Consider the following 56677-nt stretch of genomic DNA (forward strand, 5'->3'; position numbering starts at 1 on the left):
GCGCAGGAGTACCACCGCCTGCGCAAGGGGCAGACCCTCTTCACCTACCTGCACCTGGCCGCCGACAAGGCCGGCACCGACGCGCTGGTCGCCTCCGGCACCACCGCGATCGCGTACGAGACCGTGCAGCTGGCCAACGGCGCGCTGCCGCTGCTCGCCCCGATGTCCGAGGTCGCGGGCCGGCTCGCCCCGCAGGTCGGCTCCTACCACCTGATGCGCCCGGCCGGCGGCCGCGGCGTGCTGCCCGGTGGCGTGCCCGGCACCCACTCGGCCAAGGCCGTCGTCATCGGCGGTGGCGTCTCCGGCTGGCACGCGGCCACCATCGCGATCGGCATGGGCTACGAGGTGACCCTGCTGGACCGCGACATCAACAAGCTGCGCGAGGCCGACCGGATCTTCGGCACCAAGATCAAGGCCATCATGTCCAACAGCTTCGAGCTGGAGAAGGCCGTGATCGAGGCCGACCTGGTGATCGGCGCGGTGCTGATCCCGGGCGCCAAGGCCCCCAAGCTGGTCACCAACGAGCTGGTCTCCCGGATGAAGCCGGGCTCGGTGCTGGTCGACATCGCCATCGACCAGGGCGGCTGCTTCGAGGACTCGCACGCCACCACGCACGCCGAGCCGACCTTCGAGGTCCACAACTCGGTCTTCTACTGCGTGGCCAACATGCCGGGCGCCGTCCCCAACACCTCCACCTACGCGCTGACCAACGCGACGCTGCCGTACGTCGTCGAGCTGGCCAACCGCGGTTGGAAGGAGGCGCTGAAGCGCGACGCCGCGCTGGCCAAGGGCCTGAATGTGCACGAGGGTCAGATCACCTACGCGGCCGTCGCCGAGGCCTTCGGTCTGCCCTCCATCTCCCTGGAGAGCGTGCTCGCCTGACGATTCGCCAGGAGCGCGCGACAGGCGCGTCACCAGTGTCGATGGCCCCTGGCCGGCGGTAGCCGACCGGGGGCTTCGGCATGCCTCGATGCGCCGTCAACGCGCTGAGAGGCGGGTCACCCGCCCCTTGACAGAACCCGGTCGGGTAGCCGACACATCGGGCCCACTACCGTGGATTGTGTTGCTGCGAACGCCCGAAACGGCCTAGAGTCGCAAACCGTCGGCATGGTGTCAGGCTGACGAATCGACATAATGCCCTGGATGCCCAAGGAGGTAAGACGACTTGTGAATGAGTCGACATTTGCTCCCGGGGGTGGTCAGCCAGGACTGGCGGAGCGTGTCTCCGGACAGCCGACCGACGACACCGGGGCCGCACTTTCCACGGTCGGAGCCAGTGAGATCGGCACGGTCGCCGTACGCACCTTCGAGGCCCGGCAGGCCGCCGGCCAGGCGGCCACCCGGACCGCGATCTACGAGGCCGACCTGCCCGGGCAGGGCCTCGGCTACGCGGAGTTCGCCTACGGCTCCTACGACGACCCGGACGCCGAGTACGAGCCGGACCCGGAGTACGCCGCCACGCTGGCCCCCGACGCGGCCCGTCAGCGCCGCGAGCGGATCGGTCCCACCGGCCGCCCGCTGCCGTACTTCCCGATCCCCGCGCCGCTGGCCGAGCACGGCCCCGCGCAGATCATCGCGATGTGCAACCAGAAGGGCGGCGTCGGCAAGACCACCTCGACCATCAACCTGGGCGCCGCGCTGGCCGAGTACGGCCGCCGGGTGCTGCTGGTCGACTTCGACCCGCAGGGCGCGCTCTCGGTGGGTCTCGGGGTCAACCCGATGGAACTGGACGTCACCGTCTACAACCTGCTGATGGAGCGGGGGCTGACGGCGGACGACGTGCTGCTGAAGACCGCCATCCCCGGCATGGACCTGCTGCCCTCCAACATCGACCTGTCGGCCGCCGAGGTGCAGCTGGTCAGCGAGGTGGCCCGGGAGTCGGCGCTGGCCCGCGCGCTCAAGCCGCTGCTGCCGGACTACGACTACGTGATCATCGACTGCCAGCCCTCGCTCGGTCTGCTGACGGTCAACGCGCTCACCGCCGCGCACAGCGTCATCGTGCCGCTGGAGTGCGAGTTCTTCGCGCTGCGCGGGGTGGCGCTGCTCACCGAGACGATCGAGAAGGTCTGCGAGCGGCTCAACCCCGAGCTGCGCCTGGACGGCATCCTGGCCACCATGTACGACTCGCGCACCGTGCACAGCCGCGAGGTGCTGGCCCGGGTGGTCGAGGCCTTCGGTGACCACGTCTTCCACACCGTGATCGGACGCACCGTCAGGTTCCCCGAGACCACCGTGGCCGGCGAGCCGATCACCACGTACGCGACCAACTCGGTGGGCGCCGCCGCCTACCGCCAGCTCGCCAGGGAGGTGCTCGACCGGTGCCGCCCCGTCGAGTGAGCCTTCCGGGGGCCGACGAGCTGTTCCGCACCACCGGGGGGATGGCGCTGTCGCCCTCCCTGGCCAGCCGCTCCGCCGCCGAGCCGGCGGAGGGTGGCAGCGGTGCCCAGCAGCCTGACACGGCCTCGGCTGACGCTCCCTCGGGTGCTCCCGGCGAGGCCGGCCCGGCCGTCGCCCGGCCGCGGGTCGAGCGGGCCCCGCAGGGCACCGCGCCGACCGGTACCGGCACCGTCGCGCCGGCCCGCACCGCGCCGCCCGCCGCACCCGGCGCTCCGGCCCAGGGCGAGGAGCAGGGCGCGGACAGCGCCGCCCGGCGCCGTCCGCGCGGGCGTGCGCCCCGGCGGCCCAGCGGGCGCGAGCGGCACGACGAGAAGATCACCGTGTACGTCTCCGCCGAGGAGCTGATGGACCTGGAGCACGCGCGCCTGGTGCTGCGCGGCGAGCACGGCCTCGCGGTGGACCGCGGCCGGGTGGTGCGGGAGGCCATCGCGGTCGTCCTGGCCGACCTGGAGCAACGGGGTGAGGCCAGCATCCTGGTCCGGCGGTTGCGCGGCCGTTGAGCGCGGTCGGCGTGTGAAGATGGACCGTCATGGCCAGCACCTCCCCGGACCCCGTCGAAACCGTCGCGGAACCCGCCGCAGCACCGGTCGCGGCGCCCGCCGCTGACCTGGCGCGTGGCCCGTTCCAGGTGCGGCTGGCCAACTTCGAGGGCCCGTTCGACCTGCTGCTCGGACTGATCGCCAAGCACAAGCTGGACGTCACCGAGGTCGCCCTCGCGCAGGTCACCGACGAGTTCATGGCCCACCTGCGGGCCATGGGCCCCGACTGGGACCTGGACGCGACCACCGAGTTCCTGGTCGTCGCGGCCACCCTGCTCGACCTCAAGGCGGCCCGGCTGCTGCCCGCCGCCGAGGTCGAGGACGAGGAGGACCTGGCCCTGCTGGAGGCCCGCGACCTGCTCTTCGCCCGGCTGCTGCAGTACCGGGCCTACAAGCGGGTGGCGGCCGTGTTCGAGCAGCGCTGGGCCGATGAGCAGCGCCGCCGGCCGCGCACCGTCGGCCTGGAGCCGCAGCACGCCGAGCTGCTGCCCGAGGTGGTGATCCACGTCGGGCTGGAGCGCTTCGCGCAGCTGGCCGCGAAGGCGATGACGCCCAAGCCGAAGCCGGTCGTCTACGTGGACCACATCCACACCCCGCCGGTCAGCGTGCGCGAGCAGGCCGCGCTGGTGGCGGCCTACCTGACCGCGCACGGCCGGGCGCCGTTCGGTGACCTGGTCGCGGACGCCGGGGACACGCTGGTGGTGGTGGCGCGGTTCCTGGCGCTGCTGGAGCTGTACCGGGAGCGCGCGCTGGCCTTCGAGCAGCCCGAGCCGCTGGGGGAGCTGATGGTGTGTTGGGTGGCCGATCCGCAGCGGTCGGTGATCGAGGTGACCGACGAGTTCGACGGCGGGCCGGTGCCCGGGGCTGACGGGGGACCTGGTCGAGGAGAAGGAGTCGAGGATGAGCGGGACCGCTGAGGGGCCGGGGCCGCTGAGCTCCGGCGGTGCGCGGCCGGCCCGCCGCGCCCTGGGGGTGCCGGGCCAGGCCCGCGAGGACGAGTGGCTGGAGCCGGCCCATCCCTGGGAGGCCGACCCCGAGGAGGCGCAGGCCGGGCCCGCCACGGCCGTGCTGCCCCCGCAGGCCGTCCCGGCGGATCCGGCGGACCTGCCGGATCCGGCGACGGCTGAGGCCGCTCCCGAGGACGAGGGGCCGCCCGAGCTCCCCGGGATCGGGCTGCGGGCCGGCCTGGAGGCGGTGCTGATGGTGGCCGACGAGCCGCTGGCCGAGTCGCGCCTGGCGCAGGTGGTGGACCGGCCACGGCCCGAGGTGGCGGCGGCGCTGCGGGAGTTGGCGGCGGAGTACACCGCGCAGGAGCGCGGATTCGAGCTGCGGCTGGTGGCCGGCGGCTGGCGGTTCTACAGCGCGGCGGCCTGCGCCCCGGTGGTGGACCGGTACGTGCTGGACGGTCAGCAGGCCCGGCTCACCCAGGCCGCGCTGGAGACGCTCGCGGTGGTCGCCTACCGGCAGCCGGTGTCCCGATCACGGGTATCGGCGGTCCGTGGTGTGAACTGTGACGGCGTGATGCGTACCCTGGTACAGCGAGGGCTGGTGGAAGAGACCGGCTCCGAGCCCGAAACAGGTGCGATCCTGTATCGGACGACGAACTACTTCCTGGAACGGATGGGGCTGCGCGGCCTGGATGAGCTGCCGGAGCTCGCGCCTTTCCTGCCCGAGGTCGACGACGTGGAAGCGGAGTCCCTCGAAGGCACGGAGATCGCGAACGCGGTCGCCGCCGCGAGCGCACGGGAAGTGCAGTGAGGTCGGCCGGCACGACCCTCCCTCCTCGCCCGGCGCCGGGTAGGAGGGGCCCAGCCCGATGGAATCGACGTACGGACATTTGATGCGTAGCAGTAGCAGTGGTAACGGCAGGAACAGCAGCGGCGGCGGTGGCCGCGGCGGCTACAGCGGTGGCGGTAGCGGGCGGGGCGGCAGCAGCAGCGGCGGTGGCCGGGGGACCGGCGGCGGCAGCAGGAGCGGCGGCGGTGGCGGCGGCTACGGCGGCGGGAGCAGCCGGGGCGGCAGCAGCAGCAGCGGCGGGAGCAGCCGGGGTGGCAGCAGCGGTGGCGGCTACAGCGGTGGCGGCAGCGGCCGGGGTGGCAGCAGCGGTGGCGGCTACAGCGGTGGCGGCAGCGGCCGGGGTGGCAGCAGCGGTGGCGGCTACAGCGGCGGCGGGAGCGGCCGGGGTGGCAGCAGCGGTGGCGGCAGTGGCTGGAGCAGCGGCAGCGGCCGCAGCCGTGGCGACCGCGACGAGCGTCGTGAGCCCCGTCCCGAGGAGCGCCGCTACGACCGTCCCGAGTACGGCGGCGGCCCGAACGCCACCCCCGCCCGTGGCGGCTTCGCCGGCCGTCGCCCCGGTCCCGCGCCGCGCCCGCGCCGCGACGGCCAGGGTGCCCCGGGCGACCCGCGGCGTCAGCCGCAGCGTTCGCGTGAGCTGCAGGCCAAGATCGAGGACGCGGTGCTGCGCCGCCACGACGGCCCCGGCAGCGTGGTCGGCAACGAGGAGGGCGAGCGCCTGCAGAAGGTGCTGGCCCGGGCCGGCATGGGCAGCCGTCGGGCCTGCGAGGAGCTGATCGAGCAGGGCCGGGTCGAGGTCAACGGCATGCGGGTCACCGAGCAGGGCAAGCGGGTCGACCCCGAGAACGACGAGATCAAGGTGGACGGCCTGACCGTCGCCACCCAGTCGTACCTGTTCTTCGCGCTCAACAAGCCGGCCGGCGTCGTCTCCACCATGGAGGACCCGGACGGTCGTCAGTGCCTGGGCGACTACGTGACCAACCGGGAGACCCGGCTGTTCCACGTGGGCCGGCTGGACACCGAGACCGAGGGCATCATCCTGCTCACCAACCACGGCGAGCTGGCCCACCGGCTGACCCACCCGCGCTACGGCGTCACCAAGACCTACCTGGCCGCGATCCAGGGCCCGATCCCGCGTGACCTGGGCAAGCAGCTGGCCCAGGGCATCGAGCTGGAGGACGGCTTCGCCCGCGCCGACAGCTTCAAGGTGGTCTCCAACGTCGGCAAGAACTACCTGGTCGAGGTCACCCTGCACGAGGGCCGCAAGCACATCGTGCGCCGGATGCTCTCCGAGGCGGGTTTCCCGGTGGAGAAGCTGGTGCGCACCCACTTCGGCCCGATCGCGCTGGGCGACCAGAAGTCGGGCTGGCTGCGCCGGCTGACCAACCCCGAGGTGGGGCAGCTGATGCGCGAGGTCGGCCTGTAGCACGGGCTCCGATCCCGAGGCGGACCGAAAAAACGGCGGGGCCGCGCACCGAGCGGGTGCGCGGCCCCGCCGTTTCGGTCCGGCGCGGCTGCTTCGACGGGGTCGGCTTGTCAAGGGAGTCGTCCTTGGCACAAGATGGCCACGAGAAAATCACTCGCCATTTGGCGTGAAACCGCCACACGGGGGAGGCGCGTCATGTTTGACGCTTTCAGCGCACTCGGGCTGACCGACATCGACGGCCAGATCTACGTCGCGCTGGTGGCCGCCCCGCAGTCCACCGCCGCCGAACTGGCCGACCGCTGCGGTCTGAGCGTCCAGCTGAGCGGCAAGGCGCTCAGCAGGCTGGCCCAGCAGGGCATGGCCACCCGCGCCCCGGTCGACCGCGAGCGCTATCTCGCGGTGGCGCCGGATGTCGCGATCGGGACCCTGATCGGCCATCGCGAGGCCGAACTGCGCAGTGCGCGGGCCGAGATGCACCGGCTGATGGACACCTTCCGGGAGGCCTCCCGGTTCACCGACCCGGCCCGCTCGGTCGAGGTGCTGACCGGCAGCGAGGCGATCAACCAGCGGATCGAGCACCTGCAGGAGAGCAGCCTGCAGCAGGTCCGCACCTTCGACTGCCCGCCGTACGTGCGCGACCCGGCCGTCAACCTCACCCAGCAGCGCCGGCGGCTCAAGGAGGGCGTGCGCTTCCGGGGGATCTACGATCGGGAGGCGGTGGCCTGGCCGGGCCGGCTGGAGAACGAGATCCTGGTCGGTGTCGAGGACGGGGAGGAGGCCCGGGTGCGGACCACCCTCCCGATGAAGATGATCATGTCGGATGACCGGATGGCGATCATCCCGATCAGCGTCGGCGACAGCGTGCTGGACGCCGCCTACGTGATCCACCCGTCCGCCCTGCTGCAGGCGCTGGACGGGCTCTTCGAGGCCGAGTGGGACCGGGCGGTGCCGCTGCAGGCCGCGCTCGGCACCGAGCCCGGCTCGCGCGAGCCGGAGGCCGACCAGCGCAAGATGCTCGGGCTGCTCGCGGCCGGCCTGACCGACGAGTCGATCGCCCGCTCGCTGGGCTGGAGCGCCCGCACCACCCAGCGGCGCCTGCAGGCGCTGATGCGGGAGCTGGGCGCCAGCACCCGGTTCCAGGCCGGCATGGCGGCCCGCGAGCGGGGCTGGCTGTAGGACCGACGGGTCCGAGCGGGTCAGCTCCAGGGGATCATGCGCGCCCAGTGGCCGTCCGGGTCGCGCTCCAGCTTCTCCAGGCCCTTCACCGCAGCCCGGTTCAGCCGACCGTAGATGTGCGGGAAGAGCACCTCCGGCGCGACCCCGGGCGGACGCTCGCCGCTCGGCGCCTCCCAGCGGACCATCGGTTCGACCTCGTCCGGATCGATCAGCAGGGCCATCAGCGGATCCGGCGCCTGGGCGAAGAAGCGGTTGGCGATGGCCAGGGCGGTGGGCTCATCCGGGGAGCAGTGGATGAACCCGTCCGTCAGCAGCGAGGTGGCGCTGTACGGCCGACCGGGATCGCGGAGCCAGTCGTCCAGCGGAGCGAGGTGCAGGATCATAGCTCTGTTGTACCGGAACGCCCGGTCCTGGGGCGTGCAGGCCCAGGGTCGGATCAGGTCAGCCCGGCCACCTTGGCCGAAGCCGTCACCTCGTAGACCAGGGTGACGGTCCGTCGGCTGCTCGGCGGCAGCGACAGCTCCCAGCGCACCACGCCCTCGGCGTCCAGCTCGGTCGGCGGCGGGTCGCAGGCCTCCTTGCGCAGCCGGACCTCGACCGCCGAGACCTCGGAGACCGGGATCCGCTCGCGCAGGGTGAGCCTGCGCGAGCCCTGCTCGCCCGGGGCGGAGAGCCGCGAGACGTGCACCCGCACGGTGCGGGTCAGCACGGTGCGCTGGCCCAGGCCGGCCAGGCCGGAGCTGCCCTTGGACTCCTCGGACTCCCGGATCAGCCGGAGCTCGTCCGAGCCGGGGAAGGCCAGCCGGGCGGCGGCGCCGGCCGCGGTGAAGCGCAGCTCGCCGCGGCCGACGAAGCCGCTGTCGCGGACCAGCTCGACCGGGCCGGCCAGCAGCGGGTGGGCGGCCGGGTTGTGGAACGTCACCACCTCGCTGACCAGCGGTGACAGCTCGGGGGCCGCGACCAGCTCGGCGCCGGCCGGCACCGTGAAGCCGGTCAGCGGGATGCGGTGCGCCCGGCCGTCGCCCGGCAGGTCGGCCGGGTCGGGGGCGGTGAGCACCCGGACCTCGCCGCCGTCGTCCACGCCCGGCAGCTCGCCGGTGGTGTCGGCCGGTCCGCTGTCCGGGCCCAGGGTGCTGATCTCCTCCTCGCGCAGCTCCACCTCCACGGTGCGCCGCTCCGCGCCGCTCAGCTCACGCAGCGTCAGCCGGTCCTCGTGCAGCAGCGGGGGCTCGCCGGCCAGCGCCGAGCGGGCGGTCGACAGGGTCAGCCGCACCCCGGACCAGTCCTCGCCGGTGGCCTGCCAGACCATCGCGTCCGACTCCAGGCGCAGCTGCCCGTCGGCGAGCACCGCCCGGTAGGCGGGGCGCCAGAGCGCGCACGGCGTCAGGTGGCGGACCGTCAGGGTGGCGGGTCCGGCCTGCTCGGCCAGCACCGTCAGGTCGAGGTGGGCGGTGAGCCCGGGCGGCTCGGCCTCGGCGGCCCACAGCACCTGCAGCGCGGCGTGCTGCTGGTCGGTCAGCTCGGCCAGCTCCGCCCGCAGCGCCCGCAGCGCTTCGGCGTGGGTGTCCTGCTCGGCCGCCACCCGGTCCAGTTCGCGCGACCAGCGGACCGGCTCGGCCTCACCCAGCCCGGTGCCCTCGCCGATCTCGCGCAGCAGGTCGGTGGTCAGCTGGTCGAGCAGCGCCAGCCGGGTGGTCAGCCGCTGGACGCGCTGCTCGCCGGTGCGCAGCGCCGTCTCCAGCTCGTGCAGGCGGTGCCGCAGGGGCGAGTCGTCGGCGCCGGGCGGGCCGACCGGGCGCGGGGTCCAGGCGCGGGTGATCCGGGCGGCGAGCACCTCGGCGGTGCCCGAGGCGGCGGTCAGCCCGGTGCGCAGCGTGTGGGCGACGGCGAGCGGGCTGACCGGGCCCAGCCGCAGCCGCTGCGAGCCGGCCGCCAGGGTGAGGGTGGTGCCGCGCTCGACGTGGGCGCGGTCCTCCAGGCAGGTGACGGCGGTGACCGGCAGCGGGAGGACGGACAGGGGAGGGGTGGACGCCATGGTGCTCAGCTCCTTCGGTTGCCGCCGGTCAGGGCCTTGCCGGCCGGGACGCGGATCTCGTAGCCGCCGGTCAGGGCGGCCCGGCCGTTCGGGGGCAGCTCGACCCGCCAGAGCCGGGTGCCCTGGGGGTGGACCTGGTCCGGAGTGTCCGGCGCCGACCAGGCCGGGGTACCCGGGCGGTCCTCGATCCTGATGTCGCGATCGCCGGTCACCGGGATCCGCTCGCGGACCTCGACGGTGACCGGGTGCGCCAGCCGGTTGGCCAGCTCCAGGTGGATCCGCTCGGTCACCACCGTGGTGGAGCCGCGCAGCCCGGCCGTGGACTCCTGGGTCTCGGTGCGGCGGGTGACCCGCACGCTCTCCGCCACGCCCAGGCCGATCCGCCGGGTGGCGCCGGGGGCGAGCGTGGGCAGCGCGGTGGTGAGCAGGAACGCGTCGTCCACCGCAACCTCCAGCGGCCCGGCGAGCAGCGCCCGCTCGGAGCTGTTGCCGAGCAGCAGGGTCGCGTAGACGGACTGCTCGACGGCCGGCACGCAGACGTACTCCGGGCGCAGCGTGACCGGCAGCTCGCCGAGGCCGACGGTGTGCCAGGCGCCGTCGGAGGGCAGGTCGACCCGGGACGCGGCGTCGAAGCGCTGGTCGAAGGAGCCGGCCGACTGCCGGGGCGGCACGGCGTGCGGCAGCTGGGTCGCGCCGGGCGGGGCGACCGGTGGCACGGCCGGGGCGGGGGCGGCGGGGTGCAGCCGGCCGCGCCGGGCGGGCGGGTCGGTGGGGCCGGCCAGAGTCAGCCGCGCGTAGTCGAGCAGGTCGGCGCCGGGGTGTGGGGGCCGGGGCACGGGCGGCGGGGGCGGCGGGGGTGCCGGCTGGGCGGCGCCGTAGGACGGCGCGGGCGGGGGTCCGCCGGCGGGTGCGGGGCCTCGCGGCGGGCCGCTGGGGGAGGCTGCCGCGGCCCGCTTGTGCCGGGGGGCCATGGCGCGTGCCGGTACCGGTGCCGGTGTGGGGGCCGGGCCGGCCAGCGGGAAGTCGTCGTCGGAGCGGACGGAGCCGGCCACGGTGTAGGCCACCGCGGCGGGGGCGGCGGCCGGTCGCGGCGGCGGCCCGGCGCTGTCGTGGTCGGCGAACAGCTCGCCCAGCCCGCGCGGCGGCTCGCGCCAGCCGGAGGGCGCGGGCGCCGGCTGGCGGCGGCCGATCCGGATCGAGCGCAGCTCGGGCAGCTCGGCGGGGCGCTGCAGGTCGGCGGTGGAGAGGGTGAGCCGGACGTCGGTCCAGTCCTCGCCGGTGCGCTGGGCGACGGCCGCGCGCAGGGTCAGGGTGCCGCTGTCGGCGCCCTGGCGGTGGTTCAGCTGGTAGGCCGGCACCCAGCGGGCGGCGGCGGTCCGGTACTCCAGCTCGACGGTGACCGGTTCGGTGGGCGCCGGCCGGTCGGGGTCGTCCGGCGTCAGGGTGACCAGCGCCAGCAGGCGGGTCCCGATCGGCGTGCCGGGCTCGGCGGTGGAGGCGGCGGCCAGCCGGGCGGCGATCAGCTCACGCTCGCGGACCGCGTGCCGCAGCTGCTCGCCGACCTCCTCGGCCTGGGCGTGCAGGGCGCCGAGCCGCTCGTCCACGAAGCCGGCGAGGGTGAGCAGGGCGTCGGCGGGCACCCGCTGGTGCGGGTCGCCGGCCCGGCTCCTGGGCGGCAGCGGCCGCAGCTCGGCGGTCTGGGCGATCCTGGCCGCCAACTGCCGCTCCCGCAGCCGGAGCGCGGCCTCGGCCCGCTCGGCCCCGGCGAGCTCCTGGCGCAGTTCGGGCAGCCGCTCCGGCTCGGTCAGCCGGGCCTCGGTCGCCCGGCGGACCTCGGTGACCCGCCAGCCCGCCGGGCCGTCCGGCAGGGTGGCGCGCAGCGAGCCCGGCTCCACGGTGGGCGGCAGGCCGGTGAGCCGCAGCCGGATCGGACCCGGGCCCGCGGGGTCGGCCGCCGGCGTGCCGCGGGCCACCCGGCGGCAGACGGCGCCGACCGCGTGCACCGCCACGGAGTCCAGGGTGGTGGGCCAGGTTGTCGCGGGTGTTGACGTGTCGTCAGCCGCCTGATCCGTCATCGTGCTCCTCTTCGCGCGCCGCCTCGTCGCCCATCGGTGGCCCAGTCTGCCCGGCGCGGCTGACACTGTCGCGGGTTTTGTCCGGCCCGGCGGGGCGGCGGCCCGGTGGGTGCGGGAGGATGTGGGGGCACCCGAACCCCGGAACGCAGGAGAGCAGCAGCACCATGCGCAATGTCGCCGTCGTCGGCACCGGTCTGATCGGCACGTCCGCCGCGCTCGCGCTGACCGGGCGGGGGATAACGGTGTATCTCTCCGACGCCGACCCCGACGCCGCCCGCACCGCCGCCTCGCTCGGCGCCGGGACCACCGAGGAGCCGCCGGGGCCGGTGGACCTGGCGATCGTGGCCGTGCCGCCCGCGCTGGTCGGCAAGGTGCTGGCCGACTGCCAGCGGCGCGAGCTGGCCCGCTGCTACACCGACGTGGCCAGCGTGAAGGCCGGCCCGCGCGCCGAGATCGCCGCGCTGGGCTGCGACACCGTCCACTACATCGGCGGCCACCCGATGGCCGGCCGTGAGCAGTCCGGGCCGCTGGCCGCCCGCGCCGACCTGTTCGAGGGCCGGCCCTGGGTGCTCACGCCCACCCACGACACCGGGACCGAGACGCTCAACGCGGTGCTCGAGCTGGTCGCGCTCTGCGGCGCGATGCCGGTGGTGATGGACGCCGCCGCGCACGACCGCGCGGTCGCGCTCGTCTCGCACACCCCGCAGCTGCTCTCCTCGCTGGTCGCCGCCCGGCTGGAGCACGCCGACGACACCGCGGTGCGGCTGGCCGGGCAGGGCGTGCGCGACGTCACCCGGATCGCGGCCTCGGATCCCCGGATGTGGCTGGACATCCTCTCGGCCAACGCCGGGATGGTCGCCGACATCCTGGAGGAGCTCGCCACCGATCTGGGCACCACGGTCGCCGCGCTGCGCGCGCTGGAGACCGGCGACGAGGCCGGGCGGCGCGCGGGCACCGCCGACATCGAGGCCGTGATGCGCCGCGGCAACCACGGCCAGGCCCGGATCCCCGGCAAGCACGGTGCGCCGCCCACCCGCTACGAGACCGTGGTGGTGGCGATCGGCGACCAGCCGGGCGAGCTGGGCCGGCTGTTCCGCGAGGCGGCCAGGGCCGGGGTCAACATCGAGGACGTGGCGATCGACCACTCGGCCGGTCAGCGGGTCGGTCTGGTGCAGCTCCAGGTGGAGCCGGACGCGGCGCGGCGGCTGGAGAGCGCGCTGAGCGAGCGCGGCTGGGACGTCCGGGACTGACCGGACTCGGTGCGGCCGGGTTCCGTCCCCGTGCCCGTCCCCGGGCCTGGAGACGGGCACGGGGAGGGGACTGGGGACGGCCGGACCGGGCGGGAGTCGACCCGGTCGGGCCAGTGGCGGCGGTCGTCTAACCTTGAGGTATCTCCCCCGGGTGTACGAGTAGAGAGGTTCCCCTGTGGACACTGCCGACCGAGCGCACGCCCCGGTCGTCGTCGCCATCGACGGACCCTCCGGCTCCGGCAAGTCGACCGTCTCCCGCGCGGTGGCGGCCCGGCTGGGCCTCAGCTTCCTCGACACCGGCGCCATGTACCGGGCGATGACCTGGTGGATGCTGGCCAACGAGGTGGACGTGACGGACCAGGACGCGGTGGCCATCGCCTGCGCCAAGCCCGTGATCGTCTCCGGGACCGACGCCGACGGCCCGACCATCACGGTCGACGGCCAGGACGTCTCCGGCCCGATCCGCGGCCCCGAGGTGACCGCGCAGGTCAGCGCGGTGGCCGCGGTTCCGCAGGTGCGCGCCCGACTGGTGGAGCTGCAGCGCGGCTGCGCCGAGCTGGCCCCGCGCGGCATCGTCGCCGAGGGCCGGGACATGGGCACCGTGGTCTTCCCGGGGGCCACCGCCAAGATCTTCCTGACCGCCTCCGAGGCCGCCCGGGCCGAGCGGCGGGCCGCCGAGCTGCGCGCCAAGGGCGTGGACGAGGCGACCATCCTCGCGATGGCGGCCGACCTCGGCCGCCGCGACGCCGCCGACTCCTCGCGGGCCACCGCTCCGCTGGCCCAGGCCGAGGACGCGGTGCTGGTGGACACCAGTGACCTGACGCTCGAGCAGGTGATCGACACCATTGCCGAGTTGGTGGAGCAGCGGGCCGGACACCTGACGGCCGCCTGAGCACGGTCCGGGTCCGCCCGGACGCGAGCTCTCCAGATGTGATTTTTTCGCGCTGCCCGGACGTCCGCGTCCGGGCAGGTACGCACGGCGGCCCTGATCGGGGCGCCGGGAAATGGAACAGACGAAGATGAGCAACGAACATCTCGCGGGTCACGGCGAGCTGGACGACTCCGAGTACGCCGAGTTCATGGCGCTGGCCGAGGGCGAGGGCTTCGAGGACGGGGACTTCGACCTCGAGGCCGGCCAGCACGTCCCGCTGCCGGTGCTGGCCGTGGTCGGTCGGCCGAACGTCGGCAAGTCGACCCTGGTCAACCGGTTCATCGGCCGCCGCGAGGCGGTCGTCGAGGACAAGCCCGGCGTCACCCGCGACCGGGTGACCTACGAGGCGACCTGGAACGGGCGCCGGTTCAAGGTGGTCGACACCGGCGGCTGGGAGATCGACGTCCTGGGCATCGACGCCCTGGTCGCCGCGCAGGCCGAGCTGGGCATCGAGACCGCGGACGCGGTGCTCTTCGTGGTGGACGCCACGGTCGGTGCCACCGACACCGACGAGGCCCTGATCCGGCTGATCCGCCGGGCCGGCAAGCCGACCGTGCTCTGCGCCAACAAGGTCGACGGTCCCTCGACCGAGGCCGAGGCCGCCTACCTCTGGTCGCTCGGCCTGGGCGAGCCCTACCCCGTCTCCGCGCTGCACGGCCGCGGCTCCGGCGATCTGCTGGACGCCGTGATGGCCGCGCTGCCCGAGGCACCCCCGCAGACCTTCGGCACCGCGCTCGGCGGCCCGCGCCGGGTGGCGCTGATCGGCCGGCCCAACGTCGGCAAGTCCAGCCTGCTCAACCGGGTGGCCGGCGAGGAGCGGGTGGTGGTCAACGAGCAGGCCGGCACCACCCGTGACCCGGTCGACGAGATGATCGAACTGGGCGGCAAGACCTGGAAGTTCGTCGACACCGCCGGTATCCGCCGCCGGGTCCACCTGACCGCCGGCGCCGACTTCTACGCCTCGCTGCGCACCTCCGCCGCGCTGGAGAAGGCCGAGGTCGCGGTCGTCCTGGTCGACGCCAGCGAGACGCTGGCCGAGCAGGACACCCGGATCATCTCGATGGCCGTCGAGGCCGGTCGAGCGGTGGTCATCGCCTACAACAAGTGGGACCAGCTGGACGAGGAGCGCCGCTACTACCTGGAGCGCGAGATCGAGAAGGATCTCGTCCAGGTGCAGTGGGCGCCCCGGGTCAACGTCTCGGCGAAGACCGGCCGGCACATGGAGAAGCTGGTCCCGGCGATCGAGACCGCGCTGGCGGGCTGGGAGACTCGGATCTCGACCGCCCGGCTGAACGCCTTCCTCGGCGAGCTGGTGGCCGCCCACCCGCACCCGGTCCGGGGCGGCAAGCAGCCCCGAATCCTCTTCGGGACCCAGGCCGGCACCCGCCCGCCGCGTTTCGTGCTGTTCGCCTCCGGGTTCCTGGAGGCCGGCTACCGGCGGTTCGTCGAGCGCCGGCTGCGCGAGGAGTTCGGGTTCGTCGGGACGCCGATCTCGATCTCGGTGCGGGTGCGGGAGAAGCGCAAGCGCAAGTAGCGGGGACGGAGGGGATGGGTGGCGGTCGGCGCCTGTCCCCTCCCGTCGCGGTCTGTCACAGCAGAGCGGTCCGGTGGCTGGGAGCCACCGGACCGCTCTGCTGTTGTCGGCTGACGGTTGGCCGGGTGCCGATGGCCGGTCAGTACTGATGCCCGGTCAGCTGCGGCCCGGGGGCAGCGAGAGCAGGTTGCCCCGGTGCCGGCCCGGGGCGGCCGGGCCGGGCACGGCGGGGCTCGGCAGCACCGGGCCGGGCGCGGCCGGGACCAGGTAGCCGGCGGCCACCCAGCCCTGGCCACCCGTCGCCTGCTGCTGCGGCTGGGGATAAGGGGACGCCTGGTACTGGTGCTGCGCGAGGTGCTGCTGGTGGGGCAGGTGCTGCTGGGTGGGGTGCTGTTGCGTCGCGTGCTGCTGCGTCGCGTGCTGGGGCGCCTGCTGGGCGGGGACGAACTGCGGCGCCCCCGGCAGCTGGCCGGTGTAGCCGGCGAAGGGCTGCTGCTGCGCCGGCGCCCCGTACCCGTCGCGCCCGTTGCGGTAGTCGTCACCCCCGCCACCCCCGTACGGGCGGTCGCGGACGGCGAAGCCGGTGAACCGCATGTCCTCCTCGCCGGTGCGGTCGCCGGGCAGGGCGCGGAAGAGCCGGCGGTATTCGGAGTACAGCTCGTCGTAGATCGGCGTGGGGGTGGGGGCGACTGGATGACCTCCGTCGTACGACGGCCTCATTGCCGGGATCCCTCGGGTGGCAGTGGTCTGGCGGAAGGCTGAGGTCACGTCGTAGCTGTACACGTAGGGCCCAACGAGCCAGTTCCGCTGGGGATGCGGGTGGCGTCGGGCGGGGCGGGGCCGGACGTGGTGGCCGGGGGCGGGTCGGCGTGAGGTGGGGCGGGAGGCGGCGGGTGGGGCGCCCCCGCCGGGGCGCGCCGGGCGAGCCGGCCGGGTGCGCGCGCTCCCGGTCGGCTCGTGGTCTGCCGGGCCGGGCTCAGGTGCCGGCCAGCGGCAGGGCGGCGGCGACCAGCAGGCCCTGCGCGGCCGCCCGGTCGAGGGCGGCGCGCAGCAGGTCCTCGCGAGGCTGGCGGCCGATGCTGCCGGCCGGTGCGGCGTACATGATCACCTCGGACCGGCGGGCCGCCGCGAGCCGCCACGCGTCGGTGACGGCGAGCGGCGCGTGCGCCTGCCACCAGGCGCTGTTGCCGACCGGGGACGGCTGCAGGATCGAGTGCAGCCGGCCCATGGCCACCAGGACCGACCAGCCCGCCAGCCGGGCCGGTGGCTTGTCCATGTCGGTGATCGGGGTGAAGCCGTGCTCGCCGAGCAGCGGGAGGAACTCGTCCGTTCCGGTCAGCTGGCCCGGCCGGCCGACCGGTCCGGTCGGCTCGACCACGATGGCGGCGTGCCCGGTGTCCCCGCAGAGCACCAGGCCGCAGGTGACGCTGAGGACGGCCGGCTCGCCCGCGGCCGGCACCCGGGCGCCCGGGTCGACCGGGCGCGGGGCCACGGCGAGGGCCGGGGCGGGTGCGGGTGCGGTGGGCGCGGGTGCCGGGGGGTACGCGGGGGCGGCGGGCGCCGCCGGGGTGGGGGCGAGCGGGAGGCCGAGTGCGTCGAGCAGGTACTCGTCGGTCGGGTACGGGTCGGCCGGGTACGCGTCGGCCGGGTAAGCGCCGGCCTGGTATGCGCCGGTCGGGTACGGGTCGGCCGGGTACGCGGCTTGGCCCGGGAATCCGGCGTGGCCGGTGTCGGGCGGGCCGGCCTGGGTGGGGAGCCCGCTGCCCTGGGCCTGGCTGATGCTGCGGACCGCGTCCAGCAGCTGCTCCTCGGAGACCGGGACGACCTGGGAGGGGATGCATCGCGCGTGGGCGAAAGCCAGCACCGCGGTCTCCTCGCCGACGAAGAGCACCGTGCTGGTTCGTTCGTGCAGCGAGTCGCCCGGCGTTCGGCAGGAGGTGCAGTCATAGGTGTCAGGGGCGTGGGCCCCGCCCAGCAGACGGTCGGCCTCGTCGTCGCCGATCTCGGCGCGGACCTCGTCGCTGACCTCGAGCATGCGCGGCAACAGGACTCCTCAGGTGTCGTCGGCTGGACGCCGTTCTCCTTGGCCGGGCGACGTGGTGGCCCCGGCGCGGCGCGGGCGGGCCCGGCCGCCATTACCAACGGGCTGCTGTGGTCGGAGTCACGGGTTGGGGGTCGGAGTGTCGCTTTTTTCCATCGCGCCGATTACGAATGGTGTCTATGCGGTCACAATCTGTCGATGATGTGCGCAGGCTCACAGGCAGTGAAATGTGACCGGTGTCACGTGTACAGAAGGTTTGAGTCGCTCAAAACGTACCAAAGCGGACATTTGATCTTTCAAGCACTTGATCGTTACTGGGGGTAACAGCTGGCTGACCTGGGGGAATCCTGAGCGCCCCGGGAACTGGTTGATTCCGGACAGTCCCGACCCCTAGCTTCATCCCCGGTGCAACGAGCACCACCCGGGCTCACCCCCGACGCACCCCACCAGGTGCCCGTCGTCCGACAGCTCGAACAAGTCGGCGGCGCGAGGGAGTGGCCGGGGCGGCGCGGTACGTCGGACACGTACTCGGCCGCCCAAGGACGCGGCGCGCGAATTCGGCCCGATCGAGGGTCTGGTTCCGCATGCCCGCCCGGGGCAGTCGAGAGGGATTCCATGACTTTCCGTAACGAGAACGCCGCTGCCACCACCACCGCCACCAAGCGCAACCGCGTGCGGCTGGCTGTCGTCCTGGGCGGGGCGGTCGCCGTCCTCCCGGTGGCGGGCCTCGTCACGGCCACCACGGCCTCCGCCGCCTCCACCTCGACCTGGGACGCGGTCGCCCAGTGCGAGAGCACCGGTAACTGGAGCATCAACTCGGGCAACGGCTTCTACGGCGGCCTGCAGTTCACCTCCTCGACCTGGGCCGCGTTCGGCGGTACCCAGTACGCGCCGCAGGCCAACCTCGCCACCAAGGCGCAGCAGATCGCCGTCGCCGAGAAGGTGCTGGCCGCCCAGGGCCCCGGCGCCTGGCCGGTCTGCTCGGTCAAGGCCGGCCTGACCGCCGGTGGCGCCCCCGCCGTCGTCGACACCTCCGCCCCGGCCCCCGCCCCCGCTGTCCCGGCCCCGGCCCCGGCGCAGAAGCAGGCTCCGGTGCAGCAGCAGGCCCCGACCCAGGCCCCCGCCCCGAAGGCGCCGGCCCAGAAGCAGGCCCCGGTGCAGCAGCCGGCTCCGACCCAGCAGCCGAAGCCGGCCGCCAAGGGCTACAAGTCCGCGAACACCGGTGGCACCTACACCGTCAAGAGCGGCGACACGCTGAGCGACATCGCCGCCGCGCACGGCACCGACTGGCAGTCGCTGTACCAGAAGAACGCTCAGGTCATCGGCGCCGACGCCAACCTGATCATGCCTGGCCAGGTGCTCTCCTTCTGACGCATCGCCTGCTGATCGCCTGCTGATCGCCGGTTGATCTCCTGCCGACGTCACGCGCCTCGCGTGTGGTCCGCAGCGCTGGTGTGCCGTTGACCGCCGTCCCTGTTGGGGCGGCGGTCAACGGCGTTCCGCGTCGGGGGTGCGCTGGTTCGGCGGTGCCGGTGCTCTGATGGCGTAGCGGGGCTCGGGCCCGCTCGCGGGCGGGGGAGCGGCTCGTGGACAGTCGGAGGATGCGTGGAATCAAGCCTCGAATAGCCGGGCTGCTCTGCGGCGCCGTCCTCGTGCTGGCCGGCGGTCCGGCGCTCGCCCCAGGGTCCGACTCTGGTTCCGGGCCTGGCGTCGGCCCTGGTTCCGGGGGTGGCTCCGGGGGCGGGGTCGGCGCTGGGGTCGGCGCCGGGGGTGGGCAGGCCGGCGGGCTCGCCCCGGTCGCCGATGCGACCTGGGACCAGATCGCCGACTGCGAGAGCGACGGTGACTGGGCCGCCGACACCGGCAACGGCTACTACGGCGGGCTGCAGATCTGGCCGCCGACCTGGCGGGAGGCGGGTGGTCTGCGCTACGCGAGTCGGCCGGACCGGGCCGACCGGCGGCAGCAGATCACGGTGGCTCAGGAGATCCTGCGTCAGCAGGGCTGGCAGGCCTGGGCCGAGTGTGCGCGTGAGGTCGGTCTGCTGCCCTGAGGTCCGGCTTGGGTTGGTCGGGCGGGCCTGGGGGTGGGCATGGGCTGGTCGGGGCCTGGCCGGGGTTGGTCGGGCCGCCGTGTGCGAGTGGGAAGCTGGTGGGGTGGACTTGGGCACCGGTACGGACATCGTTGTGGTGGGCAGCGTCAACCTCGACCAGGTGATCGAGGTGGGCACCCTGCCCGTGCCGGGGGAAACCGTCCAGGGCGGTCCGATCATCCGACTCGGCGGTGGCAAGGGAGCCAACCAGGCCGTCGCGGCAGCCCGGCTGGGCCGGTCCGTCGCCTTCGTCGGAGCCGTCGGGACCGACGCCGACAGTGCCGAGCTGCGCCGCGAGCTGGCCGCCGAGGGCGTCGACGTCAGCCGGCTGGCCGCCGTGGACGGGCCGCCCGGTCACGCCGTCGTGCTGGTCGACCGGCAGGCGGAGAACTGCGTGGTGGTCTCACCCGGTGCCAACAGCGCACTCGACGCCGGGTCGGTGCGGGCCGCCGGGGCGCTGCTCGAGTCGGCCCCGGTGGTGCTCGCCCAACTGGAGATCCCGATGCCGCCCGTGCTGGCCGCCGCCCGGCTGGCGCGTGGCACGTTCGTCCTCAACCCGGCTCCGGTGCCCGCGGCGGGCCTGCCCACCGAGCTCTGGCCGCTGGTCGACGTGCTGGTGCCCAACCGGACCGAGCTGGCCCGGCTCTGCGGCGTCCCCGACAGCGCGGTGCGTGACGCCGCCGAGGTGGCGCGGCTGGCCGCCGGACTGCCCTGCCCGCGCGTGGTGGTCACGCTGGGTGCCGACGGCGCGCTGGTCCGCGAGAACGGGCGCTGCGAGCTGGTCGCCGCGCCGGCGGTGCGCGCCGTTGACACCACCGGAGCCGGCGACACCTTCTGCGGGGCGCTGGCGGTCGGCTTGGCGGAGGGCCTGGCCCTGGTCGAGGCGGCCCGGTTCGCCGTCCGGGCCGCCGCGCTGAGCGTCGAGCGGACCGGCGCCCGGACCGCGATGCCCACCCGGGCCCGGCTGGCGGGGGAGCGGTGAGTGGTGAGTGATACCAGCGGTGAGCTGTTCGGGCGGGCGCGGGCCGAGCTCGCACCCGGTGCCGTGCTGCTCCCCGACTGGCTGACCCCCGCTGAGCAACGCGAGCTGGTCGTTGCCTGCCGCGCGTGGGCCCGCCCGCCGGCCGGACTGCGTACGGTCCGGTTGCCCGGCGGCGCCGAGATGTCGGTCCGTCAGGTCTGCCTCGGCTGGCACTGGGGTGTGGTCGCCCACTGTCCGAACTGCGGCGCCGCGCGGAAGGCGGCCGAGGGCTGCGGGCAGCACTGGTTCCCGTACGCCTACACCCGTCGGGTGCACGACGGAGACGGCGCTCCGGTCAAACCGTTCCCGGCGCTGCTCGGCGCCCTCGCGCGGCGCGCCGTCGCGGCGGCGTACGGGGACGGGAACGGGGCGGCGTACGGGGACGGGGCGGGCAGGGCGCACGAGGCGGGCGGTGGGGGCGAGGAGGTGGCCGGGGCCGTCGGGTACGCACCGGATGTCGCGTTGATCAACCACTACCCGGTCGGCGCCCGGATGGGCCTGCACCAGGATCGCGAGGAGCGGATCGACGCCCCCGTGGTCTCGCTCTCGCTCGGCGACTCCGGCGTCTTCCGGCTCGGCAACAGCCGGACCCGCACCCGGCCGTGGACCGACGTCGAACTGCGCAGCGGTGACCTGCTGGTGTTCGGCGGCCCCGCGCGGTACGCGTACCACGGCGTGCTGCGCACGCTGCCCGGCAGCGTCGACCCCGGGCTGCGGCTCGGCGAGCCCGGTCCGCCGTTGACCGGGCGGCTCAACATCACGGTGCGGCAGTCCGGGCTGGTGGTGGCGGGGGTGGGGGCGGACGTCTAGGCCGGGTGCGTGGGCTGGGTGCGGGTACGGCCGAGTGTCGGTGCGGGCCGCCACCGTCGGTCGCCGTACCTTCGGGTACCGTCAGCGGCGCCGACCGGCGGGAATTCCCGAGCGGCCAGCAGACTTCCAGCTAGACAGCAGCGGTATGCCGCCGGCCCCTCCGGCGTGCCCGTTGGAGAGGACGCACACCATGGGAACGCCTGTCGACCAGCTCGTCGACCTGCTGGATCTGGAGCAGATCGAACTCAACATCTTCCGCGGCCGCAGCCCCGAGGAGTCGCTGCAGCGGACGTTCGGCGGCCAGGTGGCCGGCCAGGCGCTGGTCGCCGCCGGCCGTACGGTCTCGGCCGACCGCGCGGTGCACTCGCTGCACGCGTACTTCCTGCGTCCCGGGGTTCCCGGCGTCCCGATCGTCTACCAGGTCGACCGGATCCGGGACGGCCGTTCCTTCACCACCCGGCGGGTGCTCGGCATCCAGCAGGGCCGCAGCATCTTCGCGCTGACCGCCGACTTCCACGTCGCCGAGCCCGGTGGTATCGAGCACCAGGAGTCGATGCCGGTCGTCCCCGCGCCGGAGGAGCTGCCCAGCGCCCTCGACGAGGTCGGCGCCCGGCTCGGTGAGCTGCCGCCGTTCATCAGCCGTCGCCAGCCGTTCGACATCCGCTACGTCGAGCGGCTGCGCTGGACCCAGGAGGAGCTGGCCGGCGTGCAGCCGCGCAGCGGCGTCTGGCTGCGCACCAACGGCACCCTGCCGGACGACCCGCTGATCCACGTCTGCGCGCTGACCTACGCCAGCGACATGACCCTGCTCGACTCGGTCCGGGCCCCCGTCGAGCCGCTCTGGGGCCAGCGCAACTTCGACATGGCCTCGCTCGACCACGCGATGTGGTTCCACCGTCCGTTCCGCGCCGACGAGTGGCTGCTCTACCAGCAGGAGTCGCCGATCGCGCACGGCGCCCGAGGCCTGGCTCGCGGTCAGATCTTCGACCGGAATGGGCAGTTGGTCGTCTCGGTGGTGCAGGAGGGGCTGTTCCGCCCGCTGCGCGAGAGCTGACAGCGTCGCGCTGTCCCGTTCGTACCGTCCGATAGATTTCGACAGGTCCTTGGGAGATCCGCTCATGACGACCGATGCTGCGGACTGGCAGCGCTGGACCGAAGCCCGCCACGCTTCGGTGAGCGCCCCGCACGGCATGCTCGCGCTCATCGGCACGCACTGGCTCGACACCGAGCCGGTCGAGATAGCCGGCGTCCCCGGCCGCTGGGCGGTGGCCGCGGACGGGGCCGGGGTGCGGGTGGCCGCCGCCGTCGCCGAGGGGCTGCGGGCCGGTGCGGCCGAGCAGCCGGTGGCCGGCGAGCAGGTGCTGCGCCCCGACACCCACCCCGAGGCCGAGACGGCCCACCACGGTGACAGGCTGCTGGTCCCGATCGAGCGCGACGGTGAGTTCGCGCTGCGCGTCTTCGACCCCGCCGCCGAAGGCCGCACGCACTTCGCCGGAATCGCCACCTACCCCTATGCGCCCGAGTGGTCCGTCCCCGCCGTCTTCACCCCCTACGAGGACGGCGAGCGCACGGTGACCGTCCCGAACGCCGACGCCCGCGAGCGCCCGCTCACCGTCACCGGGCAGATCGCCTTCCACCTGGCCGGCGAGCCCTACACACTGACCGTGACCAGCGCCGACGACCGGCTGAGCGGGGTGATCGCCGATGCGAGCAGCGGGCAGGACACCTACCGCTTCCGCTTCGTCACGCTTCCCGGGCCGGATGCCGACGGCCGCACGGTGCTGGACCTGAACCGCGCCTATCTGCCGCCGTGCGCCTTCGCGGAGCACTTCATCTGCCCGTTCCCGCCGTCCGGCAACCGGCTGCCGATCGCGGTCCGGGCGGGGGAGAAGGCAGTACTGCGCGGCTGATCGGGGCTGATCGCGGGGAGGCGGGCGGGGCGGCCGAGTGCCGGGCGGGGCAACCCCGGTGTCCGGGCGCGGGGGAGCAGGGGTGACGATAGGTCGCTGTGTCGACCAATCATCCCACCTCTTCCCCGTCCGCTTCTTCGTCGCCGGGCGCTGAACCTCCGCCTGGCGAAGCTTCGACGCAACTGTCGAGTGAGCCGTCGGGCGCGTCGGGCGCGGCGTCGAGTGAGCCGTCGGGCGCGGCGCCCAGGCGGCTGGGCCGGCTGCTCCGCGGCGCGGTCGCCGACCTCACCCCGCTGCGCGAGAGCGCCGACTACCGGCGGATCTGGTTCGGCCAGGGCGTCTCCTCGATCGGCCAGCAGATGACCGCCGTCGCGGTCTCGGTGCAGGTCTACGCCCTCACCGGTTCCACCTTCGCGACCGGCGCGGTGGGCCTGTGCTCGCTGATCCCGCTGGTCGCCTTCGGCCTCTACGGCGGCGCGATCGCCGACACCGTGGACCGCCGCAAGCTCGGCCTGATCGGCTCCGCCGGCCTGGCCGCCGTCTCCGCCATGCTGGCCGCCCAGGCGTTGCTGGGCCTGCGCCAGGTCGCCCTGCTCTACCTGGCCGTGGCGCTGCAGGGCGCCTTCTTCGCGGTCTCCTCGCCGGCCCGCTCCTCGATGATCCCGCGCCTGCTGCCCGCCGAGCAGCTGCCCGCCGCCAACGCGCTCGCCACGGTCAGCATGAACCTGGGCATGACGGTCGGCCCGATGCTCGGCGGCCTGCTGATCGGCGCCTACGGCAGTCAGGCCGCCTACCTGGTCGACACCGTCGCCTTCACCGCCACCCTGTACGCGATGTGGCGGCTGCCGGCGATGCGCCCCGACGGTGCCCAGCACGGCCGCCGCGCCTCCGTGCTGGACGGCCTGCGCTTCCTGCGCGAGCAGCCCAACCTGCGGACCAGCTTCCTGGCCGACCTGGCCGCGATGATCTTCGGCCTGCCCCGCTCGCTCTTCCCGGCGCTCGCGGTCGGCTTCTACGGCGGCCACGCCGACACCGTCGGCCTGCTGGTGGCCGCCCCCGCCGTCGGCGCCCTGGCCGGCGCCCTCTTCTCCGGCTGGGTCTCCCGGGTCAACCGCCACGGCGTCGCCATTCTGGCCGCCGTCATCGCCTGGGGCCTGTCCATCGCCGCCTTCGGCCTCACCTCGGGTCACCTCTGGCTGGGCCTGGCCCTGCTCGCCGTGGCCGGCTGCGCGGACACCGTGAGCATGATCTTCCGCAACACGATGATGCAGGTCGCCGCCCCCGACGAGATGCGCGGCCGGCTCCAGGGCATCTTCATCGTGGTCGTCGCCGGCGGCCCACGCCTGGGCGACTTCGAATCCGGCACCGTCGCCGCCCTCACCACCCCCACCATCTCGGCGATCTCCGGCGGCCTCGCCTGCGTCGCCGCCATCCTCCTCCTCGCCGCCCGCCGCCCCGCCTTCCTCCGCTACGACGCCCGCCACCCGAGCCCCTGACCCCGCCTCCCACCACACCCGCCAGCCAGGGCCGACCACCCCTGCCGGCCCCCGCCGCCGGCCCCGGCCACCACTGCGCACCCGCGCCGGCGCCAGCCACGTGACCTGCACCGAAACCTGGCAGCGAGCACCCCCCGCCGTGCTGTATTGTTTTCCACGTCGCCGGGACACCGGGGACAAGGTCGAGAAGCCAAGCCCCAGGGCACGGCAGCGAGACCACGGGACGTGGCGCAGCTTGGTAGCGCACTTGACTGGGGGTCAAGGGGTCGCAGGTTCAAATCCTGTCGTCCCGACGTGAGTCGGAAAGGCCGTTGGCCGGGTTAACGCCCAGGTCGGCGGCCTTTTTGCTGATGGCGTGTTAGCGGATCGGGCCCGAGCCAAGGACCCTCTGGCGATCTTGCTGGGGACCAGCTGGGGACCAGAGCCAAGGAGTCGCGGTCACGATTCACCCCTGAGTCGCATCGGCATGGTCCCCGCGTTCGGGGTTTGTGCCCGTATTGCCCCGATTGCTGCTGATGCACTGTCGTGTCTTGGGCGCGGTGGAGAGTCTGATGGTGACGCACCTTGACCCGCCAGGCTCTCCAGTCAAGTGCGGTAGCGGGTGGCAAATCGGCGCAGACCGGTCAAAGTTCCGACCTTGCGGATCAGGGGCGGCGAGGCTGTGCATCGCCACGTGGATGGCCAGACGATCCGCTGTGTCGAAAGTAGCGCCGAATTCCGCAGGTGGGCGATGGGCGTCTGGAATCGGTTTCTGTCCTGTCGCCTCACGACGAGCCCGGATATGACGATGTGCCGGGGGTGCTCCTGTGTCGAGCACTTCAGAAGGGGGCAAGGCGGCAATCCTGTGCGTGCCGCTGCTGGTCGGGCATCCGACTGATGCCTCACTTCGGGTATGTGCAATTCGATCTCGGTGATGCGGGTGCTTGTTGTCGAAACCCGACAGGGCGGTGGCACGGTCCAGGGCCGAGGCCGGCTGGTCGTGTGCGGCGCAATCGCCGAGGCTGCGCTTGACGTGGTGATGCCATGATGGTGTTATCGCTGCATGTTGTACTCGTCGCCTTTGCTGGGAGAAACGGATCTTCGGATCCTCGCCGAGATTGAGGAGATGCGGGACCGTCTGCGGTTGCATCTGCGCACCTCACGACGGTGGGAGGGGCAGCTGCGGCGCAATCTGACCGCGCGCGCGATCGCAGGGTCGAACACCATCGAGGGTTACGCTGCGAGCGTCTCCGATGTCGAGGACATCATGGTCGGTGAGGCGCCGATCGACGCGAACGAGACCGTGACTGCCGAGATCGACGGCTGCCGTCAGGCGATGACCTACATCCAGCGCCTCGCCGAGGCCGGTGATGACTTCGCCTACAGCAAGGGCTTGTTGAACGCGCTGCACTTCATGATGCAGGGTCACCACCTGCTGAAGCGGCCCGGTTGGTGGCGCAGCGGCCCGGTCTACGTGACTTCGGCGGAGGATCCGACCATCGCCGCGTACACCGCTCCGGGTGCCGAGCAAGTGCCGGCCTTGACCGGGGAGCTGGTGGGCTGGCTCAACGAGGGCGACTTGGCAGCGCCGGGGCTGGTTCGAGCATCGATGGCGCACCTGAACCTCGTGGCGATCCACCCGTGGTCCGACGGCAACGGGCGCATGTCCCGCGCCTTGCACACCCTGGTGCTGGCCCGAGAAGGGATCATGGCTCCCGAGTTCTCCAGCATCGAGGAGTGGCTCGGGCGAGCCCGCAACACCTACCGCTACTACGACGTCCTGGCCGAGGTCGGCGGCCCCGTCTGGACCCCCGAGCGCGACACCCTCCCGTGGGTGCGGTTCTGCCTGCGTGCCCACCACCAGCAGGCCCAGACCGTCGAGCGGCAGGTTCAGACCACCCGTGAGGTCTGGTCGGCTCTCGATGAGGCGCTCGAGCAGCGCGGTTGGCCCGACCGCATGCTCTACGGTCTCTACCCCGCCGCAATGGGCAACCGAGTCCGCCGCGCCACCTATCAGACGGATGCCGGCCTCAGCGAACAGCAGGCCCAGCGTGACATCCGCGAACTCGTGCGCGCTGGTTGGCTGCTGGCCAAGGGCGAGGCCCAAGGACGCTACTACACCGCTGGTCCTGACCTGCCGGAGGAAATCACCCGCGGAGTCCGCGAGCCCAGGCCCCTGCGCGACCCGTACGCGTAGTCGTGGTGAGCTGGTCATCTTGCACTCGCCAGTCGGTTCGGTGCTGGGCTGGCCTCAGTCAACGCCCTTGATGCGTCGAGAGGCACAGCCGCGTGGGAGGGCGCCTCGGTGCCTCGGCCGACAGGCGCGTACTTTGCAGGGACCACCACTCTGGCGTCCTCTCAGGCCGCTTCGCGGTCGCGCCGCAGGTGCTTCAGGCGGGCTTCGACGTTGCGGTGCGCGGCCCGCGCGAGGCTCTCGGCGGGCTTCGGCTTGGGCTGGCCTGGCGCGGCGGTCCAGGCGGGTGGGTAGTAGCCGGGCTGAGGTTGGGCGGGGGGCCAACCGGGCGTCTGCGGCGGGTAGGGGCTCCCGGGCTGCGTCGGCCAGCCCGGTGTCTGCGGCTGGTACGGGCTCCCCGGCTGCGGCGGCCAACCGGGGGCCTGCGGCGAGTAGGCGTTCGTGGGTTGCGAGGGCCAACCGGGTGCCTGGGGCTGGTACGAGTTGCCCATCTGCTGAGGCCAGCCCGGCTGAGGGCGGGGCGCTGCGACGGCCGGCGCCGCGACGGCCTGGCGCTGGTGCTCCGCAACGAGCACCGCCTCCAGCTCCTCGCCGAACCCGAGGCCGACGGCGTATCGGTCCGCACGGAACTCGCCTCGGCGGTGCAGCCAGGAGATGACCGGCGGCGCGATCGCGCCGGACAGCGCCAGCCACCACAGCCCATGGTCGAAGCACGCGGCGGCAAGGATCGCTACCGCGACCGCCACCAGGCAGCCGCCGCATCCGACACTCGCCTTCAGAGCCTTGGACAGCACCGCGCCGGTCCAGCGGCCCGCCGTGCGAGCCGGCAGCGCGTACCAGTCGACCAGCAGACCGACCCAGGTGTGGCCACCCACATGGTGGCCCAGTTCATGGGCGAGGACGGCCGCCAGCTGCGAGTTCGGCAGCTGGTCCATCGCATGGCGGGTCACACCGACGATGTGGCCGGAGACGGCCGTGGCGTTCAGCTCGGCTCGCTCCTGGATCCACAACTCATAGGTCTCGGAGCGGACTCCGGCCCGTCGCGTCACCTCTCCCCAGACCTCGGCCAGTCGCTGGGCATCAGCCGGACCGGGGCGCCGCATGCGCAGCAGGTGTTGGGCGATGGCCCGCTCGGCGGCGGAGTTGAAGACCAGGACCCCGGACAGCAGCCACATAAGGGGGAGGTACGTCCCGATCGCGGGAATGAATGCGGTGACCACCGCCACGACGATCAGACTGATCAGGGCCATCGGCAGCATCATCACCAACTGCGAGAAGGCCGATCCGTCCACGCCGCGCTGACGTGCCTTCAGGTGCTTGCGGCCCGACTGGAGCATTAGGTCATCGTGGTGGTCCGGTGCGGCTGCCGGCGATCGGGGCGGCTGTGGCGGCGCTTCCGGGGCCCGCACCAGGGCTTGCGGGGGCGCGGGTGCGACGACGGGGGCAGCGAGCGGGTACGCGGCTGCGTCGGGGTAGGCCGGCGCCTTCGGGGACGCGGGCGCTGCGGGGTAGGCAGGTGGCTCGGCCTCCGGGTACGGCGGGGGCGCGACCGGGTAGGCGGGCGCCGCTGGGTACGCCGGGGGCTCCGCATGTGCGGGGGCCTCGGGGTAGGCGGGGGACTCCGGGTACGCGGGCGCTTCAGCCCCCGGACCCACCGGCGCCTCCGGGTACGCGGGCGCGTCCGGGTACCCGGGCGGCGCGTCGAGGGGCTCGGGCCGGTCCTGGCCGGTCCCGGTCTGGTAGGCGGTCATCGCTCCACAGCTCCTGGAAGTCGTGCGTAGAAAGGCGCCGGTACTCAGCCCGCGAGCAGGGCCCCCGGCAGCAGGACCAGCGCGCCCATGAAGCAGGCCATCCCACCCCGCAGCCACCAGTACTTGCCGGTGACTATCCGGCTGTTGTCGATGAGTGCGGCCAGCAGGGCTGCTTCTGGCTCGCGCTCGGTCTTCCGTAGGGCCTCCGCCAGTGCCGTCGGTCCGAGCGCCGCCGCGCGGCGTATGTCGGCGAAGTGGGTGAGCGGCATGCCGGGCCGCCACTCGCGGGCCCGAAACCTCGGCAGCACCGCCATCAGCAGCGCCCCCATCGAGGTGAGGAAGCAGACGGTGCCCGCCCACCACAGCAGCTGGCCGAACGGGCTCAGTGTGCCCGGGTTCCAGCCCCGCGCGGTGAGCACCCCCACCAGCGCGGCGGCGGCCGTCCCCTGCACCCCCACCAGCACCGACCCCTTGGTGTCCGCCCGCGCCGTCTCCTGCCGCAGGTCCGCGAGCAGCTTCTCGGCCATGGGCGGCAGGGCGGGCACCGCGGCCGACGCCACGCCGTTCATCGGGCGGGCGGCTGAGTCGGGACGCGATAGCCGAAGATCGGCCCTTCGTCAGCACCCTCCACGGGCGCGGACTCCGCTCCGGGCGCGGCACTGGGTGCCTGCGGCGCACCAGTACCAGTACCAGGCACAGCGTCGACCGGTGCGGCCGGAACCGAATCGATCAGCTCGGACGCCGCCGCATCCGAGGTCACCGCACCGGCCGGGTCCCCGAACCCGGTAGGACCGAACCCGGTCGGCCCGAACTTGGTGCTGAGCACCTCCCGGATCACGCTGGCGGCCAACTTGCGCGGCTCGTCGAGCTGGTGCTCCTCCAGGCCACCGGGGCCACCGCCGAGCGCCTGCATCGCCACGGCCAACTGGTTGTTGATCAGACGAAGTTGGTGATCCCGCAGGTTCGCCATGATCAGCTGAGCGTCCTCGGGGTGCTGCGCGAGCTGCATCGCCATCGCCTGCGGGCCGCCGCGCTCCAGGTAGTGCGCGTAGTACTCGATCTTCTTCACCTCGTACTCCCGCAGCTCCAGTTCGTACTGGCTGCGGATCAACTCCCGCTCGTGGCCGAAGTTCTGCTCCTGCATCGCGATTCGGTGCGCGTGCTGCCCCTGGGCCAGCGAGCGCTCCGCCGCCAACTCGTCCTCGCGCAGGTGCAACTGGTGGCGCGGGTCGAGCTTCTGGCGGGCGAACTCGATCTCGCGCAGCTCCCTGGCGTGCTGCAGTGCCGCCTCGTCCTGCCGGATCTGGAGGGCACAGCCCAGCCACAACCCGTACTTGGCGGCGTGCGATTCGACCGCCATCAGCGCAGCCTGGGCCGCCATCTCCGCGGTGTCGCTCTCCGCCATCGGGTACTGGCGCAGCACCGGCCGGATCAGCTGGTCGACCAACCCCTGAGCCATGGCCGGAACATTGCGTACCCCGCTGGCCACGAAGGCACCGGGTTCGACGACCTGCCAGCCGCAGCTCAGCGCGACCTCGAAGCTGAACGCGTCGTCGCGGCTGGGCATGGTCAGCAGCTCGCCGAACTCGTGCTGGCCGGTGTCCACTTCGTAGACGCTGGTCCACCTGCGAGTGGTCAGGTCCTTGCGGCTCGGGCGGTGCGGCGGCAGGAAGGTGTCGAGGCCGCCCTGGGCGGTCGTGAAGACCAGGGCGTAGTCGACGCGGGTGGTCCGCAGCGAGCCGAACCGTGACAGCTCCTGGATGGTGACGACCGGATCGACGAGCTGGGAGTGGCGGTTCACGTCCTGCTGCCACTGCGGGGGCCGCGTCATGGGCTGGTCCTCCTTGCGATGGATGGGATCGGGAAATGGTCGCGACTGCCACGGTGCACAGATCCGTGCAGCTCCTGTGTCACGCGCCGCTCTGCCGGTCCTGGCCGGGTGATGTCGCAGGACTACGACACGGCCTACGGTGCGAACAGGCGCGGTGGCCGTGCGGCGTCCTGTTGCTGCAGGACCGCCAGCAACCGGGTGGCGACGGCGGGTCCGCCGCCTCCCGGCTTGCCTCTGCCGAGGTTCTCCAGCAGGTAGCAGAGCCGCTTGTGCTCCTCCCCCGAGCGGTCCAGCTCCGGCAACAGGTGGCAGAGCGCGCGCTCTGCCTCCGGGTCCCGGTCCGCGGCCCGGACCCACTGGCGCATTGCCTCCAGTCCCGACCGCGAGTACAACGGGTCGTTGAGGACCGTCCGCCACATTTCGGCGAGCGACTGCCGCAGCAGGCCTCCTGCCGTGCCGGGGGTGCGCGAGGCACGGGCGTACTGGTCGAGCAGGATCGGCCGCCCGGCGCCCGGCGCGCCGTCCGCCGGGCCGCACGCGTGGATGACGGTCAGCAGGACGAACTCCCGTAGCCGCCCCCGCGCCGCCAGCGGGACCAGCTCGGACCAGAGCGCGGCCGCGGTGTCCGGCCGGTCGGCCGCCTCGCCGGCGCGCTGCCCGGCGGCCAGCAGCAGCGTCGCTGCCGACTGGGCGAGCTGGTCGAGCTCATCGGGCCAGCCGCTCGCCGGCTGCCCGCGCAGCTCGTACGCGCGCACGGCCTCCACCAGCGCCGCGACGGCCTGCGCCGGGAACGCCTCCCCGACCAGCGCGTAGGCGCGCACCGCTGTCCAGCGCAGCCGGTGGTCGGGGGCCGTGCACCACTCCTGCAGGATCCGAGGGACGTGCGGCGCGCCCAGGTGATGGGCGAGGGCCAGCGCGTTCGCTGCAGCCAGCCGCTCGCGGAACAGCCGGCCGGCCGCCCAGCGGGTGATCAGCAGCCCCATGGTCGAGGACAGGTCCGTCTCCGCCAGGACGGCGGTGGTGGAGGCGGCCCGGGTCCGCACCAGCGGGCGCGGATCGGTCGCCATCCGGCGCAGCCAGCCGACCAGGGCGGGGCGCGACGAGGGGTGGCCCGTCCAGACCTCGCGCAGCAGCGTGATCGCGGTGCGCGGGTCCCGGAACTGGATCTTGGTCTGCAGCACCGGCCCCCACTCGGTCTCCTCTGCTTCCTCGTAGCGGTCGGCGTGCGCGTACTCGACACGCTGGGCGCTGGAGGTGCCGAAGACCGGGATGCGGGTCGGCTCGCCCGGGTTCTCGATCCGCTGCAAGCGCCCGAAGAGGTCGTCACCCAACTCGGCGGTGAGCGCGTAGGGCCCCTCGTCGAACGCGGCCAGCGCGATCAGGAAGGCCTTGTCGTGCAGCGGCCGCTGCCCGTCGGCCGTCGGCTGCCCGGTGCCGTCGAACCACTCCCGCACCTGCTGCTCGGCGGCGTAGTGGCCGAATGCCGCGAGGCCGTCCAACTCGATCACACCACGGGCGAATTCGGCGACCCGATCAGCGAACCTGGCCAACTCGGACACCGGGCGCCGGTGTTCGAGCAGCGACCGGACCTCGGTCAGGGCGAGCAACTCGTCGATCCCGTGTCCGCCCAGCTCCCTGCCGCGCAGGTGGCCGCGGAGCAACTGCTCCGACTCGGGCGGTTGCCAAGGCACATGGCCGCCGCCCTGGACCACGGGGTGTGGTCCCACCACGATGACCAGGTGGCCGCCGGTGTCCCGGAGCCGCTCGCTCAGCGCCCGCACGTGGTGCTCGCGCAGCGGCCGTTCGGGGCCGGCACTGTAGTCGGCCAGCAGGTGGCCGCAGTGCTCCCGCAGTTCGCCGGGCAGCCGACCCGGCGCCAATCCGGGATCCAGCGCCCGGTAGGAGGTGGTGCCGACGGCCTTCAGCAGCATCAGGGCGGCCGCCCGACGGCCCGTGGTGGCGGGGCCGGAGAGGACCACGACCCGGGTGCTGCGCAGCTTCTCGAACGCGACGTCGAACGGACTTCCGTGCTGCCAGGCGGGCACCGCGTCCGGAGAGTCGCCCTTCAAGGCGTCCGTGGCTGGTTCCGGCTGTACGAAGTGTCGTGCGAGCAAAGTGACTTCGGCGGCGGGGATCTCGCCCGACCGCTGCTCGTCGTCACCGCCGAGGTGATACTCCACCTTGCTGCCGCCGAGGATGACGTCGCCGGTGACGTGGCCGCCGCTGACCCCGTGCTGGTCTCCGCCGACCAACGAACCGCCCAGTTGCGCCGAGCGGCCGAGCATGATCGCGGGGCTGTGCCGGTACAGGTTCCGCAGGGAGTCCCAAGCGAAATCCGCCTGGTCCTCCGCCTCGGCCTGGGCGGCCGCCGCGGCGTCCGAATCGGCGGCGTCCGAACCGGCGGAGTTCGGGGCTGCGGCGTTCGGTTGGTCGGGTGGCCCGGACGGCTCCGGAGAGGCCGCGCCCACCGGGTCCTGCTGGTCGCTCACGAGGCGTTCCCGGCACTGCCCTCGGAGCCGGCGACCGTGCCGCCGAGGATGACGTCGCCGGTGACGTGGCCGCCGCTCACCCCGTGCTGGTCTCCGCCGACGATGGAGCCGTGCACCACCGGGGCGCCGTGGAAGTGGAACACCGCGCCGGCAGGGCGCTGGAGCGCAGGCGTGGCCGACGCGGCGGCCGCGGGTGCCGAGCCCAGCGAGGTCCCGGCGTCCTGGCCCGCGGTCTTCTGGACCGTCCCGTTCCCGCTGTAGAGCCACCCCGTCAGGACGCTGTCCTTCACCGCCACCGGGGCACGCTGGAAGAGCTCCGGCCGCACCCCTCGGTGCCCGTGCCGCACCACGCCGTCGTACACCGCGCCGCTGACCAGCAGGACGCAGGGCTCGCCGGCCCGTGCTGTCAGCGCGTTCCGCAGGAAGTCGGAGTCGAGCAGCCGGAAAGCCCGGTCGAGATCGTGCCCGACCAGCCCGCCGACCGTGCCGTCGTGCGGGTCGTAGGTCACCTCGCCGGCCGCAAGCACGATCCGCAGCCGCATCTGCGAGCCGGCCGAGGCGAGCCGGTTGTGCTCGTGCAGCAGCTCGGGGGTCGTGGTCAGCAGGGCGCGCAGCACCGCCGTCTTGGCCACGTTGCCGTCGAGCAGCACGATCAGGCCGTCACCGCGGTCCTCGCGGTACTGCTGGGTCGCCTCCGCCCCGGCGGCGAGCACGGTCTGGTTGACAACAGCGTTCAGGCTCCGCCGCAGCACGGCTTTGACCACGTCGTCGCGGCCGCTGGACCCCGCGATGTCGAGCAGCAGGATGGTCCGGTTCACAGGCTCTCGCATGGCTGCCTTCCGATGGGAACGGGGGCCTTCGGCGCGGCCCGTCTGCACTTCGACGAAGGTGCCACGTCGGTGCGGTGTCCGGCGACGGAAATTAGCACACTCGGAATGTGACCGTGTACACAGAGTGGGTGCGCTGTCCGGTCTCAGGCCTGCCCCCGGCGGACCATCTGCCGCAGTACCTCGGGCCGCAGCACCACCAGGCCGCGTCGCTCGGTGCGGACCACACCGCGCTCCCGCAGCCCCTTCAGCAGCCGGGCGATCGCCTCCCGGGAGGCGCCGACCGAGCCGGCCAGCTCGCTCTGGGTGAGACCGGGCGTCAGCTGCACACCGTCCCCGGTTTCCTGGCCGTGGCCGCGGATCAACTCCAGCAGCAGCAGCGCCAACCGCTCCTGCACGTTCATCGCGGCGTACTGCACGCGCCGACGGTCGCTATCCCGGCTGCGGTCCGCGACCAGCGCGAGCAGCCCCTTTGCCAGGCCCGGCCGCTCGTCGAGCAGGGCGCTGAAGCGGTCGGCGACCACCGCCAGCGCCTCGACCCGGCCCAGCGCGGTCACCGTCGCTGACCGGCGCCGGCCGCTGAGCGCGGCACTCTCGCCGACGATGTCGCCGGGCCCGCGCAGCGCGAGCAGTGCCTCGTAGCCGTTGGCTGCGGCGGAGGTCACCTTCGTCCAACCGGACAAGAGGACCAGCACGTGCGCCGACGGCTCGTGTTCGCGCAGCAGCACCTGGCGGGCAGAGAAGTCCATCCGCGTCCCGGCCGCGAACAGCACCTGCCGGTCCTCGGTCTCCAGCCGGACCACGAACGGAACCCGGTCCTCGAACTCCATCGACTGCCTCCCACCTCCGGTGTCGCGGACCGGCCGTCCCCTACGGACCGCCGTCGCACGGCCGACAGCGTACGGGCTCCGGAGCTGTCCGGTGCCGATCGCGCGGGGGCACGGCAGGCCGTTCGACGGCGGTCCTCCTAGTAGTGCTTGATCAGGTCCGTTGTCGTGTGGGTATGTCACGGTGGCAGGCAGGCAGGCAGGCAGGCAGGCAGGCAGGCAGGGCAGGGCAGGCGAGGCAGGCGCCGGTCCAGGTCGCCAGGAGGGTCTGCAACTCGCGGACGACCTGGTAGAGGCTCAGGCTGGCGCCGCGTCTTTTGGGGCGGTGCCCAGCCTGCGCAGGGTGCAGTACGCGTGGGTGAGGAAGACGAGGGTGACGTGGTGGTGCCAGCCACCGAAGGTGCGGCCCTCGAAGTGGGCCAGGCCCAGGGCCTGCTTCATCTCCCGGTAGTCGTGTCCAACCCGCCAGCGGAGATTGGCCGTTCGCACCAGAGTGCCGCATGGGAGGCCCGGTTCGCGCAGGCCCTGGAATGCTTGGAGAGCGCGGAGCGGGACGAAGCCGTGGACAGGCTGCGGCAGCTTCTCGCCGACCCGGTCTTGCGCCAGCAGCCTGGCCAAGGCGCGGTGACACGCAACACCTTCCACGGCCCGGCTGCCATCCAGACCGGACCCAACTCCCGTCAGGAGAACCACTTCGGGCAGACGCGGTGAGCGGCCCACCCTCCGACCAGGGCGGGGCGACGACGGGAAGCACCTTCCACGGCCCGACGGGCATCCAGAACGGCTCCCACTCCCGCCAGTACAACACCTACCTGATGGCCGCGCCCCAGCCAGTGAGCTGGCCGGTACGCGTGGGAGAAGTGCCCGTGCTGGCTTCCGCATTCCAACCCCGCCACGGGCTACATCAACCATCAGGCCCCGGGCAGGAACCGGCCGCGCCGACCCAGGTGCTCACCGGGGGCGGCGGGGTCGGGAAGTCCCAACTGGCGGCCGCGCAGGCACACGCAGCGCTGCAGTCCGGCATCGAGCTGGTGGTCTGGGCCGACGCCGCCGAAACAGGCCAGGTCGTCTCCCAATGAGTGGTGTGCATCGTGAAGTGGCAGGTCACGGGCCTGGTGTGATTCCGTGCCCGGGTGCTCGTGCTGGTCATGCGCGGCAGTCTGGCGTGTAGATCATCGGGCAGGGAGGTCTTCGTGGGTTCTGGCCCGTTCCAGCCCGCGGTGCTCCTACGCTCCCGGGCATGGTGGACCCCGAGGTACTGGAACGGATCGCCGCGCGCCGCGCGGAACTGGACGAGCTGGAAGAACAGCTGGTCAAGCAGCTGGACCAGGTGCGGGCCGAGCGGGACGAACGCGCAGTCGCCGAGAGGGTCCTGACGCGGATGAGCGAGCGGACAGCTGGGGAACGGGCTGCCGTCGCACCGGCGTCAGCGCAGGTTGGCGGGCGTGCGGTGCTGCTGGTCCCGCACCGTGGCGACAGCGTTGACGAGACCGCGCTGCCCGAGGACTACCGCCGGATACTGGCGATCGTGCGAGCCGCCGGCGGTCCGGTGCAGGTGCGGGCGGTGGGCGAAGAGCTGGGCCTTCCGGTGGAGGCGCGCGGGAAGCTGGAGCCGCTGCGGGCGAAACTGGTCAAGCTCGAGGACCGCGGATGGCTGCACAAACGCGGCGACGGGAAGTTCACCGCACGGCTGTAGCCATCCCGGCCCTGCACGCCGCAGGGGCGTAACCGGAGGGCCCCCGGCGGCAGTTGAGTTTGGTGTGAAGAAAAACAACGGTCTCGTCGAGGGCCCCGACGGTCTTGTCTACACTGCCCGCCTGCCGCTGTCGAGTGCCACCTTGAACTGGCTCGCCGACCTGATCCGCGGCCACTGCAAGAAGATCGGATCGCGGTGGCGGGCCCTGTCGGCAGGGAGGATCGCCGGCATCGTGCTGGCGGTGCTGCGCTGTGACCAGCGGCCCGGCGACCTGGCCGGCGGGAACGGGGTGCACCGCACCACCGTGACCCGGTGGGTGCGCGAGGTCGTCGGCCTGCTGGCCGCTCGCGCCCCGCGCCTGGACCGCGCGCTCAAGAAGATCACCCGATCGGGTGGCGGGGTGGCCCTGCTGGACGGTTCTCTGATCCGCACCCACCGCCGCACCGGGACCGAGAACCGGAAGAACTACTCCGGCAAGCACAAATGCCACGGCCTGCTCGTGATCGCGCTCACCGACGACAAGGGCCGCCTGGTCTGGGTGAGCGCGGTCCGGCCCGGACGCACCTCGGAGATCACCGCCTGCCGCCACGACAAACTGACCGCCCATCTGCGCGCGGCCGGCCTCGGCGCGATCGCCGACCTGGGCTTCGTCGGCCTCGACGACAGCGACCCCGACGCCGACCCGGCGGTGATCACCGGCTACAAGGCCGCCCGCAACCGACCCCTGACCCGAGGTCAGGACCGCTGCGGTCGGCTCGGGGTCCCGACCCTGCGCGGGGCGGACGGCGGCGCGCATCCGGTCCACCCTTGATCTCGGACATCTGCTCACACGAGCCGACTGCCGGGGCGATCCTTGTCTGCATCAGCATTCTGGGAGGGGACTGGTGCGTGATGGGGAGTACCGCATCTACAGGCGGCGGTGAGGGCCGGGACGGGGCGTGGCTGCGGCGGTTGAGGATCAGCGCGGGGCTGACTCACGCGCAGCTTGCCGCGCGGGCCCGGGTGGGCGAGCGTACCGTGCGTGACCTGGAGCGGGGGGCGCGGCCTCGGGCCGTCACGCTGCACCGTCTCGCCGCTGCGCTCGGGGTGGACGCCGTGCAGCTCGACGCGCTCGTTCACGCCGCTGAGCGGGAAGATCGTCCGGGAGGCGGCCAGAACGGTGACAGGAAGACGGGTACTGGCGCCACAGACGACAATGCCGGCGCGGAACTTCGCGTGGATGTGCTCGGGCCCCTTGCGGCGCGGCGCGGGCGAGATTCTGTCGTCATCCCGTCGGGGCTGCAGCGCACGCTGTTGGGCCTGCTCGCCGCCCAGCCGGATCGGGTGGTCGGCGTTGAGGAGATCATTGACGTGCTGTGGGGCAGCGAACCTCCGCGCACCTGTCGCGAGCTTGTGCGCTCGCATGTCAGCAGCTTGGGTCGGCTGCTCGCGATGCCTGGTGCGCCCGCGCCGGCCGCGCCGCTGCGGCGGGAGCGACACGGGTATCGGCTGCGGCTCGGGCTGAACGGCTCGGACGCGGCGCGCTTCGAGGATCTGGCGGCGCGGGCCCGTCGTGCGGCGGCGGCCCGGGACGCGCAGTCCGCCTGGCAGCTTCACGGCTGTGCGCTCGGTTGCTGGCGTGGTCCGCTGCTGGCGGGCGAGGGCCCGTGGCGGCTCCAGCATCCGGCGGCGGTCGCCCTCACGGCACTGCGGACCGCGGTCGCGGTGGAGTGGGCCGACATCGGTCTCGGGCTGGGCAGTTATGCGCCCATGGCCCAGATGCTGCAGGTGCTGTGCGCCGAAGAGCCCCTCCACGAAGGTCTGGCTTCCCGACTCATGCTCGCCTGGGCGGGCGAGGGGCGCCAGGCTGCGGCTCTCACCCTCTACAGCGACATGCTGCGGCGGTTGGACGCGGGGCTCGGGGTGGAACCGGGTCCGGTGCTGCGTGAGGCGCACCTACGGGTGCTGCACGGGCGGCTTCCGCCGGTGACGCGTTCGGTCGGGGACGGCCGCACGTCTGCGCCGACCGCGGATGACGCGGTGGTCGGGAAGGCGTTGTCGAGCGTGGCGGAACCTGAGAAGCCCGCGTTGCGGGAGGGGACCGTGCTGCTCGACCGGACCGAGCAGCTCGCGGTGGTGGAGCGCGCGGCCGCTGAGGCACGGGCCGGTCAGGGCGCGGTGGTGCTGGTGCGGGCCGGTGCGGGGATGGGGAAGACCTCGCTGCTGAATGCCTGGGTGTCCGCCGAACAGGCTGAACAGGCCGGTGGGATGCGGGTGGTGCGGGCCGACGGCGGTGAGCTGGAACAGGACTTCGCCTTCTCGGTGCTACGGCAGCTGGTCGAACCGCTGCTGGCCCGGGCCGATCGTGCCGGGCGGGAGCGGCTGCTGTCGGGCCCGGCGGACTTGGCCTCGTACGCCTTGCGGGTGGACGGTGCCGCTGGGGGGGAGGGGTTGTCGCCGGAGGCGTCGCTGGGTGTCCTGCACAGCTTGTACTGGCTGATGGTGCACGTCGCCGATGACGGGCCGATCGCGCTGGTGGTCGACGACGCGCACTGGGCGGACGTGCCGTCGGTGCGTTGGCTGGAGTATCTGGCCCGGCGGGTGCGTGGTCTGCCGTTGTTGGTGGTGCTGGCCGCGCGCGCGGATGCCGGGACGCGGGTCGAGCCGCTGCTGGAGCGGATCGGCGCCCAGGCGCACTGCCGGCCCGTGGAGCTGCCGGCCCTGGCCGCGGACAGTGTGGCCGCGCTGGTGCGAACGCGGTTGGGCGGGGACGCCGATCCGCGGTTCGCCGCCGCCTGCGCCGAGGCGACCCGGGGCAATCCGCTGCTGCTGCGCGAGCTGTTGCGGACGCTGGCCGACAACAGGGTCAGGCCGGCCGGCGATCAGGCGTTGGTGGTGGAGGAGTTCCGGGGCCGGATCCTGGCGGGCACTGTGGTCAAGCGCCTGGCGGGCGAGCCGGAGGCGGTCCGCCTGCTGGTCCGCGCCCTGGTGGTGCTGGGGGACGGCACCGGCTGGCCGGTCGCGGCCGAGCTGGCCGGGCTGGGCGAGGCGAGGACCCGGGAGCTCGGCCGCCGGTTGCAGCGGATCGGGGTGCTGGCCCCCGGTGACCCGGCGCGGTTCGAGCATCCCCTGGTCCGCGCCGCGATCGCCGAAGCCCTCTGCGGGCCGGTGGAGTTGGCCGACGGACATGCCCGGGCGGCCGAACTGCTCCACCGCGAAGGCGCGGCCGAGGCCGCAGTGGCGGCCCACCTGCTGCTGGCCGAACCCAACGGCGATGCCTGGCGGGTGGAGGTCCTGCGGGAGGCGGCGAGGGCGACCCGCGGCCGGGGGGCGCCGGAGGTCACCGTGACCTATCTGCGCCGAGCCCTGCGCGAACCCATGTCGGTCAAGGAACGCGGCCCGCTGCTGCTGGAGTTGGGCGCGGACGAGTTGCAGGTCGACGCCGGTGCGGGCCGGCACCGCCTGGCGCAGGCCGCGGACGCGCTGACCGACCCGTACTCCCGGGCCCAGGCGGCCCACCTGCTCGCCCACGCGCTGTTCCTCGAGCAGCAGCACGAGGACGCCGTCGACGTGCTCACCCGCGCGGTGGAGGACCTGCGGGAGGCGGAGGACGGCAGCGGGATCGCCCGCGAGGTGTCGTGGTACCTGCAGGCCCAGATGCTGCTGATCGGCTACGACCAGCTGTCCACCCTCCCCGCCGCGCGGTCCCGGGCCCGGCGGCTGCGGGAGCACGCGCTGGCCGGCGACACCCCCGGGGAGTGCGCGGTGCTCGCCGCGCTGTCCGTCTCGGCCCTCAGCGGCGAGGGCGGCGCCGCCGTCGTCGACGACCTCGTCGACCGGGCGCTGCGCGGCGGGTTGGCGGGCACGGACCAGTCGCAGCTGCTGCTGAGCCTGGCCGGGCTGGCCTTCGTGGCCACCGATCGGCTCGACGAGGCGGCGGCGCGGTTCGACCAGATCGCCGAGGCGGCCGGGCGCCAGGGCTCCTTCGTCATGGTGTCGGCGGCGCTGACCTGGCAGGTGTCGATCAACCGCCACCGGGGCTGGCAGGTCGCGCTCACCCCGGAGTTCGGGCACCCGGCGATGTCCGACGAGGACCTGGAGCTGCGGGTCCGGACGGCCATGACGACCCAGGTGGGCGAGTCGCTGATCGAGCGCGGCGACCTGGCCGGGGCGGCGCGGGCGCTGGCCCCGGACACCGGCGGCGACCAGGTGGGCTGGGCCTGGCAGGGTCCGCTGCTCCTGGTCCGCAGCCGGCTGCACGCCGAGCGGGGCAATCCTGCCGCCGCGCTCGCGGTCCTGCTGGAGTACGGGGCACAGGAGCGGTGGGCCGGGGTCACCAACCTGGCCCTCGCACCCTGGCGCTCGCAGGCGGCCCTCGCCCACCTGGCACTGGGGCAGCGGGCGGACGCGCTCCGGCTCGCCACCGAGGAGTTGGAGCTGGCGCACCGCTGGGGCACCGGGCGGTCGATCGGCGTGGCTTCACGCTGCCTGGGCGTCGTGACGGGCGGAGCGGAGGGGGCCGCCCTGCTGCACGAGGCCGTCGCCGTGCTGGAGCAGTCCCCGGCCCGGCTCGAACTGGCCCGGGCGCTCTACGAGTCGGGGGTCGCCCTGGCGCGCACCGGCGAGGCCGATCGGGCCCGGCGCAGCCTCGCCCGGGCGCTGGACCTCGCGGATGCCTGCGGCAGCGTCCTGCTGGCCAGCCGGGCCGGAGGGGCGCTGACCGGGCTGGGCGTGCGCCCCGGCCCGGTGCCGCCGCCCGCCCCCAGCCTGTCGATGACCGAGCACCGCGTGCTGGAGCTGGCCGGTGCCGGCCACAGCGACCGGCAGATCGCCCAAGCCTTGCTGCTCACCCCGCAGGACGTGACCGTACTGACCGGCCGGGTGGTCCGCACCATGGGCGCGACCGGCTGCGCCGACCTCGCCGACCGCGGGCAAGGCATCGCGCCCGCGAGCCTGCCGTGACCGCGGGACGACGGCCACGTCGCGGGCGACGCCCGGGCCATGGCCGTGCGGGCCAACTCGGAGATGCTGCGCCGCAGGGCCGAGCGGGCCTTCGCCTACGTGGCCGGGGTCGCCGTCCGAGCGCCGCATCCTGCCGGTTCCTGCCGCTTGGCAGCCGTGACCTGCAACGTCGTGCCACACGCCGCCTGCACGGGCACGGCCCTGCCCGGCTCCTACTGTCGGAGACACCGCAAGTCAGCTTGCGGAGCCAGCAGGGTGGGGGGACGGGGTCGCCGGTGAAAGCCGACCGCAGCGGCCCCTTCCAGCGGCGACGTGCGGTCCACGTGACCGTCGCCCGCGACAGGGCCCTGTCCCAGGCTCCGTGCGAACCGCAAGGGGAGTCCTGAAATGAAGCGATCAACGTCTCCGTCGCGCGCCCGGCACCAGGCTCGGCACTGGCTCGCCGTGGCGGGCGTCGCCACCGCGGCGACCCTCGCCACGATCCCCGCGGCATCGGCCGCCACCCACCCCGCCCCGCCCGTCGCGCACCCCGCGACCACCTCGGGCAGCCCCGACCTGAGCGGCACCTACACCCTGTCCACCGGTGGCCAGGCCCTCGACGACCCCAACTGGAACAGCAGCGACGGCGTCCCGCTCGAGACGTACGGCCTGAACGGCGGCACCAACCAGGACTGGGTGCTGCTTCCCCAGCCCGACGGCTCCTACCTGATCATGAACTGGTCGTCGAGCCTGTGTGCGGTCGCCAAGTCCGGTGCCTCGGGCGCTGCGGTGGTCCAGACGCAGTGCATCGGCGGCGCCGCCCAGGAGTGGGCCTTCGCACAGCAGGTGAGCGGCTACTACACCATCAGCTCGGTGTCCAGCGGACAGGTGCTCACAACCGCCTCGACCGGTAACCTCGCCCCGGTCACGCAGCAGGCGTACAGCAGCTCGCCGCTGCAGCAGTGGCTGATCAAGCCGGCCGGCCCCACCGTGAGCGGAAGCCACTCCCTGACCACCGGTGGCAAGGCCCTTGAAGATCCCAACAGCAGCGGCGGAGCGGGCACCTCGCTCGACACCTCGTCCACGAACGGCGGCGCCAACCAGAGCTGGCAGTTCCTCCCGCTGCCCGACGGCTCCAACCTGCTCGTGAACAACGCGTCGGGCCTGTGCGCCGACGTCTCCGGCGGCACCAGCGCCCAAGGCGCCACGATCGACCAGTGGTCGTGCGTCGGCAGCACCAACCAGCGCTGGAGCCTCAACCAGCTGGCGAACGGCTCGTACAACATCTCCTCGGTGCGCAGCGGACTGCTGCTCACCACCGCCTCCGGCGCCGACGGGGCCCTGGTCACGCAGCGGGGGAACACCAACTCGCCGCTGCAGCAGTGGACGATCGGCTGAACAGCTGATTCGCGTCCGCGCTCGGGGCGCACCTGACGGTCGGGTCCCCGGGGAACCTCGTTCCCCGGGGACCCGACCACTTCGCTCCGTCACCGCGGCGACCGGATCCCGGCCGACCGCGACCGCCACCTCCCGCATCGTCAGACCGACACCGCCCTCCCCACCGGACTCCGCCGTCTCCACCAACCGCCGGTAGTCCGGCGCCAGCGCCTCCACCGCCACCACCCGACGCTCCAACACGCCCTCGCCGACTTCAGCTCACCCTCAAGGCGCTCCAATGAGTGGTGTGCATCGTGAAGTTGCAGGTCATGGTTCTGGTGTGCGTCGGCGTCAGGGTGCTCACGCTGGTTGTGGACGTATGACTTCGGCGTAGATCGTCGGTCAGCGGGCGACTTCGCGGTTCGTCAGGACCAGAAGGGCCCGGACCAGCGCGGTCGCCCACTTCGGGTCGGTGCGGACCTTGCCGAGGACGCGCCAGTTCTTCAGGTGTGCGAAGCCGTGTTCGACCGGCGCCCGGACCGCGGCCAGCGCCTTGTTGGACACTTTCTGACCTCGAGTCAGGGGTCGGTTGCGGGCGGCCTTGTAGCCGGTGATCACCGCCGGGTCGGCGTCGGGGTCGCTGTCGTCGAGGCCGACGAAGCCCAGGTCGGCGATCGCGCCGAGGCCGGCCGCGCGCAGATGGGCGGTCAGTTTGTCGTGGCGGCAGGCGGTGATCTCCGAGGTGCGTCCGGGCCGGACCGCGCTCACCCAGACCAGGCGGCCCTTGTCGTCGGTGAGCGCGATCACGAGCAGGCCGTGGCATTTGTGCTTGCCGGAGTAGTTCTTCCGGTTCTCGGTCCCGGTGCGGCGGTGGGTGCGGATCAGAGAACCGTCCAGCAGGGCCACCCCGCCACCCGATCGGGTGATCTTCTTGAGCGCGCGGTCCAGGCGCGGGGCGCGAGCGGCCAGCAGGCCGACGACCTCGCGCACCCACCGGGTCACGGTGGTGCGGTGCACCCCGTTCCCGCCGGCCAGGTCGCCGGGCCGCTGGTCACAGCGCAGCACCGCCAGCACGATGCCGGCGATCCTCCCTGCCGACAGGGCCCGCCACCGCGATCCGATCTTCTTGCAGTGGCCGCGGATCAGGTCGGCGAGCCAGTTCAAGGTGGCACTCGACAGCGGCAGGCGGGCGGTGTAGACAAGACCGTCGGGGCCCTCGACGAGACCGTTGTTTTTCTTCACACCAAACTCAACTGCCGCCGGGGGCCCTCCGGTTACGCCCCTGCGGCGTGCAGGGCCGGGATGGCTACAGCCGTGCGGTGAACTTCCCGTCGCCGCGTTTGTGCAGCCATCCGCGGTCCTCGAGCTTGACCAGTTTCGCCCGCAGCGGCTCCAGCTTCCCGCGCGCCTCCACCGGAAGGCCCAGCTCTTCGCCCACCGCCCGCACCTGCACCGGACCGCCGGCGGCTCGCACGATCGCCAGTATCCGGCGGTAGTCCTCGGGCAGCGCGGTCTCGTCAACGCTGTCGCCACGGTGCGGGACCAGCAGCACCGCACGCCCGCCAACCTGCGCTGACGCCGGTGCGACGGCAGCCCGTTCCCCAGCTGTCCGCTCGCTCATCCGCGTCAGGACCCTCTCGGCGACTGCGCGTTCGTCCCGCTCGGCCCGCACCTGGTCCAGCTGCTTGACCAGCTGTTCTTCCAGCTCGTCCAGTTCCGCGCGGCGCGCGGCGATCCGTTCCAGTACCTCGGGGTCCACCATGCCCGGGAGCGTAGGAGCACCGCGGGCTGGAACGGGCCAGAACCCACGAAGACCTCCCTGCCCGATGATCTACACGCCAGACTGCCGCGCATGACCAGCACGAGCACCCGGGCACGGAATCACACCAGGCCCGTGACCTGCCACTTCACGATGCACACCACTCAATACGCGCTCGCCGCGCGCCGCCTCCAGATCCTTGGAGCACAAGGGCAAGACGCCGAAGCCGACGCGCGCGCCTTCCTGGACTGGTTGGCCACAACATCACGCTCATGGCTGATCGTTCTGGACGACCTCACCGACCTCGAAGAGCTCTCCCGCTGGTGGCCACCACGCTCTCGGCTCGCGAACGGGCGAGCCCTGGCCACCACCCGACTACGAGACGCGCGGCTGTCGGGGGCCGGACGAACCGTCGTCGAGGTCGGCACCTACACCGCCAACGAAGCCTCGGCCTATCTGCACGACCGATTCACCGGCGCCGGCACGCCCCACCTGCTGGACGCCCGAGCCGAGGCCATGGTGCGCGAGCTGGGCCACCTGCCGCTGGCCCTGGGGCACGCCGCCTCGTACATGATCAACGAGGACGTGCCCTGCACTTCCTACCTCCAGCGGTTCACCGACCGCCGCGCACGCCTCGACGCGGTGCTGCCCCGCGAAGCCGACAGCGAAGGCTACGGTCGGCAGATCACCGCCGCCCTACTGCTGACCCTCGACGCCGCCCAGCAGTGCGAGCCGGTCGGCCTGGCCGCCGCAGCCATCCGCCTCGCCGCCCATCTCGACCCGGCCGGCCACCCCCGCGAGCTATGGGTTGCCTCCACTACAGCGGCTTACCTGACCGCGCATCGCACCCCGCCCGCACCCACCGTCGCGACCCCGGACCCGGTCAGCACCGACGAAGCAGAGGCAGTGCTGCGCGTACTGCACCGCTACGGGCTCCTCACCTGCGGCGGGCGAGACGATCCACGTGCGGTCCGGGTACATGCCCTGACCGCTCGAGCCACCCGCGAAACCATCCTGCCCGGCGATCTGCCGGCCACCGCCTGGGCTGCCGCCGATGCCCTGGCCGGCGTCTGGCCCCCGAGTGATCATGAACACCCCGACCTGGCGGCCGCGTTGCGGAGCAACGCCGATGCACTGGCGTCCTGCGCGGGCGATCTGCTCTGGCAACCCGAGAGCCACCCGATTCTCAGGCGGGCCGGCCACAGCCTGGCGACTGCGGGCTTTCAGTGGGCGGAATGAGAGATTAAGTCCGTTCTGTCGTCGCCTGAACGTGTGGCCTTGCTACCTCTGGCAGGTCGCGGGGCTGGCGCCGTGCTGAGGTGACTGCGTGAGCGACCGCAAGCCCTACAAGAGCGACTTGTCCGACGAACGCTGGGCGCTGATCGAGCCGGTGATCACCTCGTGGAAGGTCCAGCATCCCTCGGTCAGCGGCCACGAAGGCCGCTACGAGATGCGGGAGATCGTCAACGCGCTGCTCTACCAGTCCCGGACCGGCTGCCAGTGGGACTACCTCCCGCACGACCTGCCACCCGCCGGCGCGGTGAAGTACTACTTCTACACGTGGCGCAATGACGGCACCGACCAGGTCATTCATGACCTGCTGCGCTGGCAGGTCCGCGAGAAGAGGGGCCGATTAGCCGACCCCAGCCTGGTGGTGCTCGACACCCAGAGCCTGCACGCGGCGGCCGGGGTGCCGGCCAAGACGACGGGACGCGACGTGGCGAAGAAGGTGCCCGGCCGCAAGCGGGGCCTTGCCGTGGACGTGCTGGGCCTGGTGATCGCCGTGGTCGTGCTGGCCGCCTCCGTCCACGACAACGCCTTCGGCACCGCCCTGCTCGACAAGGTCGCAGTAGCCAGTGGCGACACCGTGACGAAGGCCCTGGTGGACCAGGGGTTCAAGAAGACCGTTGTGGACCACGGCAAGCAGGTGGGCATCGACGTCGAAATCGTCGAACGCAACCCTGCCGAGACCGGGTTCGTCCCGCAGCCGATCCGGTGGCGGGTGGAGCAGACGAACGGGATCTTGATGCTGCACCGGCGACTGGTACGTGACTACGAGCACCGCCCCGCCTCGGCCGAGTCCCGGGTCTACTGGGCGATAAGCGACGTGATGACCCGTCGGCTGACCGGCGGCGCGATGTCATGGCGCGGCGCGTGACCAGCGGGGACCTGACCCTGGGGGCGGTGCTGGTGCGTCTGGAGAAGCGCGAGCGAGAGATCGCCGCGCAGGCCGAAGAGACCCGCGAGCAGATCACGCGGCTCATCGCCGTGCTGGACGAGCTCGATCGGGCCGCCGAGGAAGTGCGGATCACCCGCAAGACGCTGCTGGGGCTGCCCGACCCGGACCCGCCCGCGCCGTCGGCGTCCGCCCCGCAGGTGCCGGACGGGGCGGCCTACCAGGAAATCATGGTGGTGTTCGCCCAGGCAGACGGTCCGCTGCGCGCGCGGGGCGTGTGCGAGGCGATGGACCTGGACCCGGCTCCGAACAACATCAACAACGTCCGTTTGAAGCTCAAGCGCCTGACCGGGCGCAACATCCTGGCAGAGCCCGAACCGGGCCTGTTCGCCCTGCCGCGACCGTAGCCGTCCGGCAAGCAGGCCTGACCAGCGCGCCTACTTGAGGCCTGAGCTCGAATCGGCCGATGACACAAGGCCCGTCGCCTCGGACGGCGTGGCCTTGATGCTCCCCGGAGCCCAGCCGAGGACTTCCTCGAACGTTCGGGCCACGGTCGGAGTGGGCAGGCCCGCGCGGTCGCGTTCGAAGGTCCTGATGGTCGCGTGACTCAGCCAGGTACGTCGTGCGAGCTCGCGCTCCGAGATGCCTTCGGCCTCACGGAACTCGACGAGGGCTCGCGCCAGTCGTGCCGATTCCTCACTCATGACCGCAGTATGCCGCTGAGCCCCGGCTGGGACAGCCCTCTGTCCCGATCCCAGGCCGCGAGGGCAGTGGGAGGCCCGCGAACTGCCCTGTCCTGCAGGTCAATCCCGCGACAGGGATAAGTCGGGCGAATCCTTGCGTACCGCCCTCTCATGCCGCGGCGGTCACCCACTGGCAGCGGTTTGTGGCCCCCAGCGAGCGACTTCTGGGCGCGGAGCACACCAAGACCATCCACGCCCGGTGCCTCTTGGCCTTCGCCTACTGCTGGGCGGGCCGCATCGAAGAAGCAACCGCACTCGGTCAGCAGACCCGAGCCGACTGTCAGCGACGGTTCGGAACGCGGCACCCCCTGACCATCACCGCGAGTTCCGCCGTCGCCTTGACCTACTGGCGAGCCGGACGTGTCCTCGAAGCAGTCGCCCTCGGGGAAGAGATAGTGGCCAGCTCCGGGCACCTGCTGGGCCGCCACCACCCGTACACACTCGTCGCCCGCGCTGCCGTGGCCCTGGCCTACCGGTGGGCAGGACGGATCGGGGAGGCCGTCGCCCTCGGGGAACAGGTCGTGGCCGACTCCGAGCAGTTCCTGGGCGAAAGGCACCTCGACACCGTCATCGCCCGCGCTGCACTCGCCTTCTCCTACCGGTGGGCAGGCCGCGCCAGCGACGCAATCGCCCTCGAGGAACGGGTGGTAGCCGACTGCGAGTCTCTTCTGGGCCCTCTCTGTCAGCCTTGGGTGAGACGTCCCGCTTTGTCGGGTTAGCCTGAGAGGGCCCGAGTAGGAGTTCCACCCCTGATGACCAGCACCAATCCGTCCGCAGCCGACCCGGCTCCCCGGCCGAAGCGCCGCACGTTCAGTCCCGAGTACAAGCTTCGGATCGTGGCCGAGTACGACGCCGCGCCCGAGGGCGAGAAGGGCGCGGTCCTGCGCCGCGAGCGCCTGTACCACTCGCACGTCACCGAGTGGCGGGCCGCGCGCGATGCCGGGGCCCTGGAGAACCTGGTCGACCACCGCACGAGCCCGGCCCGCCCGAAGAAGTCCGCCGCCGAGGTCGAGAACGAGAAGCTGCGCCGCCAGGTGGAACGGCTGGAGAAGGAACTCGCCCGGAACAAGGCCGCGTTGGAGGTCCTGGGAAAAGCGTCGGCGCTCTTGGAAATGATCTCCGAGAGCGCGGACTGAGGCACGCCGCCGATCCCGTCGTGGACGAGGCGTTCGCCGCCGTCGAACACGAGCTGGGCGTCACAGCCGCGTGCCGGCTGACCGGCCGCTCCCGGGCCACCCACTACCGCAGCCTGAAGCCGACGCCCGTGCGCGAGCCAAGGTCGCCGCAGGTCCAGCCGTCGGCCCTGACGGCCGAAGAGCGTGACGCGGTAATGGAGTTGATGAACAGCCCCGAGTACGCCGAGCTGGCGCCCGCGCAGATCTGGGCCCGTGAGCTGGACACCGGGCACTACCACTGCTCGGTCTCCACGATGTACCGGATCCTGCGTGAGCGGGGGCAGTCCGGTGAGCGCCGCCGCCAGGCCACCCACCCGGCCAAGACGGTGCCCGAACTGGTCGCCGACGGCCCGTCGCAGGTCTTCACCTGGGACATCACCAAAGCGGCCGGCCCAAGCAAGGGCATCTGGTACCACGCCTACGTCATCATCGACATCTTCAGCCGCTACATCGTCGGCCACACCGTCGAGGCGGCCGAATCAGCCGAGCGAGCCGAGGAGTTGATCCGCGACACCATCACGCGCAACGGCATCGTCCCCGAGACCGTGCACGCCGACCGCGGCACCTCCATGACCTCCAAGAAGGTCTCCCAGCTGCTGATCGACCTCGGCGTCACCAGAAGCCATTCGCGCCCGAAGGTCTCCAACGACAACCCCTACAGCGAAGCCCAGTTCAAGACCACCAAGTACATGTCCGACTATCCCGAACGGTTCGAATCCCTGGCCCACGCCCGCGAATGGTTCGACGCCTTCATCTCGTACTACAACCACGAGCACAGGCACTCAGGCATCGGACTACACACGCCCGCCAGCGTCCACTTCGGCACCGCCGAGGAGATCCGCGACCAGCGGGCCGTCACCCTCGCCGAGGCCTACACACGCCACCCCGAACGCTTCGGCCGCCGCCCCAGACCACCCGAGATCCCGAAGACAGCGTGGATCAACGACCCCGCCAAGCGCAGGGAACCCGCACCACAAACCTCATAGCGTCACGACCGTCTCACTGGACTTGAAATCTTCCGGGGCGCCCGCCATCCCACGACCCTGAGGTCCCGTACGAACCTGGCAGCCGCCTACCGGGAAGCCGACCGGATCGACGAAGCCGTCTCCCTGGGCAAGCAAGTGGTGGCCGACTCCGAGCGATATCTGGGCGACCTGCATCCCGAGACCTGGCGCGCGCGGTCCGACCTCGCAGCCTCCTACCTGAAGGCCGAACAGACGGCAGAGGCCGTTGCCCTGCTGGAGCAAGTCGCCAGCGACGCGCAGCATCTCCTAGGCGATGATCACGTCGACACCTGGCACGCTCGGGCCGCTCTGTCCGCCGCGTACCGAGCAGCCGGAAGCATCAAGGAAGCCCTGACCCTCGGAGAAAGGGTCGCCGCGGACTCCGGAAGCCTCCTCGGCGACTACCACCCCGACACCTGGCGTGCCCGCTCCTCCCTGGCGGCTTCCTATCTGAAGGCTGGACGCCACGCCGACGCCATCAACGGCCTGAAACAGGTCGGGATTCGCTCCGAGCAGCTCCTTGGAGACCTTCACCCGTACACCCTGCGTTCCCGGGCCGCTCTGGCCCTTGCCCTGCAAGAGGTAGGACAAGCCGAGGAGGCCAGCAAGCTCGAGGAGCAAGTCCTCGCCGCCATGGCGCAGACCCACGGTGACCGTCACGCATCAACACTGCGCGCCTGCTACGACCTGCTCGCCCCGTACGGCGAAGCAGGCAGGGCAGGAGAAGGAATGACTCTGCTTGAACGCTTCACCGCCGACTCCGAACGCCTGCTCAGCGACTACGCACGCACACGCGAGGGGCACGATGTGGTGAGCCATTCGCGCAGGTAGCCGGCGACGGTGGTGCGGCGGTTCTCGTAGACGCCGCGCAGCTCGCCGTCGAGGACGGCGGCCATCTCGCGGGCGGCTTCGGCGTGGCTGGCGAAGCCGCCCCTGCGGCGGACGCGGCGCTGTCCGTCCTCGCGGGCGAGGTTGACGGCGTAGGTCCAGGTTCCGTGCTTGGCGTCTTCCAGTAGCCGCATGCACCAGGGGCCGAGCTGCTTCTTGTGCTCGTCCTGGCAGCCGCAGCGACGGTAGACCCTGCCGCGCTTCGTACGCTGACCCATGGGTTGGCTCCTCCTTGGACTGGGTGGTTACGGGTCCAAGGTTCGCCGGGTGGTCGGGCATGTCGGCAGAGCGTGCTGGGGGCACAGGGGCGGGCGCTTGCGATGTCCTGGTGTGGCCTGTGGGAGTTGTGGAACTTCTCGAACTCCCGCAGGGCGTGGAGTAGGTGCCGCTCGTTCCAGATCAGGGCCCGGTCCAACAGCTCGCGGCGGCAGGTCTGCACCCAGCGCTCCATGAGGGAGTTCATACGCGGCATGCGGACCCCGCTGAGCACGACCTGGATTCCCGCGTCTTTGAGGAGGGCGTCGAACAGTTCGGGGAACTTCCCATCCCGGTCCCGGATCAGGAACTGTGCCTGGCAGCTGGCATCCTCGAGGTCCATGACGAGGTTCTTCGCCGCTTGTGTGACCCAGGACGCGGTCGGGTGTGCGGTGGCGCCGAGGAGCCGGATCCGCCGGTTGGCATGCTCAATCACTGTGAGTACGTGCAGCCGGGCTCCGGACATGGTGACCGTTTCGAAGAAGTCGCATGCGAGAAGTGCATCGGCTTGGGAGCGTAGGAAGTTGGCCCACTGGGCGCTTCGGCCGGGACCGGGCGGCGTGACGGCGGGCGACCAGGTCGCGGTGCCAGCGCAGTACGGTGTCGGGCCGCACCAGTAACCGCATCCGACGCAGCACCTGGGTCGGCAATCGCTGCAGCAGTGCGGCCAGGAGCGCCCGGTCGCTCGCTTCGAAGCGGACCCGTTGTCCGCTCAGCTGCCGTTCCAGCACGGTGATCTGATGGCGCAGGGCCAGGATCTCCATGTCCTTCTCGCGGTCGGTCATCGGCAGCAGTCGCAGGATCGCGAACGCGTTCGTCACACCCAGGTACGCCAGTCGTAGCAGCACGGGCGATCATCATGCCGCGGAGCTCGTCGGCTCTGTGGATGAGGTTCTCGGCAAGGGCAACGCTGCCCAGTCGGACTTTCAATCGGTTGCGCAGCCCCTGCTGCTCGAGCAGAGGCTGCGCGGTCGCTCAGCGAGGGTTATTCATCATCGCCGAATACATGTGCAGTGAGAGCATCAGCAAGGAACTCCGCAACGGCCTGAACGCCGTCCGTGTAGCGGCCTGAAATATCGACCCGCCCGTGCCTCCAGGAGAAAGAAGCGGCTTCACCGGGAATTGCATAGACCTTCTGCCTCCCAATGTCCACCCACTTAATGTATCCATCCTCCCGGAGGAGAGTGCTCGAGTCGGCGAGCGCCTCCCATTCCTCAACCCCGATGGGGTCGCTTGAGCTCTCGGGCCAGAACTCTGCACGGGTTATATGAAACTCGTAACCCATACATCCCCACCTTTCGTCTAGCCGGAAGAGCTGCCGAATAGCAGCGTCACTCCGTTATCGTGGGCATATTGTACCGCCTTGGTCATCTGCTGTGTCTGCAGGTCCGTGAGGGGCGCGCTTGAGTTTGTGATGACGTAAACTACGCGCTGTTTGATCATATCCGGGGTCAAGACTCCAGGATTGCGACGTTCGTCGCCATCATAGTTTTTAGCATCGTCGATGGCGCTTTTCAGTCGCTGGAAGAACATTCCGGCACGCTGGAAGCTCGGCAGGGTGGTGTCCATCGACTTAAGGCTCAGGGCGATCCCGGTGTCCGGCTCGAACTGATCGAATGCCTTGTATCCGGCCGGAAGGTTCGAGAAGCCCATGTGCTCCTCAAAGGCCAGCCCCTTATCGCGAGACGAGAGCTCCCAAATGCTGGTCTCTCCCAAGTTTGTCATGGCGCCGAGGTCCTGCACATCCGGTACGGCTGCAGCTGCCCCGCTACCGGATCCGGCCACGGCCGAGGACCACGGTTCGCGGTCGCCGAACGCTCGGCTTGCCCAGCTGTCGAGCCCGCCGAGTAGATTGAGGACGACCTGCGTGGAGAGTTCGTCGGCGTGTTTCTGGACGAGGTCGGCGACGTTGTTGCAGCCGAAGGAGCGGAGCTTGGCAGCCGCGATGTATTCCGCTCGGGCTTGGTTGATTGGGAGGTACTTGTCGACGAATCCGTGGGCGCCTCCGTTTTGCCCTGTGAAGGCATCCCAGATATCGCCGACGAACTGGAACGGCATTTTGAAGCCGGCTTTCAGGCCGCTGCCGATCGCCTGCCACGGGGACATGTTCTCCGGGTCGAGGTCGCCCAGTGACGGTACGTCGTTCGGGTCGTCTGGGTCCGTCGGGGCCATGCCGCTGGGGTCCGTGTGGAGCGTCGGTGCGTTGGCGGCGTACGCGTAGGCCGACCCGTACGGCGCGGATGCGGAGAGTGGGTCGCGCCCGGTGAACCGTCCGGTGGAGGGGTTGTATTCGCGCGCCCGGTCGTCCTGGTTGCCGGTCAGGGTGGGGTCGTTGTACTGGCCGGCGAAGCCGAAGGCGCTGGTCGGTGCGTTGCTGGTGATGGCTGTGGTGGTCTGCTGGCCGAAGGCGTCGTAGGACATCCGGGTCTGCTGGATGCCGTTGGCGTCGGTCAGGTCGGTGATGGAGCCGAGCCAGTCGTGGTGGTCGTAGGAGGTGGCACCGCTGGTCCGCTGGGACTGGGGTAGGCCGAGGGGGTCGTAGCCGTAGTCGCCGGTGACCGCGCCTGTGGCGTTGGTTTCGGTGGCGAGTTGCGGGAGGTGGTTGTTGATGTCCCAGGTGGCGGTTCGGATGGTCGCGCCGCTGGAGCTGGTCGTGACGCGGTTGCCCTGGGCGTCGTTGGTGAAGGTGTAGGCGACGCCTGAAGTTCCCCCGTTGATCTGGACAGCTTGATACTGGGACGGTTGAGTCCCGGAGGAAGCAGTCCAGGTAGTGAGTGGCAAGAGCAACATGAGCAAGCGGTACACGGCGGAGTTCAAGCGGGACGCGATCGCGCTCGTCCGGTCCTCGCCCCATCGGAACGTCACCGATATCGCCCGGGAGCTGGGCGTGAGTCCGGAGGGGCTTCGCGGCTGGGTGAAACAGGCGAAGGTCGACCGCGGCGAGGGGGCGCCAGGCGCGCTGACGACGGCGGAGAAGGACGAGCTCCAGCGGCTGCGCAGGGAGAACCGGGAACAGCAGCAGACGATCGAGATCTTGAAAAAAGCCGCGGCCTTCTTCGCGAAGGAGACGATGAAGTAGGCACGTTGTGCCGCTTCATCGACGCGGAGAGGGCTGCCGAGGACAGACCTGACGGCTTCAGTGTCGCGCTGTTGTGCCGGGTTCTGAAGCTCCCGCGCACCAGCTACTACGCCTGGCTCGCCAGTCGGCCGGCCGCCGCCGAGCGGCAGCGGGCAGAAGACGAACTGGCCCAGGAGATAAGGGAGATCCACGCCTCCTCGCGCGGAGCCTACGGCGTCCCGCGCGTGCACGCCGCACTGCGGCGGACGGGCCGTGCGATCAACCGGAAGAAGGTCGAGCGGATCATGCGCGAGCGCGACATCCGGGGTATCACCCGCCGCAGGCGCCGCCACCTGACGAAACAGGACACCAAGGCCGCCCCGGCCCCCGACCTGATCGGCCGCGACTTCACCGCGAAGCGGCCCGGTACGAAGCTCGTCGGCGACATCACATATCTGCCCACGATCGAGGGCTGGTGGTATCTGGCCACGGTCATCGACCTGGCGACCCGCGAGGTGATCGGGTACGCGATGGCCGACCACCACCGCGCCGAACTGGTCACCGACGCCCTGAAAATGGCCGCCGGCCGGGGCGGCCTGAAGCCGGGCTGCATCATGCACACCGACCGCGGCAGCGAGTATACGAGTAGCGAATTCCGCCAGGAGATAAGGAAGTTGAACCTGAGACAGAGTATGGGGCGAACCGGCATATGTTACGATAACGCCGCAGCCGAGAGCTTCTTCGGCTTGCTGAAAGCGGAGATCGGCACCACCGTCTGGGACAGCCGGGAAGCGGCCCGAGCCGACGTCTTCCGCTTCATCGAAGTCGAATACAACCGCACCAGGCTCCGCAGGCACCCCGAGTTCGGGTACCTCACCCCACTCGAAACCCGAGCCAGGCTGCAGCACGACTTCACCCCCCGCAGCGTAAGCACCCGCTGTCCAAGATCAGGGGGGAACTTCAGGGCGTGGGTCTCGTTCCATATCAGCAGGTGGTCGAGGACTTCTCGCCGCAGGGTGCCAATGACTCGTTCGCAGTGGGCGTTCGCTCGCGGAGCACGGGGCGGCGTCTTGATGACCGCTACTTCCTCAGCCTCGAAGACAGCGTCGAACGACGAGGTGTACTTCGCGTCCCGGTCGCGGATCAGGAAGCGCAGTGAATCGAGCCGGATGCCCAACTCGACCGCGAGATTCTCTCCTGTTGCACCGCCCGGGGGCCCGTCGGGTGGGCGGTCACCCCGGTGACGTGCAACCGTCGTGTGCCGTGCTCGAGGAACACCAGCGCGTACACCCGGCGCAGGTCGACCAGATCGATGTGCACGAAGTCGCAGGCGATGGCGCCCTCGGCTTGCGCGGTCAGGAACTCGCGCCACGTCGGCCCACCGCGGCGCGGGGCCGGATCGACGCCCGCCGCCGTCAGGATCTCCCAGACCGTCGTCGCGCCGATCGGATGCCCGAGGCGGACCAGTTCGCCCTGGATCCGACGGCAGCCCCAGCGCGGATTCTCCTTGGCCAGCCGCAGCACCAGCGCCTTCAGCGCGCTCGCGGTCGGCGGCCTGCCGGGCCGGCCCCGCCGCTTGCCGCAGTCCCGCTTCCGGGCGATCAGCCTGCGGTGCCACGCGAGCAGAGTCCCGGGCGTCACCGGAAACACCTTCGCCCACCGGCTCCGGGGGTCAGCGAGGACAGTGCCGTGAACCACAGCCGGTCTGCCTGCTCGTACCGCACTGGTGCGGTGAGTTGCCCGTGCAGCACCGCGTTCTCATGCCGCAGCGCCAGGAGTTCGGCGTCCTTGGCCGTGTCCCGACGGAGCAGTACTGCCGGAACCGCGAGCAGCTTCCGCGCCACCCTGTACACCAGTGAGACGATCACCGGACAGGGTTCCAGGAGGCCGTGACGGCTCGCCAGACCCGCCGCGAGCACCAGCGATGAGTTTCCGAACGGCGCACGGTGATCGCGTAGACGGTTTGGCGGCTGACGGTGCCGGTCTTGGGGTCGGTGCGGTAGCGCAGGATGCGTGCGGCCTGGACGGCGTGGGGGAAGTCGAGTCCGAGGCCGATGACGGTGACGGCGGCTGTCCGGGCTCGGTGAAGGCGGCGCAGCCGCCGGTTCGGAACCACCTGCCCGGCGCTGTGCTCGACCTGTCGTCCGCAGAGTCCGGACCGGCCCCCGCAGGGTGGGGTCCCCTCGGGCGGTCCGGCCTCAGGCTCCCTTGCGGGCGATCCGGGTCACGCCGATGCCGACCTGTGGGTCGATCGGTTGGTCCGGCGCGAGGGTGCCGAGTTCGGTCGCCAGCTTTCGCAGGTAGAGGTCCACGACGGATTCGATCAGCTCGGCGTGACCTGCTGCGGCCAGCCGGCCGCGGTGCCAGGAAGTGAGCCAGAGCACGAGCGCGATCACGGCCGCGGGCCACCAGAAGCCGGCGAGTACGGCGTAGCAGGCTGCCCAGACCGAGGCGGTCACCGCGGCATCCAGGCGGGCGCGTGCCGCGCGGAGTTCGGCCCGGGCGTCCTCGGGGAGTACCAGCCACAGTCGCATCCAGCAGGCGGCCAGATCGATGCCGTACTGGTTGCGCACCCGGGTCGCGGTCGCGGCGAGTCTGTCGCCGGTGAAGGTCGGTCTGGTCGGTGCGGCGAGTGCGATCCGGTCACGCCGCACGGACAGGTCGTCGAGCGCCCGCAGCGTCCCCGGGGAGCGCTGGTCGGGTAGGGCCTGCGCCCGGCGTGCGGTCAGCCGGGCCTGCAGGTCATGCCAGCGGGAGCTTCTGCGGGCGACGAGCTGGTCCGCCAGCGGCTGCATCACTCGTGGCCAGTCGCCCACCCACAGCCGCTGGCATCCCTCGGCGCACGCCTGGACGAACGCGCCGAGGACCGCGGAGGCGACGATGAGCGCGACCAGTGCCGCGAGCTGTCCGATGCCGGGCCAGTACGAGACCGCCGTGGCCGCCGAACCGATCCGGTGGCCCGCCGCTCGCCAGTCGAGGGCGTCCTCCTGGCCGAGCAGCGCCCCGACACTCGCCGTCGCCATCAGCGACAGGCTGGGAACGACCAGCGCCGATACCCACTTTTCGGCGAGTCTCTTGCCGAGTTCGTCGAGAAAGGGGTTCACCTGGTCATGCCTCGCAGACGAGCAGCGGCTCGTCGCGCAGCCAGCAGCGGCCTGCCGCCGGGATCGGGCCGCCCGGCTCGCGGACGAGCTCCAGGCTGC

The 56677-nt window shown here is 72.1% G+C and carries 49 protein-coding genes, 1 tRNA gene and 7 pseudogenes (2 of these 57 cut by a window edge); 34 read left to right on the forward strand and 23 right to left on the reverse strand.

Annotated features, from left to right (window positions below; translation table 11 throughout):
- From ald to OG403_RS27345, 7 genes are all read left to right on the forward strand, one after another.
- Positions 1-882 carry the 3' portion of an alanine dehydrogenase gene (gene ald, locus OG403_RS27315; RefSeq protein ID WP_442910996.1) on the forward strand. It extends 237 nt beyond the left edge of the window, so 882 of the gene's 1119 nt are visible here — the last part of the coding sequence; the start codon falls outside the window, past its left edge; its stop codon occupies positions 880-882.
- 327 nt (positions 883-1209) lie between these two features.
- Positions 1210-2337: a ParA family protein gene (locus OG403_RS27320; protein ID WP_442911092.1), complete on the forward strand. Its 1128-nt coding sequence runs from the start codon at positions 1210-1212 to the stop codon at positions 2335-2337.
- Between the two features lie 41 nt (positions 2338-2378).
- Entirely contained in the window at positions 2379-2897 is a 519-nt protein-coding gene (locus tag OG403_RS27325) for a hypothetical protein (RefSeq protein ID WP_329572601.1), read from the forward strand.
- Positions 2898-2926: 29 nt separating this feature from the next.
- Positions 2927-3853: a segregation and condensation protein A gene (locus OG403_RS27330; RefSeq protein ID WP_329568840.1), complete on the forward strand. Its 927-nt coding sequence runs from the start codon at positions 2927-2929 to the stop codon at positions 3851-3853.
- A gap of 283 nt (positions 3854-4136) precedes the next feature.
- Complete coding sequence (gene scpB, locus OG403_RS27335; RefSeq protein ID WP_442911093.1) at positions 4137-4694, forward strand: SMC-Scp complex subunit ScpB; 558 nt, start codon at positions 4137-4139, stop codon at positions 4692-4694.
- Positions 4695-4776: 82 nt separating this feature from the next.
- A complete protein-coding gene (locus OG403_RS27340) occupies positions 4777-6156 on the forward strand; it encodes a pseudouridine synthase (protein WP_329568844.1) in 1380 nt (459 codons plus the stop codon).
- A 195-nt stretch (positions 6157-6351) separates the two neighbouring features.
- The gene (locus OG403_RS27345) at positions 6352-7332 is read left to right on the forward strand and encodes a helix-turn-helix domain-containing protein (RefSeq protein ID WP_329568846.1); all 981 of its coding nucleotides are present in this window, start codon (positions 6352-6354) and stop codon (positions 7330-7332) included.
- A 20-nt stretch (positions 7333-7352) separates the two neighbouring features.
- Here OG403_RS27345 and OG403_RS27350 read toward each other — a convergent pair whose 3' ends face one another.
- The 4 genes and pseudogenes from OG403_RS27350 to OG403_RS36765 all read right to left on the reverse strand — a co-directional run.
- The gene (locus OG403_RS27350; RefSeq protein WP_329568848.1) at positions 7353-7715 is read right to left on the reverse strand and encodes a DUF952 domain-containing protein; all 363 of its coding nucleotides are present in this window, start codon (positions 7713-7715) and stop codon (positions 7353-7355) included.
- 53 nt (positions 7716-7768) lie between these two features.
- Positions 7769-9367, reverse strand: coding sequence for a mucoidy inhibitor MuiA family protein (locus tag OG403_RS27355; protein WP_329568850.1), 1599 nt, complete (start codon positions 9365-9367; stop codon positions 7769-7771).
- Positions 9368-9372: 5 nt separating this feature from the next.
- A complete protein-coding gene (locus tag OG403_RS27360) occupies positions 9373-11007 on the reverse strand; it encodes a DUF4139 domain-containing protein (RefSeq protein WP_442911094.1) in 1635 nt (544 codons plus the stop codon).
- Positions 10984-11442, reverse strand: a pseudogene (locus OG403_RS36765) (DUF4140 domain-containing protein); the annotation flags it as partial. The pseudogene OG403_RS36765 and the gene OG403_RS27360, both read right to left, overlap by 24 nt.
- A gap of 119 nt (positions 11443-11561) precedes the next feature.
- On the opposite strand from OG403_RS36765, the gene OG403_RS27365 reads away from it, so the two are divergent.
- The 3 genes from OG403_RS27365 (at position 11562) to der (ending at position 15157) form a co-directional block, all read left to right on the forward strand.
- Positions 11562-12692 carry a prephenate dehydrogenase gene (locus OG403_RS27365; protein ID WP_442910997.1) on the forward strand — a complete coding sequence of 377 codons (1131 nt, stop codon included), beginning with the start codon at positions 11562-11564 and terminating at the stop codon, positions 12690-12692.
- Between the two features lie 175 nt (positions 12693-12867).
- Positions 12868-13584: a (d)CMP kinase gene (cmk, locus tag OG403_RS27370; RefSeq protein WP_329568856.1), complete on the forward strand. Its 717-nt coding sequence runs from the start codon at positions 12868-12870 to the stop codon at positions 13582-13584.
- Between the two features lie 127 nt (positions 13585-13711).
- Complete coding sequence (der, locus tag OG403_RS27375; protein ID WP_329568858.1) at positions 13712-15157, forward strand: ribosome biogenesis GTPase Der; 1446 nt, start codon at positions 13712-13714, stop codon at positions 15155-15157.
- Between the two features lie 156 nt (positions 15158-15313).
- On the opposite strand, the gene OG403_RS27380 is transcribed toward der, so the two are convergent.
- Together OG403_RS27380 and OG403_RS27385 are read right to left on the reverse strand one after the other, a co-directional pair.
- A complete protein-coding gene (locus tag OG403_RS27380; protein WP_329568860.1) occupies positions 15314-15877 on the reverse strand; it encodes a hypothetical protein in 564 nt (187 codons plus the stop codon).
- Between the two features lie 256 nt (positions 15878-16133).
- Positions 16134-17192, reverse strand: a complete 1059-nt coding sequence (locus OG403_RS27385) for a hypothetical protein (protein ID WP_329572603.1) — start codon at positions 17190-17192, stop codon at positions 16134-16136.
- 621 nt (positions 17193-17813) lie between these two features.
- Between OG403_RS27385 and OG403_RS27390 the strand changes: the two genes are divergently transcribed.
- The 9 genes and pseudogenes from OG403_RS27390 to OG403_RS36770 form a co-directional block, all read left to right on the forward strand.
- Complete coding sequence (locus OG403_RS27390; RefSeq protein WP_329568862.1) at positions 17814-18569, forward strand: transglycosylase family protein; 756 nt, start codon at positions 17814-17816, stop codon at positions 18567-18569.
- A 230-nt stretch (positions 18570-18799) separates the two neighbouring features.
- Positions 18800-19249, forward strand: a complete 450-nt coding sequence (locus OG403_RS27395; protein WP_329568864.1) for a transglycosylase family protein — start codon at positions 18800-18802, stop codon at positions 19247-19249.
- Positions 19250-19352: 103 nt separating this feature from the next.
- Entirely contained in the window at positions 19353-20270 is a 918-nt protein-coding gene (locus tag OG403_RS27400; RefSeq protein WP_329568866.1) for a ribokinase, read from the forward strand.
- A gap of 3 nt (positions 20271-20273) precedes the next feature.
- Positions 20274-21119: an alpha-ketoglutarate-dependent dioxygenase AlkB gene (locus OG403_RS27405; protein WP_329568868.1), complete on the forward strand. Its 846-nt coding sequence runs from the start codon at positions 20274-20276 to the stop codon at positions 21117-21119.
- A 190-nt stretch (positions 21120-21309) separates the two neighbouring features.
- Positions 21310-22173 (forward strand): acyl-CoA thioesterase, encoded by an 864-nt coding sequence (locus OG403_RS27410; RefSeq protein WP_329568870.1) that lies wholly within the window; start codon positions 21310-21312, stop codon positions 22171-22173.
- A gap of 64 nt (positions 22174-22237) precedes the next feature.
- Entirely contained in the window at positions 22238-23029 is a 792-nt protein-coding gene (locus OG403_RS27415; protein ID WP_329568872.1) for a DUF1684 domain-containing protein, read from the forward strand.
- 251 nt (positions 23030-23280) lie between these two features.
- On the forward strand, positions 23281-24525 hold the full coding sequence (locus OG403_RS27420; RefSeq protein ID WP_329572605.1) for an MFS transporter: 1245 nt from the start codon (positions 23281-23283) through the stop codon (positions 24523-24525).
- A 219-nt stretch (positions 24526-24744) separates the two neighbouring features.
- Positions 24745-24818, forward strand: a tRNA-Pro gene (locus OG403_RS27425).
- Between the two features lie 1103 nt (positions 24819-25921).
- Positions 25922-26185: pseudogene (locus OG403_RS36770) on the forward strand (Fic family protein); the annotation flags it as partial.
- A gap of 677 nt (positions 26186-26862) precedes the next feature.
- On the opposite strand, the gene OG403_RS27435 reads toward OG403_RS36770, so the two are convergent.
- The 7 genes and pseudogenes from OG403_RS27435 to OG403_RS27465 all read right to left on the reverse strand — a co-directional run.
- Entirely contained in the window at positions 26863-28035 is a 1173-nt protein-coding gene (locus tag OG403_RS27435; protein ID WP_329568876.1) for a M48 family metalloprotease, read from the reverse strand.
- A 458-nt stretch (positions 28036-28493) separates the two neighbouring features.
- A complete protein-coding gene (locus OG403_RS27440; RefSeq protein ID WP_442910998.1) occupies positions 28494-29018 on the reverse strand; it encodes a Pycsar system effector family protein in 525 nt (174 codons plus the stop codon).
- A complete protein-coding gene (locus tag OG403_RS27445; RefSeq protein WP_329568879.1) occupies positions 29015-30280 on the reverse strand; it encodes a PE-PGRS family protein in 1266 nt (421 codons plus the stop codon). The genes OG403_RS27440 and OG403_RS27445 overlap by 4 nt, the downstream gene beginning before the upstream one ends.
- Before the next feature lie 134 nt (positions 30281-30414).
- Positions 30415-32769, reverse strand: coding sequence for a hypothetical protein (locus tag OG403_RS27450; protein ID WP_329568881.1), 2355 nt, complete (start codon positions 32767-32769; stop codon positions 30415-30417).
- A complete protein-coding gene (locus OG403_RS27455; protein WP_329568883.1) occupies positions 32766-33599 on the reverse strand; it encodes a hypothetical protein in 834 nt (277 codons plus the stop codon). Before OG403_RS27455 ends, OG403_RS27450 begins: the two co-directional genes overlap by 4 nt.
- Before the next feature lie 143 nt (positions 33600-33742).
- The gene (locus OG403_RS27460) at positions 33743-34426 is read right to left on the reverse strand and encodes a Crp/Fnr family transcriptional regulator (protein ID WP_329568885.1); all 684 of its coding nucleotides are present in this window, start codon (positions 34424-34426) and stop codon (positions 33743-33745) included.
- 294 nt (positions 34427-34720) lie between these two features.
- Positions 34721-34930 (reverse strand): annotated as a pseudogene (locus OG403_RS27465) (IS701 family transposase); the annotation flags it as partial.
- Between the two features lie 200 nt (positions 34931-35130).
- Between OG403_RS27465 and OG403_RS27470 the strand changes: the two are divergent.
- The 6 genes and pseudogenes from OG403_RS27470 (at position 35131) to OG403_RS27495 (ending at position 42437) form a co-directional block, all read left to right on the forward strand.
- Positions 35131-35502, forward strand: a complete 372-nt coding sequence (locus OG403_RS27470) for a hypothetical protein (protein ID WP_329568888.1) — start codon at positions 35131-35133, stop codon at positions 35500-35502.
- A gap of 161 nt (positions 35503-35663) precedes the next feature.
- Positions 35664-36119: a hypothetical protein gene (locus tag OG403_RS27475; RefSeq protein ID WP_329568890.1), complete on the forward strand. Its 456-nt coding sequence runs from the start codon at positions 35664-35666 to the stop codon at positions 36117-36119.
- Positions 36120-36183: 64 nt separating this feature from the next.
- Positions 36184-36930: a transposase family protein gene (locus OG403_RS27480; RefSeq protein WP_329568892.1), complete on the forward strand. Its 747-nt coding sequence runs from the start codon at positions 36184-36186 to the stop codon at positions 36928-36930.
- Between the two features lie 80 nt (positions 36931-37010).
- Positions 37011-37172 (forward strand): annotated as a pseudogene (locus OG403_RS36775) (helix-turn-helix domain-containing protein); the annotation flags it as partial.
- Positions 37173-37550: 378 nt separating this feature from the next.
- Positions 37551-41060, forward strand: a complete 3510-nt coding sequence (locus tag OG403_RS27490; protein WP_329568896.1) for an ATP-binding protein — start codon at positions 37551-37553, stop codon at positions 41058-41060.
- Between the two features lie 387 nt (positions 41061-41447).
- Positions 41448-42437, forward strand: coding sequence for an RICIN domain-containing protein (locus OG403_RS27495; protein WP_329568897.1), 990 nt, complete (start codon positions 41448-41450; stop codon positions 42435-42437).
- A gap of 381 nt (positions 42438-42818) precedes the next feature.
- On the opposite strand, the gene OG403_RS27500 is transcribed toward OG403_RS27495, so the two are convergent.
- Both OG403_RS27500 and OG403_RS27505 read right to left on the reverse strand, forming a co-directional pair.
- On the reverse strand, positions 42819-43658 hold the full coding sequence (locus OG403_RS27500; protein WP_329568899.1) for a transposase family protein: 840 nt from the start codon (positions 43656-43658) through the stop codon (positions 42819-42821).
- A 64-nt stretch (positions 43659-43722) separates the two neighbouring features.
- Positions 43723-44178 (reverse strand): hypothetical protein, encoded by a 456-nt coding sequence (locus OG403_RS27505; protein ID WP_329568890.1) that lies wholly within the window; start codon positions 44176-44178, stop codon positions 43723-43725.
- A 90-nt stretch (positions 44179-44268) separates the two neighbouring features.
- On the opposite strand from OG403_RS27505, the gene OG403_RS27510 reads away from it, so the two are divergent.
- The 3 genes from OG403_RS27510 (at position 44269) to OG403_RS27520 (ending at position 46758) form a co-directional block, all read left to right on the forward strand.
- A complete protein-coding gene (locus OG403_RS27510; protein WP_329568901.1) occupies positions 44269-45414 on the forward strand; it encodes a hypothetical protein in 1146 nt (381 codons plus the stop codon).
- 88 nt (positions 45415-45502) lie between these two features.
- The gene (locus OG403_RS27515; RefSeq protein WP_329562111.1) at positions 45503-46333 is read left to right on the forward strand and encodes an IS5 family transposase; all 831 of its coding nucleotides are present in this window, start codon (positions 45503-45505) and stop codon (positions 46331-46333) included.
- Positions 46330-46758 carry a hypothetical protein gene (locus OG403_RS27520; protein WP_329562112.1) on the forward strand — a complete coding sequence of 143 codons (429 nt, stop codon included), beginning with the start codon at positions 46330-46332 and terminating at the stop codon, positions 46756-46758. Before OG403_RS27515 ends, OG403_RS27520 begins: the two co-directional genes overlap by 4 nt.
- Before the next feature lie 30 nt (positions 46759-46788).
- On the opposite strand, the gene OG403_RS27525 is transcribed toward OG403_RS27520, so the two are convergent.
- On the reverse strand, positions 46789-47055 hold the full coding sequence (locus tag OG403_RS27525) for a helix-turn-helix domain-containing protein (RefSeq protein ID WP_329562113.1): 267 nt from the start codon (positions 47053-47055) through the stop codon (positions 46789-46791).
- Positions 47056-47237: 182 nt separating this feature from the next.
- Between OG403_RS27525 and OG403_RS27530 the strand changes: the two genes are divergently transcribed.
- The 4 genes from OG403_RS27530 to OG403_RS27545 are packed head-to-tail and all read left to right on the forward strand — an operon-like array spanning position 47238 to position 50104.
- Positions 47238-47813 carry a tetratricopeptide repeat protein gene (locus tag OG403_RS27530; protein ID WP_329568903.1) on the forward strand — a complete coding sequence of 192 codons (576 nt, stop codon included), beginning with the start codon at positions 47238-47240 and terminating at the stop codon, positions 47811-47813.
- Positions 47814-47846: 33 nt separating this feature from the next.
- Positions 47847-48230 (forward strand): hypothetical protein, encoded by a 384-nt coding sequence (locus OG403_RS27535; protein WP_329560511.1) that lies wholly within the window; start codon positions 47847-47849, stop codon positions 48228-48230.
- A gap of 20 nt (positions 48231-48250) precedes the next feature.
- Complete coding sequence (locus OG403_RS27540) at positions 48251-49255, forward strand: IS3 family transposase (RefSeq protein WP_329560509.1); 1005 nt, start codon at positions 48251-48253, stop codon at positions 49253-49255.
- A 57-nt stretch (positions 49256-49312) separates the two neighbouring features.
- Positions 49313-50104, forward strand: coding sequence for a tetratricopeptide repeat protein (locus OG403_RS27545; protein ID WP_329572607.1), 792 nt, complete (start codon positions 49313-49315; stop codon positions 50102-50104).
- Here OG403_RS27545 and OG403_RS27550 read toward each other — a convergent pair.
- The 4 genes and pseudogenes from OG403_RS27550 to OG403_RS27565 all read right to left on the reverse strand — a co-directional run bounded on the left by OG403_RS27550 (position 50053) and on the right by OG403_RS27565 (position 53206).
- Complete coding sequence (locus tag OG403_RS27550) at positions 50053-50379, reverse strand: hypothetical protein (RefSeq protein ID WP_329572734.1); 327 nt, start codon at positions 50377-50379, stop codon at positions 50053-50055. The genes OG403_RS27545 and OG403_RS27550 overlap by 52 nt on opposite strands.
- A gap of 77 nt (positions 50380-50456) precedes the next feature.
- A pseudogene (locus OG403_RS27555) lies at positions 50457-51264 on the reverse strand (integrase core domain-containing protein); the annotation flags it as partial.
- A gap of 137 nt (positions 51265-51401) precedes the next feature.
- Positions 51402-51701, reverse strand: coding sequence for a hypothetical protein (locus OG403_RS27560; RefSeq protein ID WP_329568905.1), 300 nt, complete (start codon positions 51699-51701; stop codon positions 51402-51404).
- Positions 51702-51718: 17 nt separating this feature from the next.
- Positions 51719-53206, reverse strand: a complete 1488-nt coding sequence (locus OG403_RS27565) for an RHS repeat-associated core domain-containing protein (protein WP_329568907.1) — start codon at positions 53204-53206, stop codon at positions 51719-51721.
- Here OG403_RS27565 and OG403_RS27570 point away from each other — a divergent pair.
- Both OG403_RS27570 and OG403_RS27575 read left to right on the forward strand, forming a co-directional pair.
- Positions 53187-53495 (forward strand): transposase, encoded by a 309-nt coding sequence (locus tag OG403_RS27570; RefSeq protein ID WP_329561174.1) that lies wholly within the window; start codon positions 53187-53189, stop codon positions 53493-53495. The two genes, OG403_RS27565 and OG403_RS27570, sit on opposite strands and share 20 nt — an antisense overlap.
- Before the next feature lie 5 nt (positions 53496-53500).
- A pseudogene (locus tag OG403_RS27575) lies at positions 53501-54355 on the forward strand (IS3 family transposase); the annotation flags it as partial.
- A gap of 83 nt (positions 54356-54438) precedes the next feature.
- Here OG403_RS27575 and OG403_RS27580 read toward each other — a convergent pair.
- The 3 genes and pseudogenes from OG403_RS27580 to OG403_RS27590 form a co-directional block, all read right to left on the reverse strand.
- A pseudogene (locus OG403_RS27580) lies at positions 54439-55342 on the reverse strand (integrase core domain-containing protein); the annotation flags it as partial.
- A 330-nt stretch (positions 55343-55672) separates the two neighbouring features.
- Positions 55673-56497 (reverse strand): hypothetical protein, encoded by an 825-nt coding sequence (locus OG403_RS27585; RefSeq protein ID WP_329568909.1) that lies wholly within the window; start codon positions 56495-56497, stop codon positions 55673-55675.
- 85 nt (positions 56498-56582) lie between these two features.
- On the reverse strand, positions 56583-56677 hold the 3' portion of the coding sequence (locus OG403_RS27590) for a hypothetical protein (RefSeq protein ID WP_329568910.1). Its footprint extends 274 nt past the window's final position; the window shows 95 of its 369 coding nt (coding positions 275-369); the start codon falls outside the window, past its right edge — the gene reads right to left on this strand; its stop codon occupies positions 56583-56585.

Origin of the sequence: Kitasatospora sp. NBC_01266 (assembly GCF_036242395.1) — a bacterium.
In the GTDB taxonomy this organism is placed as follows: Bacteria; Actinomycetota; Actinomycetes; order Streptomycetales; family Streptomycetaceae; genus Kitasatospora.

Bases quoted from the DNA above. Each gene is read 5' to 3' on its own strand.
- OG403_RS27325 (WP_329572601.1), top strand. From the start codon at position 2,379: ATGGCGCTGTCGCCCTCCCTGGCCAGCCGCTCCGCCGCCGAGCCGGCG.
- OG403_RS27330 (WP_329568840.1), top strand. From the start codon at position 2,927: ATGGCCAGCACCTCCCCGGACCCCGTCGAAACCGTCGCGGAACCCGCC.
- scpB (WP_442911093.1), top strand. From the start codon at position 4,137: ATGGTGGCCGACGAGCCGCTGGCCGAGTCGCGCCTGGCGCAGGTGGTG.
- OG403_RS27340 (WP_329568844.1), top strand. From the start codon at position 4,777: ATGCGTAGCAGTAGCAGTGGTAACGGCAGGAACAGCAGCGGCGGCGGT.
- OG403_RS27345 (WP_329568846.1), top strand. From the start codon at position 6,352: ATGTTTGACGCTTTCAGCGCACTCGGGCTGACCGACATCGACGGCCAG.
- OG403_RS27350 (WP_329568848.1), bottom strand. From the start codon at position 7,715: ATGATCCTGCACCTCGCTCCGCTGGACGACTGGCTCCGCGATCCCGGT.
- OG403_RS27355 (WP_329568850.1), bottom strand. From the start codon at position 9,367: ATGGCGTCCACCCCTCCCCTGTCCGTCCTCCCGCTGCCGGTCACCGCC.
- OG403_RS27365 (WP_442910997.1), top strand. From the start codon at position 11,562: ATGTGGGGGCACCCGAACCCCGGAACGCAGGAGAGCAGCAGCACCATG.
- der (WP_329568858.1), top strand. From the start codon at position 13,712: ATGAGCAACGAACATCTCGCGGGTCACGGCGAGCTGGACGACTCCGAG.
- OG403_RS27380 (WP_329568860.1), bottom strand. From the start codon at position 15,877: ATGAGGCCGTCGTACGACGGAGGTCATCCAGTCGCCCCCACCCCCACG.
- OG403_RS27385 (WP_329572603.1), bottom strand. From the start codon at position 17,192: ATGCTCGAGGTCAGCGACGAGGTCCGCGCCGAGATCGGCGACGACGAG.
- OG403_RS27390 (WP_329568862.1), top strand. From the start codon at position 17,814: ATGACTTTCCGTAACGAGAACGCCGCTGCCACCACCACCGCCACCAAG.
- OG403_RS27395 (WP_329568864.1), top strand. From the start codon at position 18,800: ATGCGTGGAATCAAGCCTCGAATAGCCGGGCTGCTCTGCGGCGCCGTC.
- OG403_RS27410 (WP_329568870.1), top strand. From the start codon at position 21,310: ATGGGAACGCCTGTCGACCAGCTCGTCGACCTGCTGGATCTGGAGCAG.
- OG403_RS27415 (WP_329568872.1), top strand. From the start codon at position 22,238: ATGACGACCGATGCTGCGGACTGGCAGCGCTGGACCGAAGCCCGCCAC.
- OG403_RS27435 (WP_329568876.1), bottom strand. From the start codon at position 28,035: ATGCTCCAGTCGGGCCGCAAGCACCTGAAGGCACGTCAGCGCGGCGTG.
- OG403_RS27440 (WP_442910998.1), bottom strand. From the start codon at position 29,018: ATGAACGGCGTGGCGTCGGCCGCGGTGCCCGCCCTGCCGCCCATGGCC.
- OG403_RS27445 (WP_329568879.1), bottom strand. From the start codon at position 30,280: ATGACGCGGCCCCCGCAGTGGCAGCAGGACGTGAACCGCCACTCCCAG.
- OG403_RS27455 (WP_329568883.1), bottom strand. From the start codon at position 33,599: ATGCGAGAGCCTGTGAACCGGACCATCCTGCTGCTCGACATCGCGGGG.
- OG403_RS27460 (WP_329568885.1), bottom strand. From the start codon at position 34,426: ATGGAGTTCGAGGACCGGGTTCCGTTCGTGGTCCGGCTGGAGACCGAG.
- OG403_RS27475 (WP_329568890.1), top strand. From the start codon at position 35,664: ATGGTGGACCCCGAGGTACTGGAACGGATCGCCGCGCGCCGCGCGGAA.
- OG403_RS27490 (WP_329568896.1), top strand. From the start codon at position 37,551: ATGCCTGGTGCGCCCGCGCCGGCCGCGCCGCTGCGGCGGGAGCGACAC.
- OG403_RS27495 (WP_329568897.1), top strand. From the start codon at position 41,448: ATGAAGCGATCAACGTCTCCGTCGCGCGCCCGGCACCAGGCTCGGCAC.
- OG403_RS27505 (WP_329568890.1), bottom strand. From the start codon at position 44,178: ATGGTGGACCCCGAGGTACTGGAACGGATCGCCGCGCGCCGCGCGGAA.
- OG403_RS27510 (WP_329568901.1), top strand. From the start codon at position 44,269: ATGACCAGCACGAGCACCCGGGCACGGAATCACACCAGGCCCGTGACC.
- OG403_RS27525 (WP_329562113.1), bottom strand. From the start codon at position 47,055: ATGAGTGAGGAATCGGCACGACTGGCGCGAGCCCTCGTCGAGTTCCGT.
- OG403_RS27535 (WP_329560511.1), top strand. From the start codon at position 47,847: ATGACCAGCACCAATCCGTCCGCAGCCGACCCGGCTCCCCGGCCGAAG.
- OG403_RS27550 (WP_329572734.1), bottom strand. From the start codon at position 50,379: ATGGGTCAGCGTACGAAGCGCGGCAGGGTCTACCGTCGCTGCGGCTGC.
- OG403_RS27560 (WP_329568905.1), bottom strand. From the start codon at position 51,701: ATGGGTTACGAGTTTCATATAACCCGTGCAGAGTTCTGGCCCGAGAGC.
- OG403_RS27565 (WP_329568907.1), bottom strand. From the start codon at position 53,206: ATGTTGCTCTTGCCACTCACTACCTGGACTGCTTCCTCCGGGACTCAA.
- OG403_RS27585 (WP_329568909.1), bottom strand. From the start codon at position 56,497: ATGGCGACGGCGAGTGTCGGGGCGCTGCTCGGCCAGGAGGACGCCCTC.